The 57,107-nt window shown below is 70.6% G+C and carries 52 protein-coding genes and 1 tRNA gene (2 of these 53 cut by a window edge); 31 read left to right on the top strand and 22 right to left on the bottom strand.

The window, feature by feature from the left end; genetic code table 11:
• Window positions 1-286, bottom strand: partial view of a TetR family transcriptional regulator C-terminal domain-containing protein gene (locus ACFYZZ_RS13725; protein WP_389174970.1) — the 5' portion only. It extends 140 nt beyond the left edge of the window; only the first 286 of its 426 coding nucleotides appear in the window; the start codon lies at window positions 284-286; the stop codon falls past the left edge of the window.
• Window positions 287-479: 193 nt separating this feature from the next.
• Between ACFYZZ_RS13725 and ACFYZZ_RS13720 the strand changes: the two genes are divergently transcribed.
• On the top strand, window positions 480-932 hold the full coding sequence (locus tag ACFYZZ_RS13720; protein ID WP_389174969.1) for a GNAT family N-acetyltransferase: 453 nt from the start codon (window positions 480-482) through the stop codon (window positions 930-932).
• A gap of 63 nt (window positions 933-995) precedes the next feature.
• Window positions 996-1,556, top strand: coding sequence for a GNAT family N-acetyltransferase (locus tag ACFYZZ_RS13715; RefSeq protein WP_389174967.1), 561 nt, complete (start codon window positions 996-998; stop codon window positions 1,554-1,556).
• Here the strand turns inward: ACFYZZ_RS13715 and ACFYZZ_RS13710 are convergent.
• The gene (locus ACFYZZ_RS13710; protein WP_389174964.1) at window positions 1,553-1,678 is read right to left on the bottom strand and encodes a hypothetical protein; all 126 of its coding nucleotides are present in this window, start codon (window positions 1,676-1,678) and stop codon (window positions 1,553-1,555) included. The genes ACFYZZ_RS13715 and ACFYZZ_RS13710 overlap by 4 nt on opposite strands.
• A 440-nt stretch (window positions 1,679-2,118) precedes the next feature.
• On the opposite strand from ACFYZZ_RS13710, the gene ACFYZZ_RS13705 reads away from it, so the two are divergent.
• Window positions 2,119-2,832, top strand: a complete 714-nt coding sequence (locus tag ACFYZZ_RS13705; protein WP_389174962.1) for a DUF6928 family protein — start codon at window positions 2,119-2,121, stop codon at window positions 2,830-2,832.
• Window positions 2,833-3,082: 250 nt separating this feature from the next.
• Here the strand turns inward: ACFYZZ_RS13705 and ACFYZZ_RS13700 are convergent, their stop codons facing one another.
• Entirely contained in the window at window positions 3,083-3,607 is a 525-nt protein-coding gene (locus ACFYZZ_RS13700) for a hypothetical protein (protein ID WP_389174959.1), read from the bottom strand.
• 1,011 nt (window positions 3,608-4,618) lie between these two features.
• Between ACFYZZ_RS13700 and ACFYZZ_RS13695 the strand changes: the two genes are divergently transcribed.
• Both ACFYZZ_RS13695 and ACFYZZ_RS13690 read left to right on the top strand, forming a co-directional pair.
• Complete coding sequence (locus ACFYZZ_RS13695) at window positions 4,619-6,139, top strand: XRE family transcriptional regulator (protein WP_389174955.1); 1,521 nt, start codon at window positions 4,619-4,621, stop codon at window positions 6,137-6,139.
• A 215-nt stretch (window positions 6,140-6,354) separates the two neighbouring features.
• A complete protein-coding gene (locus ACFYZZ_RS13690; RefSeq protein WP_389174952.1) occupies window positions 6,355-6,708 on the top strand; it encodes a hypothetical protein in 354 nt (117 codons plus the stop codon).
• A gap of 448 nt (window positions 6,709-7,156) precedes the next feature.
• Here ACFYZZ_RS13690 and ACFYZZ_RS13685 read toward each other — a convergent pair whose 3' ends face one another.
• Together ACFYZZ_RS13685 and ACFYZZ_RS13680 are read right to left on the bottom strand one after the other, a co-directional pair.
• Window positions 7,157-7,435: a hypothetical protein gene (locus ACFYZZ_RS13685; protein ID WP_389174950.1), complete on the bottom strand. Its 279-nt coding sequence runs from the start codon at window positions 7,433-7,435 to the stop codon at window positions 7,157-7,159.
• A gap of 302 nt (window positions 7,436-7,737) precedes the next feature.
• A complete protein-coding gene (locus ACFYZZ_RS13680) occupies window positions 7,738-8,004 on the bottom strand; it encodes a hypothetical protein (protein ID WP_389174947.1) in 267 nt (88 codons plus the stop codon).
• Between the two features lie 550 nt (window positions 8,005-8,554).
• Between ACFYZZ_RS13680 and ACFYZZ_RS13675 the strand changes: the two genes are divergently transcribed.
• The 3 genes from ACFYZZ_RS13675 (at window position 8,555) to ACFYZZ_RS13665 (ending at window position 10,944) form a co-directional block, all read left to right on the top strand.
• Window positions 8,555-8,773 carry a hypothetical protein gene (locus ACFYZZ_RS13675; protein WP_389174944.1) on the top strand — a complete coding sequence of 73 codons (219 nt, stop codon included), beginning with the start codon at window positions 8,555-8,557 and terminating at the stop codon, window positions 8,771-8,773.
• 399 nt (window positions 8,774-9,172) lie between these two features.
• Complete coding sequence (locus tag ACFYZZ_RS13670) at window positions 9,173-9,853, top strand: tyrosine-type recombinase/integrase (RefSeq protein WP_389174941.1); 681 nt, start codon at window positions 9,173-9,175, stop codon at window positions 9,851-9,853.
• Between the two features lie 506 nt (window positions 9,854-10,359).
• On the top strand, window positions 10,360-10,944 hold the full coding sequence (locus ACFYZZ_RS13665) for a hypothetical protein (protein ID WP_389174938.1): 585 nt from the start codon (window positions 10,360-10,362) through the stop codon (window positions 10,942-10,944).
• Window positions 10,945-10,962: 18 nt separating this feature from the next.
• On the opposite strand, the gene ACFYZZ_RS13660 is transcribed toward ACFYZZ_RS13665, so the two are convergent.
• From ACFYZZ_RS13660 to ACFYZZ_RS13645, 4 genes are all read right to left on the bottom strand, one after another.
• The gene (locus ACFYZZ_RS13660; protein ID WP_389174936.1) at window positions 10,963-12,162 is read right to left on the bottom strand and encodes a hypothetical protein; all 1,200 of its coding nucleotides are present in this window, start codon (window positions 12,160-12,162) and stop codon (window positions 10,963-10,965) included.
• Between the two features lie 480 nt (window positions 12,163-12,642).
• A complete protein-coding gene (locus tag ACFYZZ_RS13655; protein WP_389174933.1) occupies window positions 12,643-13,257 on the bottom strand; it encodes a TIR domain-containing protein in 615 nt (204 codons plus the stop codon).
• Window positions 13,254-14,180 carry a DUF4231 domain-containing protein gene (locus tag ACFYZZ_RS13650; RefSeq protein ID WP_389174930.1) on the bottom strand — a complete coding sequence of 309 codons (927 nt, stop codon included), beginning with the start codon at window positions 14,178-14,180 and terminating at the stop codon, window positions 13,254-13,256. The genes ACFYZZ_RS13655 and ACFYZZ_RS13650 overlap by 4 nt, the downstream gene beginning before the upstream one ends.
• Window positions 14,181-14,584: 404 nt before the next feature.
• Complete coding sequence (locus ACFYZZ_RS13645) at window positions 14,585-15,052, bottom strand: NUDIX hydrolase (protein ID WP_389174927.1); 468 nt, start codon at window positions 15,050-15,052, stop codon at window positions 14,585-14,587.
• A gap of 18 nt (window positions 15,053-15,070) precedes the next feature.
• Here ACFYZZ_RS13645 and ACFYZZ_RS13640 point away from each other — a divergent pair, with 18 nt between their 5' ends.
• The 13 genes from ACFYZZ_RS13640 (at window position 15,071) to ACFYZZ_RS13580 (ending at window position 23,162) form a co-directional block, all read left to right on the top strand.
• Complete coding sequence (locus tag ACFYZZ_RS13640) at window positions 15,071-15,850, top strand: GntR family transcriptional regulator (RefSeq protein ID WP_389174924.1); 780 nt, start codon at window positions 15,071-15,073, stop codon at window positions 15,848-15,850.
• Between the two features lie 139 nt (window positions 15,851-15,989).
• Window positions 15,990-16,346: a hypothetical protein gene (locus tag ACFYZZ_RS13635; RefSeq protein ID WP_389174922.1), complete on the top strand. Its 357-nt coding sequence runs from the start codon at window positions 15,990-15,992 to the stop codon at window positions 16,344-16,346.
• 2 nt (window positions 16,347-16,348) lie between these two features.
• Window positions 16,349-17,701, top strand: coding sequence for an FtsK/SpoIIIE domain-containing protein (locus ACFYZZ_RS13630; protein ID WP_389174919.1), 1,353 nt, complete (start codon window positions 16,349-16,351; stop codon window positions 17,699-17,701).
• Between the two features lie 82 nt (window positions 17,702-17,783).
• Complete coding sequence (locus tag ACFYZZ_RS13625; protein WP_389174916.1) at window positions 17,784-18,056, top strand: hypothetical protein; 273 nt, start codon at window positions 17,784-17,786, stop codon at window positions 18,054-18,056.
• A 2-nt stretch (window positions 18,057-18,058) separates the two neighbouring features.
• The gene (locus tag ACFYZZ_RS13620; RefSeq protein ID WP_389175756.1) at window positions 18,059-18,730 is read left to right on the top strand and encodes a DUF2637 domain-containing protein; all 672 of its coding nucleotides are present in this window, start codon (window positions 18,059-18,061) and stop codon (window positions 18,728-18,730) included.
• 21 nt (window positions 18,731-18,751) lie between these two features.
• On the top strand, window positions 18,752-18,943 hold the full coding sequence (locus ACFYZZ_RS13615) for a mobile element transfer protein (protein WP_384462483.1): 192 nt from the start codon (window positions 18,752-18,754) through the stop codon (window positions 18,941-18,943).
• An 11-nt stretch (window positions 18,944-18,954) separates the two neighbouring features.
• Window positions 18,955-19,113 (top strand): hypothetical protein, encoded by a 159-nt coding sequence (locus ACFYZZ_RS13610; RefSeq protein WP_380880610.1) that lies wholly within the window; start codon window positions 18,955-18,957, stop codon window positions 19,111-19,113.
• A gap of 23 nt (window positions 19,114-19,136) precedes the next feature.
• Window positions 19,137-19,460, top strand: coding sequence for a SpdD-like protein (locus tag ACFYZZ_RS13605; protein ID WP_389174913.1), 324 nt, complete (start codon window positions 19,137-19,139; stop codon window positions 19,458-19,460).
• 93 nt (window positions 19,461-19,553) lie between these two features.
• The gene (locus ACFYZZ_RS13600) at window positions 19,554-20,105 is read left to right on the top strand and encodes a GGDEF domain-containing protein (protein ID WP_384462477.1); all 552 of its coding nucleotides are present in this window, start codon (window positions 19,554-19,556) and stop codon (window positions 20,103-20,105) included.
• An 85-nt stretch (window positions 20,106-20,190) separates the two neighbouring features.
• On the top strand, window positions 20,191-20,376 hold the full coding sequence (locus ACFYZZ_RS13595; RefSeq protein WP_389174910.1) for a hypothetical protein: 186 nt from the start codon (window positions 20,191-20,193) through the stop codon (window positions 20,374-20,376).
• Window positions 20,369-21,748 carry a replication initiator protein RepSA gene (repSA, locus tag ACFYZZ_RS13590; RefSeq protein ID WP_384462471.1) on the top strand — a complete coding sequence of 460 codons (1,380 nt, stop codon included), beginning with the start codon at window positions 20,369-20,371 and terminating at the stop codon, window positions 21,746-21,748. The genes ACFYZZ_RS13595 and repSA overlap by 8 nt, the downstream gene beginning before the upstream one ends.
• Window positions 21,745-21,936 carry a helix-turn-helix domain-containing protein gene (locus tag ACFYZZ_RS13585; protein WP_389174907.1) on the top strand — a complete coding sequence of 64 codons (192 nt, stop codon included), beginning with the start codon at window positions 21,745-21,747 and terminating at the stop codon, window positions 21,934-21,936. The genes repSA and ACFYZZ_RS13585 overlap by 4 nt, the downstream gene beginning before the upstream one ends.
• Window positions 21,936-23,162, top strand: coding sequence for a tyrosine-type recombinase/integrase (locus ACFYZZ_RS13580; protein WP_389174905.1), 1,227 nt, complete (start codon window positions 21,936-21,938; stop codon window positions 23,160-23,162). Before ACFYZZ_RS13585 ends, ACFYZZ_RS13580 begins: the two co-directional genes overlap by 1 nt.
• 87 nt (window positions 23,163-23,249) lie before the next feature.
• On the opposite strand, the gene ACFYZZ_RS13575 is transcribed toward ACFYZZ_RS13580, so the two are convergent.
• Window positions 23,250-23,325, bottom strand: a tRNA-Arg gene (locus ACFYZZ_RS13575).
• Between the two features lie 271 nt (window positions 23,326-23,596).
• Between ACFYZZ_RS13575 and ACFYZZ_RS13570 the strand changes: the two genes are divergently transcribed.
• From ACFYZZ_RS13570 to ACFYZZ_RS13545, 6 genes are all read left to right on the top strand, one after another.
• On the top strand, window positions 23,597-25,204 hold the full coding sequence (locus ACFYZZ_RS13570; RefSeq protein ID WP_389174902.1) for a dynamin family protein: 1,608 nt from the start codon (window positions 23,597-23,599) through the stop codon (window positions 25,202-25,204).
• 3 nt (window positions 25,205-25,207) lie between these two features.
• The gene (locus ACFYZZ_RS13565; RefSeq protein ID WP_389174899.1) at window positions 25,208-27,577 is read left to right on the top strand and encodes a YfjP family GTPase; all 2,370 of its coding nucleotides are present in this window, start codon (window positions 25,208-25,210) and stop codon (window positions 27,575-27,577) included.
• Between the two features lie 354 nt (window positions 27,578-27,931).
• The gene (locus ACFYZZ_RS13560) at window positions 27,932-28,402 is read left to right on the top strand and encodes a single-stranded DNA-binding protein (protein ID WP_389174896.1); all 471 of its coding nucleotides are present in this window, start codon (window positions 27,932-27,934) and stop codon (window positions 28,400-28,402) included.
• 322 nt (window positions 28,403-28,724) lie between these two features.
• Window positions 28,725-30,134 (top strand): Cys-Gln thioester bond-forming surface protein, encoded by a 1,410-nt coding sequence (locus ACFYZZ_RS13555; RefSeq protein ID WP_389174894.1) that lies wholly within the window; start codon window positions 28,725-28,727, stop codon window positions 30,132-30,134.
• A gap of 51 nt (window positions 30,135-30,185) precedes the next feature.
• A complete protein-coding gene (locus tag ACFYZZ_RS13550; protein WP_389174893.1) occupies window positions 30,186-30,731 on the top strand; it encodes a putative immunity protein in 546 nt (181 codons plus the stop codon).
• Window positions 30,732-30,979: 248 nt separating this feature from the next.
• A complete protein-coding gene (locus ACFYZZ_RS13545; RefSeq protein ID WP_389174891.1) occupies window positions 30,980-33,040 on the top strand; it encodes a hypothetical protein in 2,061 nt (686 codons plus the stop codon).
• Window positions 33,041-33,337: 297 nt separating this feature from the next.
• On the opposite strand, the gene ACFYZZ_RS13540 is transcribed toward ACFYZZ_RS13545, so the two are convergent.
• Complete coding sequence (locus ACFYZZ_RS13540) at window positions 33,338-34,816, bottom strand: beta-propeller fold lactonase family protein (protein ID WP_389174888.1); 1,479 nt, start codon at window positions 34,814-34,816, stop codon at window positions 33,338-33,340.
• Window positions 34,817-35,294: 478 nt separating this feature from the next.
• Between ACFYZZ_RS13540 and ettA the strand changes: the two genes are divergently transcribed.
• From ettA to ACFYZZ_RS13525, 3 genes are read left to right on the top strand one after another with little or no spacing between them, the layout of a single operon-like run.
• Window positions 35,295-36,959, top strand: a complete 1,665-nt coding sequence (gene ettA, locus ACFYZZ_RS13535; protein ID WP_386581200.1) for an energy-dependent translational throttle protein EttA — start codon at window positions 35,295-35,297, stop codon at window positions 36,957-36,959.
• A gap of 6 nt (window positions 36,960-36,965) precedes the next feature.
• A complete protein-coding gene (locus ACFYZZ_RS13530; protein ID WP_389174884.1) occupies window positions 36,966-37,379 on the top strand; it encodes an acyl-CoA thioesterase in 414 nt (137 codons plus the stop codon).
• A complete protein-coding gene (locus ACFYZZ_RS13525; protein WP_389174882.1) occupies window positions 37,376-38,053 on the top strand; it encodes a hypothetical protein in 678 nt (225 codons plus the stop codon). Before ACFYZZ_RS13530 ends, ACFYZZ_RS13525 begins: the two co-directional genes overlap by 4 nt.
• Window positions 38,054-38,084: 31 nt before the next feature.
• On the opposite strand, the gene ACFYZZ_RS13520 is transcribed toward ACFYZZ_RS13525, so the two are convergent.
• From ACFYZZ_RS13520 to ACFYZZ_RS13505, 4 genes are all read right to left on the bottom strand, one after another.
• Entirely contained in the window at window positions 38,085-39,041 is a 957-nt protein-coding gene (locus ACFYZZ_RS13520; protein WP_389174879.1) for an ABC transporter ATP-binding protein, read from the bottom strand.
• Between the two features lie 29 nt (window positions 39,042-39,070).
• Complete coding sequence (locus tag ACFYZZ_RS13515) at window positions 39,071-41,776, bottom strand: ABC transporter permease (protein WP_389175754.1); 2,706 nt, start codon at window positions 41,774-41,776, stop codon at window positions 39,071-39,073.
• 10 nt (window positions 41,777-41,786) lie between these two features.
• Window positions 41,787-45,140: an FtsX-like permease family protein gene (locus tag ACFYZZ_RS13510; protein WP_389174876.1), complete on the bottom strand. Its 3,354-nt coding sequence runs from the start codon at window positions 45,138-45,140 to the stop codon at window positions 41,787-41,789.
• A 153-nt stretch (window positions 45,141-45,293) separates the two neighbouring features.
• Complete coding sequence (locus tag ACFYZZ_RS13505; protein WP_386571628.1) at window positions 45,294-45,698, bottom strand: globin; 405 nt, start codon at window positions 45,696-45,698, stop codon at window positions 45,294-45,296.
• A gap of 100 nt (window positions 45,699-45,798) precedes the next feature.
• On the opposite strand from ACFYZZ_RS13505, the gene ACFYZZ_RS13500 reads away from it, so the two are divergent.
• Window positions 45,799-46,776 carry a methyltransferase domain-containing protein gene (locus ACFYZZ_RS13500; protein ID WP_389174873.1) on the top strand — a complete coding sequence of 326 codons (978 nt, stop codon included), beginning with the start codon at window positions 45,799-45,801 and terminating at the stop codon, window positions 46,774-46,776.
• 51 nt (window positions 46,777-46,827) lie between these two features.
• On the opposite strand, the gene ACFYZZ_RS13495 is transcribed toward ACFYZZ_RS13500, so the two are convergent.
• The 7 genes from ACFYZZ_RS13495 to ACFYZZ_RS13465 form a co-directional block, all read right to left on the bottom strand.
• Window positions 46,828-48,390, bottom strand: a complete 1,563-nt coding sequence (locus tag ACFYZZ_RS13495; protein ID WP_389174870.1) for an FHA domain-containing protein — start codon at window positions 48,388-48,390, stop codon at window positions 46,828-46,830.
• A gap of 59 nt (window positions 48,391-48,449) precedes the next feature.
• A complete protein-coding gene (locus tag ACFYZZ_RS13490; protein ID WP_389174867.1) occupies window positions 48,450-49,793 on the bottom strand; it encodes a VWA domain-containing protein in 1,344 nt (447 codons plus the stop codon).
• A gap of 101 nt (window positions 49,794-49,894) precedes the next feature.
• Complete coding sequence (locus ACFYZZ_RS13485) at window positions 49,895-51,199, bottom strand: protein phosphatase 2C domain-containing protein (protein ID WP_389174864.1); 1,305 nt, start codon at window positions 51,197-51,199, stop codon at window positions 49,895-49,897.
• Between the two features lie 3 nt (window positions 51,200-51,202).
• The gene (locus ACFYZZ_RS13480; protein WP_389174861.1) at window positions 51,203-53,671 is read right to left on the bottom strand and encodes a tetratricopeptide repeat protein; all 2,469 of its coding nucleotides are present in this window, start codon (window positions 53,669-53,671) and stop codon (window positions 51,203-51,205) included.
• Complete coding sequence (locus tag ACFYZZ_RS13475; protein WP_389174858.1) at window positions 53,668-54,978, bottom strand: hypothetical protein; 1,311 nt, start codon at window positions 54,976-54,978, stop codon at window positions 53,668-53,670. The genes ACFYZZ_RS13480 and ACFYZZ_RS13475 overlap by 4 nt, the downstream gene beginning before the upstream one ends.
• 59 nt (window positions 54,979-55,037) lie before the next feature.
• Entirely contained in the window at window positions 55,038-56,069 is a 1,032-nt protein-coding gene (locus ACFYZZ_RS13470) for a glutamate ABC transporter substrate-binding protein (protein ID WP_389174855.1), read from the bottom strand.
• Between the two features lie 14 nt (window positions 56,070-56,083).
• A protein-coding gene (locus ACFYZZ_RS13465; protein ID WP_389174853.1) for a hypothetical protein crosses the window boundary here: on the bottom strand, window positions 56,084-57,107 show its 3' portion. It continues 401 nt past the right edge of the window; the window shows 1,024 of its 1,425 coding nt (coding positions 402-1,425); its start codon lies off the right edge, out of view; it ends in the stop codon at window positions 56,084-56,086.

Below are 57,107 nucleotides of genomic sequence, written 5' to 3'. Positions count from 1 at the left end.
CCTCCGGGTCGGGCCGCGGCCCCCGGCGCGGGGCGGGCACCGTGCTCAGCACCTGCCGCAGCTCGGCATGGATCGCGGCCAGCGTCTCCCGCTGTACGACCGCGAGCACGGGCGAGGTGGCGGCGCGGACGGCGAAGGCGACGTACACACGGCACTCCGCGAGCCGCGCCTCGTCGAGCGGCAGCAGTTCACGCAGGGCCGCCGCCAGCGCCGCACGCGGTCCGGTGCGCGCGTCGAGGCCGAGCTGTGGGTCCGCTTCCGCGAGGGCCTGCGCTTCACCTGGCACCGCGGAACCGCCCACGTCCTGCCCGAAGACGACCCCTACGCCCGCCGGCGCCGCCTCGGCCGCCGGCACCCGCTGCGGGCGCTCAACGCGGTGGTGGTGCGGGTGATGGGGACGGAGCTGGTGACGGTGCGGGTGGATCTCGGGCCATGCACCGGCAGGAACGTGCCGTTCACGGCGCGATAGCCTGGCGATCATGGGGGACTGGGAGATGCGGCCGGCGTCGATGGCGGACGTCGAGCCGATGGCCGAGCTGCGGGCCGTGGTGATGCGGGCGGATCTGGAGCGGCTCGGGCGCTACGACGAGCGGCGGGTGCGGCAGCGGCTGCGGGACGGGTTCGCACCGGCGCACACCTGGGTGATCGAGGCGGGCGGCGCGTTCGCCGGCTGCGTCGCGCTGCGCCCGGCCGAGGACGCCCACTGGCTGGAACACTTCTACCTGGCCCCGCACTTGCAGGGCAGCGGCATCGGCGGGGCCGTACTGCGCGAGCTGCTGAAGTGGTGCGACCGTGACGGCACCCCGGTCCGGCTGCAGGTGCTGCAGGGCAGCCCGGCCCGGCGGCTGTACGAGCGGCACGGCTTCACCCTCGAGACCGAGGACCCGATCGACGTGTTCATGCTCCGCAAGCCGGCCTCGGCCGCGCCCTGACCTTCGGTGCTGTCTCCCGATATTCGCGAGAGATCGGCAGGGGCCCGGGGATAACCTCCCGCGGTGACCTCACCCGACCGCCCCCTCGTGGCCCCCGATTTCGCCGTACCGCACCCGCCTGCCACCGACCGCTTCCGCCTGGAGCCCCTCGGCCCTCAGCACAATGCTGCCGATCACGCCGCCTGGACCTCCAGCATCGCCTACATTCGGGCCAACCCCGACTTCACCGGCCGCTCCTGGCCGCCTCCAGGGGGCATGCCCCTGGAGGCCAACCTCGACGACCTGCGCCGGCACGCGCAGGACTTCGACCGGCGCGTCGGATTCACCTACACCGTCCTGTCGGTCCCTGGGGACGACGTCATCGGCTGTGTCTACATCTACGGCTCACGCCAGGACCCCGGTGTCACCGGCGTCCGCTCCTGGGTCCGGGCGGACCATGCTTCCCTCGACGCCGAGCTCTACCGCGTCGTCAGTGACTGGCTGGCCCGCGAGTGGCCCTTCGAGCGTGTGGCGTACGCGCCTCGCGTCTCTCCGAACGGCGGTGAACTCGGTCGAATGAGCCGGAAACTGAATGAGCCGGAACTGAATGAGCCGGAAACCGAGACGGCCGCCCAGGGTTCCTAGAGCTGACCTCGCCACCACGGCACGTCCAGGCTTTCGGCCGGGATGACCTTGGCTCTCGCCAGGATCTTCTCGTCGAGGGCCCGCACGACAGCGCGCAACTCACGCGCGCTCTTCTTGGGCAACGCGTGAAGCGCGGCTTCGAGATGATCCCGGAAGCTGACGCCGTAACACCCGCACTCAGGGATACCGCAGTCAGGACCTGCGAGCGGATCCACAAGGTGCCTGAGAGGCAGCTGGGCAAGGGCCTTCCAGTGCCAGAACGCTTCTTCCGTGGCTTCGGGCCAGAAGCGGGTCCGTTCCAGCCGACTGAGGTCAGCTGCGCAAGATCCCGAAAGGCGATCGATGAGCGGGTAATGACGCCGCCTCAAGAGGCGGACCGGGAGTTCACCCCGAAGGGCTGACGGGCGCCTACGCGGCATTGCCCCTTTGCTTGTCGGTCATGAGGGCAAGGTACAACCCCATGCGCCCGGTGGCCATCACGTTTCTGACGGCCTCAGGACCTGTACTTCCGGGCGAGGCTATGGTGCGTTCGCCATCGAGGATGACGCTCTGGGGAGGGGCTTTGGGAGCCAAGACGGGTTTGCTGGTGTACGCCGACGGTGACGTGCCGGAGTTGCTGCGCCAGGTGGACGCGGCGAACCTTGACCGGACTACCGCCATGATGCGGCGGCTCTACCCAGGCTGGGAGATGAAGGAATGCGGGGGTTCGAACCTCTGGGACGGCGTCTACCCCCCGAAGGGAACGACGTACGCGGCCAGCTGGCCGGGCGTGGACGTCATCGGCGACCAAAGGGTGATGATCGACTCCCCCTCCCAACTCCCGGAACACCTCGTGGCAGCAAGCGCCGGCCGACGACTCGTCCTGCATGCGATGCACAGCGTCGTCGACTGGCTGGCGTTCGCCGTCTGGGAGGACGGGCGCCTCGTCCGCTCCCTGAGTCTGTCCCCGGACAGCGGCACCATCGAGAACATCGGCGAACCGCTCCCCTTTGAATTGCCCTACTGGGCTGGAGACCGCCCGGCCAACATCGTCCCCTGGCCCGACGAGGAGGAAGAGTCCTATCCCCTGCCCTTTCACCCCTTGGACCTGGGCGAGGACGCGTTGCGTGCGCTCTGCGGCTTCATCCAGGAAGGCCGTCCACAGCCCGATGATGTCGACGCGGAGGCCATCGAGTTGTACGGATTCCATGTACAAGACCCGCATGTGCCTGCTCGTGCCGAGCAGGAATCGGCACTACGGAGGGCGGTTGAAGCGATGCAGCCGTCGCGCGTTTAAACGCTGGGGCCTGATGGTTCGTTGGTTGAGCGCGACGGCCTGTAGCTCAGCTCAGCCACAACTGATCACCGGCGGCCGTGACCTGCGGCCGTCTAACCGATCAAGGCCCTGATCTGCTGCTGAGCTGTCGCCAGCTGTCGACGTTGGTCATCGCTGAGCGCCCTTCCACGGCCCGAGGACGGCCCGGGAGGGTGCTCTTGCGTGAGCACCGCATTAGGGGTGTGGCAGACCGGGTGGAGCGGCTCCGCTGTCAGCGGTTGCTCGTGGTGCCGATGTCGACGATGTGGTTGTACCGCTCCACCAGCACGAAAAGCTTGATCTTCTGCGTCGTCTCCCCGCTGCCGAAGGTCAGGGTAACGATGACCTCATGGCCGTTACCCACGGCGCCGTTGTCGGTCACCGTCCACTTCCGCGGGACGTTTTGGGCACGCAGGACACCGTCCGCCGCGTGCTTCTTCTCCCAGGCCGCCAGTCGCTTGGCGAAGTCGGGCGTCAGGTAGTGCTTGCGGAGCACCGTTTCCAGCGTGGCGTCCGGGTCCGTGTAGTCGCCGATCGCGTCGATGTACGCGCCGTAGAAGTCGGCGACCCGGGTCACCACTTGGCCGCTCGTGCCGCTGACGGACTGCGGTGCGGCGTCGGACGACTTTGCGGGGGCATGGACGGATGCCTGTGCCGACACCTGCGTCGACACACCGAGTCCGACAGCCAGGACGAGGCCGGCGGCGACGGCCGCGCGGCGGCCCGGACGGCGGTGTGAGGGGGACTTCCTGTTCATGTGCATCTTCCTTTTCTCTTCCGTATGTGGTTGCTCTCGGCCCGGTGTCTTCGTGCCGGGGCCGTCGTGTGGCTATCGCCTTTTCGGGTCGGCGGGCGCTGCCCCGGAGTCATGAACATCTGCTGCTGCGCGGACCCATTCCCCCCTGCCGCGGCTCGGGGTGCGATCGACGACACCAAGTCCTGCTGAATCGCGCCGAATGGCCCTGTCAGTGGTCGATTGGCCGCCCTCCCCACCCCCGTGGCGGAGGGCGGCCCCGGTCATGCGGTCAGCGGAGCTTGTCCACGGCCCGTGACGGCCGTCTTCTTGGAGGCCTTCACCGGCGCATGCCCGAAGTCGCGAGACGGGTGTCAAAGACGCCCCAGGAGGTCACCGTGTGCAGGCCGTATCCGTGCCTGCCCTCTTCGACAGGCAGCGTGCCGTAGTCCTTCAGCGTGGCCTCGTTCTCCGGGCCGGCCTTCTCGATGCGTGCGCACAGGACTCGACTTCGTTGCTCGGCCGCGAGAAGCGCCCCTTCGCCACAGCCGTCCCGGACAACTGCACGCTGACCTGACGGACGGTCGCTCCTGTCGAGTTCGGTGCGGCGCTCCCGGTACCAGGTCCGGGCTGTCGCCGCCCAGCGCCATGCGTAGACAGCGGTCCTGTTCCACCGCCTCCGGTACGCAGGCGGTGACCTTGCCGACCGTTCAGGACGAGCTTGGACACGACGGGAGTTGGGCCGCCGTGAGGAAGCCGACGCCTTGGCCGCGACGTTTGCCAGTGTGGCGAGCGTCGTGCCGAGGGCGAGCCCGTGACGGCGAGTGCGAGGGGCGGGCCTGCTCGGGTGCGCCGGGGCATGGGTGTCTCCCGTGGATGAGTGCATGAGTGTCGTTGGTCGCCCGCTGCCGACTGGCCGGTCCGGTCCTGGTCGGTGCGACACCAAGAGCATCAGCCGTCACGACGGCTCGGCGCAACGCCGGACACCCGCCCGGCGAGGGTGGAACCATCCCAGCCCATCTGACGTGCAGGTATATGGACCGCCTGAGATACGGGGACACGTGGGAGGTTGGGGGAGCGGTGTCGACCGAGGACGACGTCGAGCAGTTCGCGGCGCTGCTGCGCCGGCTGAAGGACCGCACGGACCGGAGCTACGGCTCCCTGGCCCGCCGTCTCGGCATGAACACCTCCACGCTGCACCGCTACTGCGCGGGCGAGACGGTCCCGCAGGACTACGCCCCGGTGGAGCGGTTGGCCGCCTTCTGCGGAGCAACACCGGAGGAACGCCTCGATCTGCACCGCCTGTGGCTGCTCGCGATGACGGCACGACAGCGGCCGAGGGCGGGTGAGGAGGCAGCGGAGCCGACAAAGACCGAAGGGGCACTGAAGCCGACAGGGGACGAGCGGGCTTCGGGTCCGGACAGCCGGACGGCGGGGCGTGCGGGTGGCAGCACGTGCCGTGTGGGTGGTGGCGCCGACGGCATCGGTGGTGACGGGGGCGGCACGAGCGGTTCACCGCCGCGACTCGATGCGGGCGCCCCCGACGCCGCACTGGCTGCTCCCGACGCTCCGGGACCGGGCAGTCGCGAGTCGACGGCCCAGTGGGATGCGGTCCGCTCAACGGGACGGCCCTGGTACCGCCGTCGCCGTACCGTCGTCGGCGCAGCCACGGCGACCGTACTGCTGGTGACGCTGGGCAGTATGTCGGCGCTGTCGGCCGACCGGTCTCACGACAACTCCGCCAAGGCCCCCGGTCAGTCCCGTACGACAGGAACCGGTACGTCACACCACCCCTCGGCCACTGCGGCCAGCCCCTCCCGCAGCCGCTCTTCGGCCTCGCCCTCCACAGGAGTACGGGCTTCAGAGAGCCCCGAGTCGAAGGGCGGATCGTCGGCGGAGACGAAGAGCGACGCCCCCGTGCCAACCGGTGTGCCACTCACGTGGACCGCCGACTCGCAGATCTGGGACGGCGGTTGCGGGCACGACTACGTCATCGGGAAGGAGCCGGCCCAGGTGCCCCCGCCACCGGCAGAGCAGGACGCCGGAGTGTGGGCAGCGACGCAGCAGGCGGTACCTGGGCGGCAGACGATGGTGCAGATCTCGGTGCAGGGGAAGTCGTCCACGGCCGTGGTCCTCGCGGCCCTCCGGGTCCGTATCGTCAGCCGCGGCACCCCGGTCAACGGCAACGCGTACGCCATGGGCCAGGGCTGCGGCAGTGATCTGCCGCCCCGCAACTTCTCCGTGAACCTGGACGTCGACCGCCCGATCGCCCACGCGCGCCCCGGCAACGACAGCGGAAGGCCCGTCCCCGCGGTGCAGTTCCCCTACCGCGTCTCCGCCGAGGACCCGGAGGTGCTGCAGGTCACCGCGACGACCGAGGCCTACGACTGCAACTGGTACCTGGAACTCGACTGGTCATCCCAGGGCCGCACCGGCACGGTCCGCATCGACGACCACGGCCACCCGTTCCGCACCAGCAGCATCAAGGGCCTGCCCCACTACTGGTACGGCACGAACGACCACGGTGTGCGTCAGTGGGTACCCACCGACTCTTGAGGGAACGTGGGAGCTGTTCGGGCCATTTTCGCGATGTGACCATTCCCCGTCACCCAGGCCCATGCTGCTGGAGGGGCCGGTTGCTGCCGCTTCGGCTAGGAACGCCCGCTGCGTTCCACTCAGGTTCGGTGTCGGCTCCGGCATGACACCTGTCATATGCAATACCGGATGCAGAGCACTGGGGCTCGCGGGTCGACGTCCGTACGGTACTTCTCATGACGAAGAGCAACGGGGAGAACCCACAGAAGACCGACATCAAGGTGAGCCTGATCGGCGGTCATCGCCTGGCAGGAGCCACCCTCCACGAGAGGACCGTCACTGCTTCCCTCATCGGTGGTGCCGACGTCGATCTGACGGACATTGACATCCCGGACGGCACCGAGCTGCGCATCACCAAGTTGAGCCTGATCGGCGGCGTCAGCCTCAAGGTCCGCCACGACGTCCGGGTGGAGGTCCACGGGCTGCGCCTGGGCGGAGTGAAGGACGATGGTCCGAGCGAGCCGGGTGGCCCGACGGTCCGGATCGACGCCTGGGGCCTGGTTGGCGGCGTCAGCGTCAGCCGCGCCTAGCTAAAGTCCAAAAAGGCCCACCAACCTCCCACAGGCAGACGACAGATGATGGATCGACAGCCGAGACGCAGATGTCGCTGGGGTCGTGGCCAGTGGACACGGTGCGTGACCGTCGCCCGCGCCGTATCTTCACTGCATGCTGGACAGGTGCACGCTTTCCAAGTCTGTTGGTGGCCCGCCAGGCCCGATGCCGAGGCGTTCACCTGGGTTCATGTCCGTCCGGCTGTTGATCGGGAGCCGACGGCCGAACCCTCCTGAACGGCGGCGTCCGCCCCTGAATGAGACGGAAACTGAGACGGACAGCCTGGGCCGTCGTGCGCTGGTACACCGAGCACCTCGTCCGCCGGCATCAGTAGCCGACGAAGTTGAGCTGTCGGCGGTTGTCAGCATTGGTCATCGTTCAGCGCTCTTCCACGGCCCATAGACGGCCCAGCTCAGCACCGGAGTCTCACTCCGTCCGGGGCGTCTCCCGGTGTCGCCAGCCCTGGGCCCGCCAGGTCAGCGCGAGACCAGCCAGCATGAGCAGGCTTTGACCATGGAAGGGCACCAGCCACGCCGCCGTGAGGCTCGCCGCGATCAGCAACGCCCCGGCACCCCATACGCGAGGCTGTTTCACTCCCTTGCGCACCCAAGGGAGTGCGACGCGCCCAGTCGCCACGGCCAATGCGCCGGTCACGTACAGTATCAACGCCATCACGAGGATGATTACAAGAACGACGGACGACACACGACCCTCCCCGGCGCCTTCTCCTAGGCACTCGCCGTAAGGATCTCAGCGCTCAACCACGGGGCACAATGCCGGAACCTGGCGGGCTACAACCCCCACTTGCAGACCCGCGGGCACCCCCTTGACTCGGACCACCGCTTTAGGAGCGAGGCGAGGTGGATACCGCCCTGACCTGTGAACTGTCCACATGGGCGGACCGATGCCCGGCCGTCCGTCGGCTACTGCCGTTCCCCGTGACTCCCCGCTGGATCTGGCACGGGAGTGGCACGCCTGGGTCCGTCCTCCCTGGACTCTCTCGATGATCAGTAGTTGAACGTCGGGAGATTGAGGTATCCGAGGGTGATGAGCCCGGCTCCGATGATCGCGACAGTCGAGGAGAAGGACACGCCGACTGCTAGCAACAGAGCACCGGCCCCCCAGATCCTCGGGTGCTCGACGTTGCGCTGTAGCCATCGGCCGGGTACTCGCCCGAGTGAAAGCGCGTACATGCCGACTACGAGGCCTGCGAATTGCAGCGCAGTGATCGCGACCCACCCACCCACCACTATGAGCAAGGCGCCCAGTGCCACGTCCTACCTCCTCGCGAGGCCGCGATCTGACAGCCGGAGGCAGTGTGACACAGGGGCGAGATACTGAAGGCGCGAGGGTGAGCCGTTGGTCGACAGCAGGACTCGAACCTGTGACCTCATCCTTTTCAGGTCGATCACGGGGATGCGGCAGCGTCGGCCAACCGGCGCTGTGCCTCGGCCGACCGTCCACTGAGGTCCGGCGCCGACCGCCACTATTCGCGCTTGTTGGTGTCAGCCGATCCATGCGGTCTTGACAAGCATTACTGCGCGCCCCCTTGCATGCCATCACGGTGACGGCCCGCCTCTCGATGCGAACTATGGGCACAGTGGTCGCTGGGGCCGGCCTGGCACGTCAGCCAGTCATCTCGGGCCGGTGGTGGGTCGTTGCGGTCGCGGTGGTTGCTGTACTTCGTTGCTGTACAGATCCCTTGGAGAGCGGCGTATCTGCGCCGCGGTCGGCACTGATGGTCCCTGTGAGTCCCTGCTGGCTCCACCTAGCTGGCGCGCAGGGGATCTTGCGCACCGCCCGAGTGCTCGATACAACCGCCTTGTGGCAAGCAACTCCGAGCTGAAGGCACGGTGGACCAAGGACAAGGCGGGAGCCGTCCTGGCCTCCACAACCGCCTTTCTCTTCACGTCCAGCCCTGCCCATGAAACGGCGAACCACCTGCACTACGAGTACGCCCATGTGGTCGCCGCTCTCGTCAGCTTGGCGGTTGCATGCATCGCTTACTGGGTGGGGCTGGGCGCAATGACGAAGCTTCCCTGACGGTTCTCGGTCGGTTCAGCGGAGCTGGACGCGTCCTCGCTCAGATGCCGAAGAAGTGAAGGGCCGGGTCCCTGACCTGCGGCCACGTAATCGATCAACGCTGCGACCTGCGACTTAGCTGTCGGTGGTTGTCAGCGTTGGTCGTCGTTGAGCATCCTCGGATGGCCCAGCGACGGCCCCGGATCCGATCGAGTCACGCAGCGTGCGGCTCATGAACCGCACGCTGGCGCCAGCGATCACGCGTGGAACTTGTAGAAGACCACCATGAGCCCCTCCGAGGCGATCCCCGCGCATGCGAACAGCAGGAACTTCGCGAACGTGTATCGCCCCAGCCACGACGTGTTCTGACCTCATGCACTGTGTGCCCGCCCGGAGGAGCGACGCGACGACGGGTGCTTGATGGGTCCGGATCAGGCGGCGGCACTGCTCGACTGGATCCGGCGCCGGCCTCGTGGAGGCGAGCGACTGCACGCCTTCTTCGCCACCTTGTACTACTGCGGTCCGCGTCCCGAGGAAGCCGTAGCCATGCGAGTGAAGGACGTGACACTGCCCGGTCCCGATGCGGACGACCAGTGGTGCGAGCTGCTGATCCACACGGCCACGCCAGAGGTCGGCAAGCAATGGACGGACACGGGCGAGATCCACGAAGAACGGGACCTGAAGGGCCGCGCCGAGGGCGAGACGCGCACTGTGCCGGGGCATCCCGCCCTGACGCGCATCCTTCGGCAGCACATCGAGGACGAACAGCTCCAGCCTGGGGATCTGCTGTTCCAGGGTGAAACGGGAGGCATTCTCGCTGGCTCCGTCATCCGTCGGGCGTGGCGCAATGCCCGCAAGGCTGTGCTGCCGCCCCACGTCTTCGAGTCGCCCACGGGGAAGCGCGTGTACGACAACCGGCACACGCGCCTGACGAAGTGGCTGAACGATGGGATCCCGCCCGCGCACGTGGTGGACTGGGCCGGAAACAGTGTCCCCGTGCTACTGGCCACCTACGCCCGGTGTGTCGAGGGGCAGCTTCCTGATCTCAAGAGGCGGCTCGAAGCTGCGGGGGATCTTCCCGAGCTGCCGGACACCGGCTGAGTGTCCCAGCCAAAAACTTCGACACGGCCACCCGCGAAAACCCGGTGACAGCCGGACAGCCCCGGAGCCTTCCCTTGATCGTCAGGGGAGTGCCTGGGGCTTTGTCGTGTCTCGCGAAACATGCCCTGACCAGCAAAAAGCCCTCCCGGGCGGGAGGGCGAGGGATGGCGCCCCCGGCAGGACTCGAACCTGCGGCCAAGCGCTTAGAAGATGCGGGCAGGCCTTGGTGATTCGACCCGATCGGCGTACGCCAGCACCGGGCCGGACCGCTGGAGGTCGCTGCCGTCTGCCGTCGTTGCCGTCAGGATTGCCGTCACCGCGAGCGATGGGGCCGGGAGGACGTCCGCTGCTGTTGGCGCGCGAGCGGTACGTGCGGTGAACCCTCTTCAGGTGGTGTGCGCTCCCTTTGTGCGCTGTTGCCACCTTGTGTGACTCGCCTGGGCGCAGCACGGTTTAGGTGGACGCTGCTCGGTGCCTGCAGGACCACTAGGGAAGGGCGGTACGTTGTGGGTTCAGCCAGTCAGTGGGCACGTGAGACCTTCGGGGACATAGCCAGCGAACTGGCCGATATCATCCCGGCTTGCCTCGTCCGGGCTCATGATCGGGCACGCACCGGGCAGGAGGGCGTCCATACCCAGACGCTCGAAGCCTACGGACATGGCCTCTACGCTGTGCAATACGAGGAACTGGCCGCCGGCATCTCCGGACTCGGGGAACAAGTACGCCTGCAAGGACGAACGATGATGCTCGTCCGCGGCCACCTGCTGTATCCCCTCCGCTACGCGAAGAAGGACGTGCCTGTCACGGCTGCACGTCTCCGTCGGGCCACGGGTTTCCGAGCAGAACTGATCCGGCGACACGGCCCGCCTCCTCTGCAGCAGGCATTCGACCTGGATTGGGGAGAACTTGAGGACTCCGAGGTGCACCCAGACCTGGAGCTGCTCCCCGAAGACGTGGGGCTCGTCCTCGTCGCCTACGCCTGCTCCATGGGGGAGGGTGTCATGCGTATTGAGTGGGGTTCCGCGGAACTGCGCCGCGAGGACCGGTACCTGATCTGGCATCGTCACGAGCCGCTGCCCATCGCAGGTTGACCCCGAGCGGTGAGCGAGCTAGCCGCCGACGAGACGCCTAACGCCCTTGCGAACCCTGCTGGCTCTCCGGGCGTGATTATGGAGATCCAGGTAGTCAATCTCGTCAGCGCGTCCGTTTCTTTTGAGGCGAACGAGTGCTCCGCGGGGATCATACTCGGGCAGCTCAATACCGATGCCGTGATACCGGGCAGCCGCTTCTACCCATTCTGCAGCAGGATTGTATGAGTAAACCCTTTGGCGGCGAACCCTTACGATGGGGAGCTTGGGCCCCTCATAGATGTCGATTCTTCCCGACGCGGGAGGCATAGCCGGCATGAACATTAGACACTTCTCCAGCATGCCATTCTGGCGGATCCATCGAGCCTCGCGGAATGTTCCCTCCTTCACCGAAGGGAGCATCACGATTAGATCCGCTTTCTCCGCGAGCCTTACGAACGTATTCCACCAGTTCTTGTCAGAGGTAAGAAGGCGCGCTGCACCCTCGGCTTCTCCAGGCTTTCCCAGCGCCACGAAAAGCCGGTCACGCTTGAAAGCCCTTCGAAATACCAGCTCCATGTCAATATGCTGAGCGGGCTTACCATCGCTAGTTTGCGCGCCCGACGGGAGCTGAGCGGTACTGAAAAAGGGCCGCAGATAGAGCACGTAACTTTGGTGCGTTTCTGATTTCCCCTGAATTATAGATGAGAGTAACTTCTCGGAGTCCTCATCAATTCGATGCTGATGTCGAAGGTTGTCAAACTTCCACAAGTAGACGAAGGCATGCATGATGAAAAAGTGAGAGGCTAAGGCGGCTACTAAGTACCGGCCATCAAAGGGCGCGCCTCGGTGAGACCACCCGATAACACCCCACGGAAGCCCCGCCTTAATAAAAAGGTACGCCGGCACCAGTACGAACGGTGCGAATAGGCGACTGAGCCAGGTGGGCTGATGGTTGATCATTCGATTGATAAGTTCGCAGGCGACCGCCACACCAACGTACCCCAGAAGGAGGAGTATGCCGTGCCGCCAGACCAGCCAGCCAAATACAGAGAACGCGGTGGCAGCCAAAATCAGTGTAAATACCGCCAAGATGCAAGAGCAGCTACGCCCGGCCTCCTTGGACCATCCCCCTGCATACAGGTCATCGATACCCGGGTTCACCAGTGCGGCTATCACAAACACGCCTATAAACCCGAGAAATACAAGGACCCCTTCCTTCCAAAGCAGCACCAGGAGCATGCAAACGGCCGCAAGCCATACGAGGCAGCACCCAAGTACCCCAACGGCCACCCCAGAAAAGCATCCGATGGAACCTAAATTACGCCACCTCAAGACAATGCCTCCTAGCTTTGCTCCGTCAATGACGGGGCCCTAAGCTTGATTGCCATGTGACGGTGCACTCTAGCGCACCCGTGAGCGCGAGAGTGCTTTCCTTGCATAATCGATCACTACCGTTCGGTTCAATGTGGCTGAAGTTGTCAGTTGTAACGGTTGCACACGGCAATGCGACTTCGTGAGCTCGCGGTTCGCTGCGCCCATCCAGGTCCGGGCGGTCGCTACAGGCAGCGAGCTCCGAAGTAGCGACACGGCCCCTGCCGATCCGGGGCTAGGGAAGCCCAAAGATCCGCAGGGGCCGTGTCGCGACGCAGGCTTTTCCGTCAGCGGCCTGGGAAGCCTGGATGACAGGGCGATGTGAAGTGGACAAACATACAGATCGCCTCAAGAACAATAGGAGTTGTTCTTCTTTCGCGCACGGCCATTCTCAATGAGCTTGACTCTTGTTCGCCGCGCATCAAAAGCATCTTGGATCCAGCTCTTTAGCGATGAGCCACTGTCTGGATACGCATAATACCGCGCATACCCAATATCCGCCCCATCCTCTCTTACGACATTGTCGTCGACCCTGGCCGGCAGAGCTCCACCTGTCCTTTTGCCAGAAGGTAGCTGAATTGCCATTAGTCCATTCAGGCGGTTCACTCTATCTTTACGCAATGAGCTATAAACCTCCCAGTCCACGAACTTTCTGGCCCATGTGCACTTCCCCGTCATGACAATGGTGACGGTAGAGTCAGCCAGATACTTACTCCTAATGCGATCCAATATATAGTCGTTGTCTTCGCTTTCAATCACCGGATCATCTTCGGAGACGCCAATGGCTCGCGGAATGAAGTAGTCGCCGAACGACTCGACGAAGGAAAGCACTTCTTCCGCATCTACCGCGTGGTAGCTAAGGAAGCACTTATGGCGGACAGGTGAATCGGCCTTGTATTCAAGCTGCCGAGAGATTGAAATCAGCCGAGCCTGGGCCACTCTGTTCTGGTAGGTGAGGGTCACGCATTTCTCCTTGCAGCTCTTAGTCCTACTCTCCGTGCCAGCCACATGGTGTGTTCTCGGCTGATGGCTTGCTCGGCAGAAACAACGTAGTCTGACCACTTATCCTCGTCCGTGATATTTCCTCCAGTTGCTTGCACAAAGCTGAGCTCGGCAGCAGTCAGCGAATAGGCTGAAGCCAGGTTGTCGAATTGCTTAACCTCCAGCCAAGCGCCCCCAGCAGCAATGGCTGCTGCAACTGCGCCTCCTGCGTCAACGTTGGACACATCTAGCAGGGTGGCGACAGTCACAATGACCCCGACTATCTCGCACGAGACTAGAGCCAATCGCCAGCGCTGTGACTTTTGCTCGTTCTCTTTGGCCTTCTTCTCGTACCATGCCTGCTGATCCAGCACTCGGGATTCAAGATAGAACCTTCTGCGAGATGCCAGGTCGGCACCCCTCACCCGGCGCATCTTAGGTGTGACTTGACTGGCCCCCACAGTCAAGCCGGCCAAGCTGGCAGATGATTCTCTGAATAGATCCTGGATACGAGCCAACAGCACCTCTTCGGCCCTGTCGGGTGGGAGGCTTGAGGGGAACGGATCGGCAACCGCCATGTACCGCCAAGCCAACGTTTTGGCGGATTCCGCCAGCGCCCTTCCGTGATACCAGCGCTCTTCCGGCCTATCTCGCAAGAGATGCACCTCTAGCAACAGAGCGGCAGTGAAGGAAACCAGAGCAAAGGTCGCGGAGACCTTCTCGACCCAAGTCCCATCCTTACTGCTGGCTGTGAAGATTCCGGCGATAGCTGCCAGAACAGCCAACTGAAGTCGCCCCCGAGTCCAGCGCAGGTACTCTCTTTGTGATTTCTTTGAAATTCCATCAGCCGACTTGAAAATACCGGGAAGGTCGTCTTCGGTAATAGGCGGTTGTAGCAGCGACACGTGGTCCCCGTTCTGGCGGCCCGACTGGGAGCACAGGTTAGCGCTTCCTGCACGGGCGATGGGCCCCCTCGGGAAGAGTGAGGGCGGCGGAGCGGCTTTGGGCTGGAGCTGCTTTGGGGCGAGTGATCATGGCCCCGTAAGCTTCCGGCGAGTCGGGCAGTCTGTGGACCTGCCCGTTAAAGCACGACGTTGGGGCCATGATCTTAGAGGCTCGCCCCAAAGTGGCTGCCTAAAGCCGTGGAGCCGACCGCCCCAGCCACAGAGGGTGTCTCCCGCTTCATGCCCGCAGCCGCCGAGCGCGCCGCCGGGCGCGGCCAGCCGGGGCGCAGACAGGAGGCAGGCCGCGCCGCAGAGGCGGTGCGCGCCCGCGCCGTGCGCGGGCTCTTGATGAAGTAGGGAAACTCTTATCCCGCTGGGATGAGCCGCCGTCCGTCATGGCTCCTCACGTGCGGGCCGTTGCCGTCCAGGGCATCCAAGAGCCGGACTGCGAAGACCTCGGACATGCGCTCTGCGACCTCTTCGGGCGTGAGCCAGTCGACGGCTGTCGACTCATTGGACGTGCGCTCGGTGCCGCCAGAGGGCTTGCACCTGAAGACCAGGGCGACGATGCCTCGGGCTGTGTTCTTGTACACGCCGGTGAGTTCGTCCACCTCGACGTGGATGCCGGTCTCCTCCAGGACCTCGCGGGCGACGCCGGCCTCCGGGGTCTCCTCGAGTTCGAGTACACCGCCGGGCAGTTCCCAAGTGCCGTTGTCGGCGCGGCGGATCGCCAGGAGTCGGCCGTCGTCGCGTACCACTACCCCCGCGACGGACACGGAGTGCAGTGGCGTTGACTGGCCTTCCTGGGCGCTGTTACTCATGTACAGGAGCATAGGAGGAAGAGAAGGACTATGGGAACCGCGGTAGGAGGTGAGAGGTCCGTACCTCGGTACGTACAGATCGCCGAGGAGATCGTGCAGCAGATCCGGGCGGGTGTCCTCAAGCCTGGTGAGATGGTGCCGAGTGAGTCCGAGCTGGTCGAGCGCTACGGCGTCTCGGGCGGCACGATCCGCAAGGCCATGGTTGAAGTGCGCGCGAGCGGGCTCGTGGAGACCCGGCACGGCAAGGGCTCGATCGTGAAGGATCGTCCGCCAGTGCGGCATCGGTCCTCCGACCGCTTCCGGCGCTCGCATCGCAGGGGCGGCAAGGCCGCCTACCTCGCTGAGTCCGAGCAGTCCGGCGCCACGGCCAAGGTGAGCGTCCTGTACATCGGCCCCATGGAGGCACCCGAGGATGCAGCCCGGCGACTGGCCGTCCCCGCCGGCACCCAGGTGCTTGCCCGCCGTCGCCTCTACTTCCGCAACGGCACCCCCGTCGAGACGGCGACGTCGTACCTCCCATGGGACGTCGTGAAGGACATCCCTGAGCTGTTCGCCGAGAACCCCGGCGGTGGTGGCATCTACGCGCGACTCGAAGACCACGGCCACGAGTTCGCCGAGTTCGTTGAGACCCTCCAGGCGCGTCCGGCCTCGAAGGCGGAGGCCTCCGAGCTTGCGCTGAGCGCTGGCGCGCCACTGGTTCATCTGATCCGTGAGGCTCGTACGACCGAGGGGCGCGTGGTCGAGGTCTGCGACACCCTCATGGCCGCTGACCAGTTCGTTTTCGAGTACCGGATCCCCGCCGAAGACTGACGCACGGTCAACTCCACTCAGCCCGCCGCGAGTTCTTCTTCGTGGCGGGTTGACTCATGTATAGGAGTGGTGCACTCTTCTTCATATCACTCATATACATGAGTGACGGAGTTCGGCCCCTATAGAGGAGTGATCCGCTGTGCGTCAGATCCCCGTCGACACCTCCACCGCGACCGTGATGGTCGCCAAGACCCCCCAGATCAAGCTCAAGGACCGCCGCACCGGCGAGATCGCCACGGACGCCGAAACCGGCGCCAAGCTGATGACCGTCGACGTGATGTTCGCGGCGAACGACGAGGTCGAGATCCTGGCCATCACCGTCCCCGAGCCCGGTATCTCCGGTGAGCTGACCATGGGCACGCCGGTCGCGCTCACCGGGCTTATCGCACGCCCGTGGGAGAACGACTTCAACGGGCAGAAGCGGCACGGTATCGCCTTCCGCGCCGTCGCGGTCACCTCGCTCGCCGCCGCTGCCGCGAAGCCCAAGGCGGCCTGACCGTGACCGGCTTCACGGTCGCTCTGGTGCTGGTTGTCGCCACTGCGGGTCTCCTGCGGTGGCGGCGTCCCGCCTGGTACTGGCTGACCTTCGGGGTCACCCTCGCCGCGCTGCGGGTCCTGGTCCGCTACGGCTCCGTCATGGACGCCTGCGGGCTGACCGTTCCGCCGTCGCGTTGGCGGCTGGCGTTAGCCCGGATGACCAACCGGCCCGTGCCGGAGTCCCGGCCGCCGCGCATCCTCCGGTTGCGGCCGACCCGGACCGGCCTGGTCCTGCGGCTCAAGCTCCGGCCCGGCCAGGATGCCTTCGACATCGCAGCCGCCTCGGACCGGATGCGGCACTCGTTCTCGATGTACGGGGTCACCTGCCGGGAACTGCGCTCCGGCGTCGTAGAGGTGCGGACGACCGGCTACGACGTCCTCAAGCGGGTGCAGATGCCCGCCAAGGTCGACGTCCGTCCGATGCGGGTCCCGGTCGCCCTGCGCGAGGACGGCTCGGTCCACTACCGCGACTACCGGGCGATACCCCACGCCCTCACCCTCGGCGCCACTGAGTCCGGCAAGTCCGTCTACCAGCGCAACCTCGTCGCAGGCCTCGCCGCGATGGATGTCGCTCTGGTCGGGATCGACTGCAAGCAGGGGGTGGAGCTGTTCCCGCTGGCACGCCGGTTCTCCGCGCTCGCCGACAACCCCGACACCGCCGCCGAACTCCTCGATGCCCTCGTGGCCCGCATGGAGGACGTCTACCAGCTCATCCGCGCCGAGCAGCGCATCACCTCAGCCATCCCTGACGAAGAGATCGCCGCCGACATCTGGGACCTGCCCGACCACCTGCGCCCGACCCCGGTCGTGGTCCTGGTCGATGAAGTAGCCGAACTCGCCCTGAGTACGAAGAAGAACGACCCCCGCCGCGATCGGATCATCAAGGCCCTGGTCCGTCTCGCCCAGCTCGGCCGGGCCGCCGGCATCTACCTGGAGATCTGCGGGCAGCGCTTCGGCTCCGAACTCGGCGACGGCATCACCATGCTCCGCGCCCAGCTCACCGGCCGCACCGCACACCGGGTCAACGACGAAGCCTCCGCCAAGATGGCCTTCGGCGACATCTCCCCGGACGCCGTCCTGGCGGCAATCCAGATCCCTGCCGAGATGCGCGGGATCGCCATCGCTGGGGACTCGACCGGCGGCTGGCACCGCATTCGTGCCCCGCACACCTCCCTGCGCCAGGCGGTCAACATCTGCAACCGGCACGCACGGCGCACCCCGGACCTGCCCGAACTGGCCCCCTTCCGGCCCGAGCTGACCGGGACCTCTGGAACTCCGGCGGCGCTGTCCAAGACGGCTCCCGCCGCCGTCTGACCTCCTCGCTCCACGGTTGGCGCGACCAGCTTTCGCGCCAGGTCCCTACCCCTGCCATGCCTGAAGAAGGAGAGGCCCTCTCATGCCTCAGTCACTGACAGCGCTGGATGACCTCCTCCCCGACGACTTCCTCGGTCAGCTCGCTGCCCTGCGGGAGGCACGTGATCAGTTGGACCAGCAGATCCGCGCCTACCTGGCCTACGGGCGGGAGTTCACCGGCCCCCGGCCCTATATGCTGGCCTCACTGGCTGAAGCGGCCGGGCTGTCGATCTCCGGAGTCCGCACCGCCTACACAACCGCTGACCGCGACGCCGTGGCTCGCGCCCTGGGCCGGGGTCCCCGGAGCCGGTCATGAGGATGTCCGCCCGCCCGCTCCGCCTGGACGCCGTCCTCGTGCAAGCCGTGATCGCTGGGGCGTTGTCCTTCGCCCACCTGCACGACCTGGCCGCCGCTGCCGGGCAGGACGGCTGGAAGGCCTGGGCCTACCCGGTCAGTGTCGACCTGCTCCTGGTCGCCGCCTGGCGCCGCCTCCGTACGGGCGGACCGTCCCGGCTGGCCTGGTGCTGGTTCCTGATCGCGCTGTTCGCCTCGCTCGGCGCCAACGTCGCCACCGCCGGGTTCCTCGACCTGGCGGACCCGCCCGCTCTGCTCCGCCTCGGCATCGCCGGATGGCCCGCCCTTGCCTTCCTCGGCGGCACCCTTCTCGCCCACTCAGCAGACCACCAGATCCCGGATCCGCCGGCACCCACCCCGGCCCCGGAACGCGCACCCGTCACCAACGTGGAACTGGAACCCGAGCCGGTGCCTGATCCGGAGCCCGCCCCGGCTCTGACGGAAGAAGTTCCAGCCCTTCTGGCCGCTGCACCGGCCGCCGCGCCCGCGGTGCCTGCCGTCCTCGTCGACCACGCCCGCAAGGTCGCCGACGAGTACCGCGATCGCACCGGGTCCCCGATCGACACCGACACCCTGCGCGCCCGCCTCGGCGTCCCGCCCCACCTCGCCGACGCCATCGCCGCCCAGCTCGCCTGACCCGGAAGGAGAACCACCGCGATGCCCGCCCGAGACCACTTCCACTCCGTGATGCGGATCGGCCCGGTGCAGATCGGCACCCACCGCGACCGCAACGGCCAGACCAAGCACGCCGCTGTCTGCAGCTCCGACGGCTGCGGCTGGTCCGCCGACTACTCAAGCCAGGCCGCCGCCCAGCTCGCCGCCCGCACCCACCGCTGCAAGGTCCGCTAGGAGACACCGCCATGCAGGTCCCGCTCTGGTTCGCCCTCGCCGTCGTCGGCTACCTCGGCGTCAAGTTCCTCCGCCCGCCCTGGTGGCTCGTCGCCGTCCTGCTCCTGGGCGGCTACCTCCTCGCCGACAGCATCCTCGCCCCCGCCATCGACACCGCCATCAAGAAGTAACCGCACCCGAAGGGAGAGCCGCCATGTTCCGCCCGAAGATCCCGACCATGCCGACCCCGACCGGCCTCACCTCCCCGCCCGCCGTTGTTGAGGCGACCGAGGTCCAGCACGCCCCCACCGCACCCGCCTCGGCCCCTGCTCCGGCCGCTCAGGGCACGTCCCGGCCCACCATTCAGCTCAGCCCGGGCGCCGTGATCGCCCTGCTCGGCGGCGGCACCGCCGTGGTCCTGGTCGTCGGCGCCGTCCTCGTCTCCATGCTTCTCGCCGTTGCCATCACTGGCGCGTCCGTCGCCGTCTGCGCCCTGGTGATCCGCTCCCTGATCAACGCCGAAGCCAAGCGCCGCTGACCGGTCCCCGAGGCGACGCACAAGCCGCCAAGCACGCCGCCGCCTCCGGGACCGGACTGCTCAAGCCAACCGCCATCGCCAAGGAGAACGCCCATGGACCCGCAGATAGCCGCCAGCGTCGTGCCGTTACTCGGCTGGGCCGTGCACGGCGGCATCCTCAGCCGCCGCCTCGCCACCGCCCGCCGCGACCCGCTCACTGGCCTGCACACCCGCGCCGGATGGACCGCCCGCGCCGAACACGTCATCCGCCGGCACCCGACCGCCGCCGTCCTCCTGGTCGACCTCGACCACTTCAAGACCCTCAACGACACCCACGGCCACGCCGCCGGAGACGCCGCCCTCACCGCCATCGCCGACCGGCTCCGCACCTGGTGCGGACGCAACGGCATCGCCGGACGCCTGGCCGGAGACGAATTCGTCGCAGTCATCCGCGATCAGGCTGCCATTGATCTCGACGCGCTGACCGCCGTACTCCACGAGCCGCTGCACTACGCCGGGGCGTCTGTGCCGCTGGCTGCCTCGCTCGGGGTCTGCCCCGTCGCCGACCTGCCGGTACCCGCCCTTACGGACGCGCTCGCCGCCGCCGACGTGGCCATGTACGCGGCCAAGGGCCGTGGCCGCCGGGGCTCCCGCACCTCTCGCTGACCAGCCGCCGGGTGGCGCACAAGCCGCCAAGCACGCCGCCACCCGGGGCCGTTCCCTCCAACCGCAATCGAAAGGAACCACCATCATGTCCCGCCACACCCCGCCCCCGCCGAGGATCTGCCCGGCCTGCGACGGCTTCGCCTCCGCCGCCATCACCCTCGGCGGCCGCGACGCCCACGGCCACCTGCGCACCATCACCGCCCACTGCCCGGCCTGCCACGGCACCGGCATCGCCCGCACCCGCTGTACCCGGGAGGGCGCCCGTGCCTGACACGCTGCTCGATCCGACCACCCTCGGCGACCTGCTGAGGGTGGCTTCGGCCCCCGACTACACCCGCTGGGAAGACCAGATCCGCCGCACCGGAGGCTGCGCCGACCCCATCCACCTGACCGGCTGGACCCTCCATAAGGACAAGACCACCGGCGAGACTCTGCACCACTACTCCACCGAGAAGGAGCCCGGCGGACGGCTGCGCGTGGCCTGCGGCAACCGCCGAGCCTCCCGCTGCCCGGCCTGCGCGTGGACGTACGCGGGCGACACTTACCACCTCATCCGCGCTGGGCTCGCCGGAGACGACCGCCGAGACATCCCCGTCACCGTCCGCGACCACCCCCGCGTGTTCGCCACCCTCACCGCCCCGTCCTTCGGCCCGGTCCACAACCGCCCCGACCGAGGCGTCTGCCGCTGCGGCACCCGCCACAACGCCGACGATCCCGCCCTCGGCACCGCCATCGACCCGGGGACCTACGACTACGCGGGCGCCGTCCTCTTCAACAACCACGCCGGACAGCTCTGGCAGCGCTTCACCACCCGTCTGCGCCGCGAGATCGCCGCCCGCGCCGGACTCACTCGCCGCGAACTCCCCGACCACCTCCGCGTCTCCTACGGCAAGGTCGCTGAGTTTCAGAAGCGCGGGGCCCTGCACTTCCATGCTGTGATCCGCCTCGACGGACCCGACGGACCGGGCAACCCACCGCCCACCTGGGCCACGGTCGACCTGCTCACCGACGCGATCCGGGCCGCTGCCGCGCATTCCTACACCTCGGTGTCGGTGCCGGCCGCCGAGGACCAGCCCGCCCGCAGCTTCCGCTGGGGCACCCAGCTCGACGTCCGCCCGGTCAAGGCGTTCGGTGACGGCTCCGACATCACTGAACAGGCCGTCGCCGCCTACGTCGCCAAGTACGCAACCAAGGCCGCCGAGACCACCGGCACCCTCGATCGCCGCATCGGTGAACTCGCCGAACTCGACCGCCACCAGGTCCCCGACCACGCCCGCCGCCTCATCAAGGCGTGCAAGGAACTCGACCCGCTCTACCCCGACCGCCGTCTGTGGGCCTGGGCCCACATGCTCGGCTTCCGGGGCCACTTCAGCTCGAAGTCCCGCAGCTACTCCACCACCCTCGGCGCCCTCCGCCAGGAACGCGCCGACTACCGCGCCGCTCAAGAGCGCGAAGCCCTCGGCCTGGAGGACGCCGAGCCGGACACCGTCCTGGTCCTGGCCGATTGGCAGTACGCCGGACACGGCCACACCCCCGGCGAATCAGCCCTCGCCGCCACCATCGCCCACGATCTCCAGCTCAACCGCGAAACCGCCCGCGAAGCCCTACTCGATGCGCTCGTCCAGGAAGGAGCTGCAGCGTGAGCACCACTGCCCTTGCCGAACTGCTGACGGTGCCTGAGGTCATGGCGCGGCTCAGGCTGGGCCGCTCCACGGTCTACGACCTGATCCGTTCCCGTCTGCTGGTCTCCATCACCGTCGGCCGTTCCCGCCGCGTGCCCGCTGACGCACTGCGCGACTTCATCAACCACGAGATCGAGGAGGCAGCCTGATGGCCAAACGCAACCCCAATGGAGAAGGCACCATCTACCGCCGCAAGGACGGCCGGTACGAGGGTGCGGGGTATGTCCTGATGCCGGACGGCACGTACAAGCGCCGACGGGTCTACGGCAGGACTTGGGAGGAGGCCCGGCGGAAGCTCACCGAGATGCTCGCGAAGAGCGATCAGGGCATCCCTGCGGCAGACACGACGGAAAGCCTTGGCACCTACCTGACCTACTGGCTTGAGCACATCGTGAGCCACAAGGTGCGGCCGTCGACGGTTTACAGCTACAGCAAGTGCGTCAACGCGTACATCATCCCTCGGCTCGGCAAGAAGAAGCTGGCCCGGCTCACCGCCAAGGACGTGCGCCTCTTCCTCGACTGGGCTCGGCAGGCATGCCAGTGCTGTGCTCAGAAGCGCGACGCCGCCCGTCAGGCCGCTACGCGCCGCTGCTGCGCCGCCACCCCCAAGCGGTGCTGTGAGCGTCGGCTGTCTCCCCGCATGGTCCAGTACCTTCACGCGGTGCTGCGGAACGCCCTCCAGCACGCGGTGCGTGAAGAGCTGGTGCAGCGCAACGTCGCCAAGCTCGTCCAGGTACAGACTCCCCGGTACCGAGTCGGCCGCGGCCTGTCCGTCGCCGAGGCCAAGATGCTCCTGGGCGACGTGCGTGATGACCGCCTGAGTGCGGCCTACGTGCTGGCCCTGTACCTGGGTCTGCGGCGCGGTGAGTTGCTGGGGCTTCACTGGTCGGATGTCGACCTGGATGGGGGATCGCTGGAGATCCGTACGGCTCTGCAGCGGGTCAATGGTGAGCTGACGCTGACCGCGCCCAAGACGCGTCGCTCGGAGAGGCCCGTACCGCTTCCCGTCGTGTGCGTCGACGCGCTCCGCCGGCACCATGCGCGCCAGGCCGAGGAGCGCCAGGAAGCGGGGGAGCAGTGGCGGGAAGCCGGTCTGGTCTTCACCACCAGGCGGGGGACCCCGATCGAGCCCCGGAACCTGAACCGACACTTCTACCCGATCCGTGAGCGGCTGGGCCTGGGGGTGCGTTTCCACGACCTTCGGCATACCTGCGTGACGCTGCTTCTCGGCCTCGGTATCCCGCCGCACATCGTTCGCGACATCGTCGGGCACAGCGCCCTGGAGGTGACCATGAACATCTATGCGCACGCCGACATGACCGAGAAGCGGGCCGCTCTGGATCAGCTGGGAAGTCTGCTCGCCGACGACGAGTGACGGGCCCGTTGCCGTCAGCGTTGCCGTCAGAGACACGAAACGCCCTGGAGGGGAGATCCCCTCTGGGGCGTTTTTGCTGGTGAAGGCTGGCGCCCCCGGCAGGACTCGAACCTGCGGCCAAGCGCTTAGAAGGCGCCTGCTCTATCCACTGAGCTACGGGGGCCTGGTGCGGGACAAGGATAAAGCTCCCCGTTCCTTGACCCGGATGCTTCGCCTCCGTGGCTCGATGTGGAGGTTCGGTGAAGCGGTCCTGATAATCGCAGGCAGGTACGAATCGTGCACCGCTTTTGGCCCCTGGCGCACAGGGTGTTGTGCACTCGTTATGCCTCGACTGTGCCCGTGTCCCAGTCATCCCTTACATCCGATGTGTTCCATCGGCGCGCTGAGATGTCCATATGCTTCAGAATTCCCCTAAATTTGGGCATTCTTCGCATGTGGTGACCTTGGAAGTAGGGCCTCAGCTGCTCGACACACTCTCCGCGCTGCGCGACCGTGTCGACGCCGCACGCTTTCCGCTGCCCCTGGCCGGGGCGCCACGCGCGCGTGCGAACCGCGAAGAACTCCTGGCGCAGCTAGACGACTACCTGCTGCCCCGGCTGCGGGAGCCGGAGGCGCCCCTGCTGGCCGTCGTCGGCGGCTCCACCGGGGCCGGCAAGTCGACCCTCGTGAACTCCCTTGTGGGGCGCCGGGTCAGCGAGGCGGGCGTGTTGCGGCCGACGACCCGCACACCAGTGCTGGTCTGTCATCCGGAAGATCATCACTGGTTCAGCAGCATGCGTGTCCTCCCCCACCTCACCCGCGTGTGGGTGCCGGACCAGGAGGCGGGTGACGACCTCCTGATCTCCGGTCCGAACCGCGCGCGCGTGCTGCGCCTCGAGACCGCCGACACCCTCCCGCGCGGGCTCGCCCTCCTCGACGCGCCCGACATCGACTCCCTGATCGCCGACAACCGTGTCCTGGCTGCCCAGCTGATCTGCGCCGCAGACATCTGGGTCATGGTCACCACCGCCGCCCGCTATGCCGACGCCGTTCCCTGGCATCTGCTGCGCACCGCCAAGGAGTACGACGCCGCCCTGGTGACCGTCCTCGACCGCGTGCCTCACCAGGTCGTCTCCGAGGTCTCCCGCCAGTACGGCGCCCTGCTCACCAAGGCCGGCCTCGGTGACGTACCCCGCTTCACCGTGCCGGAGCTGCCCGAGTCGGCCTGGGGCGGCGGCCTACTCCCCGCCACCGCCGTGGCAGCTCTGCGGACCTGGCTCGTCCACCACGCCCAGGACTCCACGGCTCGCCAGCGCGTCATGGCCCGTACGGCGTACGGCCTCCTCGACTCGCTGAAGTCGCGCCTGCCCGAGCTGGCCAGTGCCGCCGCCGCCCAGTACGCGGCCGCCCTCCGGCTCACCTCCACCGTCGAGAGCGCGTACGACAGCGAGCAGGCGCGCGTGCGCGGCCGGCTGCAGTCCGGGGCCGTGCTCGCCGGGGACGCCCTCAAGCGCTGGCGCGCCTTCCCTCTCGACTGCACTCCCGGTGAGCTGCTGGACTCCCTCGTGGAGAGCCTGGCCGCGCTCCTCCTGTGCTCCGTCACCGCCGCCGACGAGCGCGTCGACGAGGCCTGGCGGCGCGAGCCCGCCGCGGGCGCCGCCGGGCTCGCCGGCCGGGATCCCTCCCTGCAGAACGCCGAGCACCGCATTGGGCTCGCCGTACGGCGCTGGCGGCGCGAGTTGGAGGAGTACGCCGAGGACGAGGTACGGGAGCTCGAGCGCAGCGTCGCGCCCGACGCCGAGGTCGTCGCCGCCCTGGTCGCCACCGCGCTGCTGGGCGGGCGCCGGGCGCGCAACGCGGGCGAGAGGCTCGCCGAGCGGATCAGCGCCCACGGCGCGCTGCGGCTGCGCGACCGGGCCGGACGCCTGCTGACCGAACACGTCGACCGCGTCATGCACGCCGAACGCGAGCGGCGCCTCGCCCCGCTCGACGCCCTGGACGTCCAGGCCGAGCCCCAGGCCGAACTCATCGCCGCGCTGTCCGTACTGCAGAAGGAGAGGTGACCGGTGACCGCCGTCACTGACCACGACCACACGGACCACATGAACCACATGGATCGCATGGAACGCATGGAGCACGCGGACGGGGCCGGGGCAGGGGAGCCCGGTCTCGTAGGCAAGGGCGAGCTTGGTGACAGCCTCCCGCCGGCGGGCGGCGGTTCCGGGGACGGCCTTCCGGGACAGGGCGGCCCGGCCCCGGAGGGGCACATCGCCGAGGCAGGTGCCGGCACAGGCGCCGAAGCCGAGACCACGGCCGAGTCCGATGTCGCAGTCGGGGCTGGGGCTGGGGCCGGGGCCGGGGGCGATGTCGGGGCCGCGGAACGGGACGCCGAGACGGACCTCGGGCTGCACGCGCGCGCACCCGAAAAGCGTGCGGAGAGCGAGCCGCACGTGCGCGTACCGGAGAAGCGCAAGGAGAGTGAGCCCCCCGCGCGCGTACCCGAGCCGAACGGGGACGGGGAGCCGCACGCGCGCGTGAAGACCCCCGAAGCCGACGCCGGCAGTGGGCCGCATGCCCGCCCCAAGGACGGCGGCACGCCCGCCCCGGCCCCCGCCCCCACCCCGGCCCCCGGCCCGGCCTCCGACGCGGATCGCGACCCCGACTCCGACTCCGACTCGGACCCCGACCTCGAGTCCGAGGGCGCCTGGGACGACGGGCTCATCGCCCGGCGTGTGACGGAGAGCACCGCCGCCGCCCTCGCCGCCGAGCGTGCCTCCGTCCTGGACACCCCCTTGCGCAGCTCGGGCAGCTCGGGCAGCTTGGGCAGTCACATCCCCGCCCCCCTGGCCTACGACGGCCCCCTGCGCTCCCGTCTCGACGCCCTGCGCGAACTCGTCGGCCTCTCCCGCACCCGCCTGGACACCCGCACCCTCGCCGAGGCGGGCCGGGTGCTGGACGAGGCGACCGCCCGCCGCAAGCTCTCCGGGCGGCACACCGTCGTCGCCATCGCGGGCGCCACCGGCAGCGGAAAGTCGCAGCTGTTCAACGCGCTCGCCGGAGTGGCCATTTCGGAGACCGGCGTACGGCGCCCGACCACCGCGGCCCCGATCGCCTGCAGTTGGAGCGACGGCGCGGCGAGTCTCATCGACCGGCTCGGCATCCCGGGCCGGCTGCGCAGGCGCCCCGTGCAGAGCGCGGAGGCCGAGGGGCAGCTGCGCGGGCTGGTCCTGATCGACCTGCCCGACCACGACTCCGCGGCCGTCGAGCACCGTACGCAGGTCGACCGGATCCTGAAGTTGGTCGACGCGGTCATCTGGGTGGTCGACCCCGAGAAGTACGCGGACGCCGTGCTGCACGAGCGCTATCTGCGGCCCATGGCCGGCCACGCGGAGGTCATGTTCGTCGTCCTCAACCAGGTCGACCGGCTGCCGGGGGAGGCCGCCGATCAGGTCCTGGACGATCTGCGCCGGCTGCTCGACGAGGACGGTGTCGCGCTCGGCGAGTACGGCGAACCGGGCGCCACCGTGCTCGCGCTGTCCGCGCTCACCGGCGACGGCATCGGTGAACTGCGCGAGGCGCTCGGCGAGTTCGTGACCGAGCGCGGCGCTGCGGCCCGGCGGGTCGCGGCCGACGTGGACGCCGCGGCGGAGGAGCTGCGCCCCCTCTACACCACCGGCCGGCGCGTCGGCCTCAGCGAGGAGGCACGGGAGGAGTTCGCCGCCCGGCTCGCGGCCGCCGTGGGCGCCACCGCGGCCGGCGAGGCCGCTGAACGCGCCTGGCTGCGCAACGCCAACCGCGCCTGCGGCACGCCCTGGCTGCGGCTGTGGCGCTGGTACCAGGACCGTGGCGGACCCATGACGGGCCGGCTCCGGGTGCGCGCCCAGACGGACGAGGAGGCCACGGCCCGCCAGCGGGTCGAACACGCGGTCCGTACGGTCGCCGACCGGGCCTCGGCGGGTCTGCCGACGCCGTGGGCGGCGGCGGTGCGCGAGGCGGCCGCACGCGGCTCCCAGGGGCTGTCCGAGGCGTTGGACGAGCTGGCGGCGCGGGCCGGTATGCCGCCGGGACGGCCACCGCGCCCGGGGTGGTGGCCGGCGGCCGTGCTGGTCCAGGCGGCCATGACCCTGCTGCAGGTCGTGGGCGGCCTGTGGCTGGCGGGCCAGATCGCCGGGCTCACGGCACCCAACCTGGGCGTGCCGGTGCTGCTGATGGTGTGCGGGATCGTCGGCGGGCCGCTCGTGGAGTGGGGCTGCCGGATGGCGGCCAGAGGGCCGGCACGCCGGTACGGCATGGAGGCGGAACGGCGGCTGCGGGAGGCGGCCTCCAGCTGCGGCCGGGCCCGGGTGCTCGATCCGGTGGCGGCGGAACTGCTGCGGTACCAGGAGGTGCGGGAGCAGTACGGGCGGGTGGTCCGGAGCGGGGCCGGGGCGGTGTGAGGCCGGCCGGGGCGGGAGTGGGTGCGGCCGGCGGGGGCGGGTGAGTGTGCGGCCGGCGGGGGTGGGTGAGGGGCTGGGGAACACGTGGGCCGCTCGTTCGGGTGACGGGAGTTTCCACAGGCGGGTGGCTGTCCACAGCGCTCAGCGGGCTCGGCCCGGCGGAGGCAGTCTGGACCCACGGCGATCGCGCCGCACCGCACGTCCGACGAGTGGAGGGCGGGCGGCGCAGGCGATCGGCGTGGCGTGTGACGGCGTACGCGGATCTGGTGCGCCGGCACGGCAGACGCAGCCGTACGGGAGGGGCCCGTACGCGTGTCCGCCCGGTCGAAGGGCCGGGCGAGGGAGGGGTTCACGATGAACGAGACCTTGGTGTGCGTGGTGGGCAACGTGGCGACGCAGCCGGTGTACCGGGAGCCGGCGTCGGGCCCGTCGGCGCGGTTCCGGCTGGCGGTGACCTCGCGGTACTGGGACCGGGAGAAGAACGCCTGGACGGACGGGCACACCAACTTCTTCACTGTGTGGGCCAACCGCCAGCTCGCCGTGAACGTGGCGGCGTCGGTGGAGGTGGGCCAGCCCGTCGTCGTCCAGGGGCGGCTGAAGGTCCGCTCGGAGGTGCGCGAGGGGCAGCAGAGCTGGGTGTCGGCCGACATCGACGCGGTGGCCATCGGCCACGACCTGGCGCGGGGCACCGCGCTCTTCCGCCGCCCGGCCAGGCCGGAGGCGCCGGCGGCGGTACGTCCGGAGCCGAGCTGGGAGACACCGCCCGCCGAAGCCCAGGGCGACGATCTGGCCCAACCGCGCCCGGAACCAGCGGCGGTGACATGACGTGAGCCGAGTGGGTGGCTCCGTCGCCGCTCCTCGGCACTGCCTGCGCCCTGGCCTGTGCCCCGACCTGTGCCCGGACCGAGCTGCGGCCTGTCGGCGCGTCACGTTGAACACCCCACCGAATGGGTGGATTTGTCGATAGGCCCGGCTCGCATCCCGTCCCGGCGATAACGATTCCGGATCGGATCGGCTATCAGACGATCTGACCGGCCGGGCGAGGTCCGCGTGATCCATAGGATGCCGGGCATGCCCCTCGGGGCCGCCGATTCTGCAGGTGGGACCGTCCCCCACGTCCAACGGGTCCTGCTCGAAGGGGAATTCTGTGCTTGCTGCGTTCTCTGGGCTTCCTCGATCCGCCCAAGTGGCCCGCCTCGGCGCCGTGACGCTGGTGTCCGGCCTGGTGACGGCGAGTGTGCTGGCCGGCTCCGGCGTGGCCGCGGCCGACGGGACACCGCAGACCCAGGGCGGCGCGGCAGCCACGCTCAACGGTCTGAAGACCTACGGCGAGGCCGTGATCCACGAGGACGGCGGTGACCAGCAGGTGGCCGCGGGCCTGTTCGAGATGTCCGTGGACGGCGGCGGCACCCTGCAGACGTACTGCGTCGACATCCACAACCCCACCCAGCGCGACGCCCGCTACCAGGAGACGCCCTGGAGCGGCACCTCGCTGGGCGCCAACAAGGACGCCGGCCGGATCCGCTGGATCCTGCAGAACTCCTACCCCCAGGTGAACGACCTGGCCGCCCTCGCCCGGAAGGCGGGCGCGAGCGGACTGACCGAGCAGGACGCGGCGGCCGGCACCCAGGTGGCCATCTGGCGCTACTCGGACGGGGCGGAGGTCGACGCCGTCGATCCGCAGGCCGAGAAGCTCGCCGACTACCTGGAGAAGAGCGCCCGCGGCAGCGCCGAGCCGCAGGCCTCGCTGACCCTGGACCCGCCCGCGGTCTCCGGCCGCCCCGGTGATCTGCTCGGCCCGGTGACCGTGCACACCAACGCGGACAGCGTGACGGTGAGCCCGCCCGAGGACGTGGCCGGCAGCGGGGTCCGGATCATCGACAGGACCGGCAAGGTGATCACCTCGGCGAAGAACGGCAGCCGGCTGTACTTCGACATCCCCGAGGACGCGGACGACGGGTCGGCCCAGCTGACCGTGCAGGCGTCGACCACCGTGCCGGTGGGCCGTGCCTTCGCCTCCGAGAGCCGCAGCCAGACCCAGATACTGGCCGGCTCCAGCGAGTCCACGGTCTCCGCGACCGCGAGTGCCACCTGGGCGGACGAGGGCGCCATACCGGCGGTGTCGGCCCGGAAGAACTGCGCCAAGGGCGGCGTGGACATCACCACCGTCAACAAGGGCGACCAGCCCTTCACCTTCGAGCTGATGGGAGCCGAGCACACCATCCCGGCGGGGGCCACCCGCACGGTGACGGTCCCGCTCCAGGAGGACCAGCCCTACGACTTCACGATCACCGGCCCGAACGGCTTCAGCGACCGCTTCACCGGCGTCCTCGACTGCAGGACCCAGGGCGCGCTGACCACCAAGAGCACCCAGACCCTCAGCGAGCCCAGCCCCGCCACGGTCGGCGGCAACACCAACCCGCCGGACACCGACCTCGCGGCCACGGGCGGCTCCGCGATCACCCCGATGATCGCCGGAGTGGCCATCGGCCTGGTGGTGATCGGTGGCGCGGTCCTGGTGATCCTGCGCCGCAAGGAGACGCCCACCGGGGAGTGACGGACCCTGCGGCCTGCCGCGCCCGCCCGCAACCTGCGGCAGGATTGAGCCGTGTCAACCAAGTCGGACAAGATCGAGCTGAGCGAACACGAACTTCGTGAGATCACGGGCTACGCGGCCGAGTGCGCGCGCAGGGTGCTGTCGATCTTCGAAGTGAGTCTTCCTGCCGACACCCGCCCTCGCGATGCCATCGACGCGGCGGACGCCTTCGCCGGGGGCGGCCGGCGCACGGGGGCGCTGCGGCAGAGCGGCTGGGCGGCGTTCAGGGCGGCTCAGGAGGCTGATTCGCCCGCCGCGGTGGACGCGGCCCGAGCGGCCTGCCATGCGGCCGGTGCGGCGTTCCTCCATCCACTGGCGGACGCTCATCAGGTGAAGCACATCCTCGGTGCGGCGGCGCATGCGGCGCGAGCCGAGGAGCTGGCATCCGAGGGGCTGGCATCCGAGGGTCGGCCCGTCGCCGCGGGGACCCTTGAATGGGCGCGTCGGCACGCACCGGCGGCGGTCAGCGAGGTGCTCGGCCGGCTGCCCGCAGCGCCTCCCGGGGGCGGGCGAGTGGGCGAGTTCATCCGCGACCTCGACTCCGCCCTCCGCTCCTGAGAAATACCAGGTCAGAGCGCTCCGCTTGATCGGCTTTTCCACGCAGGACCGGCCGTCCGCGCAAAGCGGGAGGGTGTTCCAGGCCACCCGCGCGACAAAAGTAGCTGACACACAGGTAAAGTCCGACCACCTATTAGGAGAACATCCATGCGCATCGGCTTCCAGTCCGCGATCATCTGATCGCGCCGGTCGGCAAGTCCGTGCTCAGGGATGTTGAGTTGCCTGGAGCCCGCGAAGTGTCATCGCCCTTGCCCGCTCGGTTGCGTACCGCAGCGGCACGCCTCCTCCTGCCCACGGTGCTCGCTCTGTCGTACGCCGGCCAGGCGGTCGGCGCCTTCCTCCCGAGTGTTCCCCTGCTCGTGGCCTCCGTCGTTGCCGGACTGCTGGCTGACATGGCCATGCACCGTTGGCAGCGGAGCATGGCCTCGGCCCTCGGGAAGCTGCATGCGACGGTGTTCGTGCGCCAGGTCGTGCGGGATCTTCTGCTGGTGGCCGGTCTGATCCGTATCGAGGACCAGGACTACGAGACGAAGTACCTGGTTCTCGTCTGCGGTCTGCTGGTCTTCTACTCGCTGCACTTCGCCTGCCAGGCGCTCGCGATCCTCGTCCGCCGGTCCCGCACCCTGCCCGTGGTGACCCGGAACATCGACGCCTCGCCGCTGCGGCTGAGCCCCGCTCCTCCGGCGCTGCTGATGAACCGCGCCGGGCAGCGGCTCCTGATGTTCGGCGTGCCCTCGACGGCCGGCCTGCTGGCCACCGCGGCGGGCGTCTCGGGCCGGTCCGCCGCCGCGGGCATCGCCGTGTCCGCCGCCTGCGCGGCGGTGGCCGTCGGCATGCTGCTGGTGCGGCTGCTGCCGGCCCGCAGGCCGGTGACGAGCGAGCAGGCGCTGGAGTGGTTCGAGGCCTGGCTCGCGGAGTACCAGCCGACGGTGGGCATGTACTTCTCCGGCGGCACCAGCTCCGCCTACCAGGCGAACATGTGGCTGGAGCCGCTGGCCCGGCTGGAGGGCCGTCCGCTGATCGTGCTTCGTGAGCGCTTCATGGTGCGGAAGATCGCGTCGACCGACATCCCGATCGTGTGCCTGCCCAAGGTCGCCGACCTGATGCGGCTGGAGCAGTCCACGCTGAAGATGCTGATCCACCCGTCGAACTCGGGCAAGACCTCGCAGGTGCTGCGGATCCCCACCATCAAGCACGCCTTCGTCAACCACGGCGAGAGCGACAAGCTGTCCAGCTGCAACCCGTACGCGAAGGCGTACGACGAGGTGTGGGTGGCCGGTCCCGCGGCGCGCGAGCGGTACGCCCTGGCGAACGTCGGTGTCGACGACCGGGACGTCGTGGAGATCGGACGCCCGCAGCTGGACGCGATCGCGCCCTACGCCGGTGCGCCCACCGGCCCGTACACCACGGTTCTCTACGCCCCCACGTGGGAGGGCTGGGACGGCAACCCGGGCAACACCTCGATCATCGAGGCCGGCGAGAACATCGTCCGCGCGCTCCTGGCCGATCCGGGGGTCCGGCTCCTGTACAAGCCGCACCCGCTGACGGGTTCGGTCGTTCCCCAGGCGGGAGCCGCGAACGCCCGGATCCAGGAGATGATCCGCACCGCGAACGCCGCCCGTGCCGCGGAGCACGCCAACGAGCGACCGGCGCCCTCCGCGGCGGCTGAGCTGGCCGACCGGAGTGCCGAACTCGACCGGCTGACCACGTCCTCGTTCCGGGCGAGCGCGGACGACGCGGAGCGGATGCTGCTCCAGTCGGTCCCGGAGCCCGGCCGGGCCGCGGCCGTGACCGCCGCGACCGCCGCCTGGGAGACCGCGTTCTGGGCCTCGTTCCCCGCGTGGGAGCACCAGATCGTCACCGGGGCACGGCCGAACGTCTACGCCTGCTTCAACGTGGCCGACGTGCTGGTCAGCGATGTCTCCAGCGTCATCTCCGACTACCTGGAGAGCGAGAAGCCCTACGCCGTCGCCAACACCAGCGGCCTTCCCGAGCAGGACTTCCGCACGGCCTTCCCGACGGTCCGGGCAGGCGCCGTCCTCACTCCGGACGCGGCCGGCATACCGGCCCTGCTGGAGTCCGTGCGCCACCCCGAGAAGGACGCCTACGCCGAGGCCCGCACCGAGCTGAAGCTGCACCTGCTGGGCCCCTCCGACCCGCCGTCCGTCGTCCGCTTCAACGAGGCGGCCCGGGCGCTGTGCGCGGAGGCCGACGAGCACCGGGCGAGCATGGCGGTGCGCGCGCTCCCGGTGATCCCGACGCAGCGAGACGCCGGTGTGACGCTGGACAGCGAGCACGCCAAGGGCTGAGTCCCCAGCACGGCCACGCCGGACCAACCGGTCCGAGGGGCCGTCACACCCGGATCCGCGGGTGTGACGGCCCCTCGGCCGTTCAGCGAGGTGTGTGTGCGCCGATGCCGCTCGTGAAGACGAGGCCGCGCTCTGGCCGGGCGAAGACGAGCGTGCCGCGAAACTTCTTCACCTGTCGGCGGACGTACAGCCGGCCAAGGTCCTTCGCAACACAGTAGAGACCGCGCCCCCGCACCGGCCTACGGGGCGGGAGGGGGGCCTTCGGCGTCAAGCGCGTCCTGGACCGGTCCGGTTGTCTCAGCCGGGCAGGCCTGCCGAGGTCATGGCGTCTTGCACGAGGTCGTGGACGTCGTCATGGACGTCGCTCGGGTCGGGCAGTTCCGACGAGGGGTCGTCCTTGCCGTCCTTGCTCTTGCAGACGGTGGCGGTGGAGGGCTCGTAGGTGTCGTCACCGGCGAAGGTGGCGGTGTAGCAGGTCTCTTTGGGCTGCTTGCCGGGCACCTTGCAGGTGGCCGTGCCTCTGCTGTCGGTCGTGTCGGTGCACAGCGCGGTGGAGTCGGTGGTGAACTCGATCTCCTTGCCTGCCAGTGGCCGGCCTTCTGCGGTCAGCTTGGCTTTGAGGGTGACGCCGTCCTTGCCGCCGGCACCCAGGGAGTCCTTCCACGTCCACTCCTTCTTCACCTTGAGGGTCAGGGTGGTCGGGGTGCGCTCCGCGGTGAGGGTCCCGATCGCCACGCCCACGGGGACGTCACCGACGGGGACGGGGCTCCCGATGACGGTGTTGGTGACGGTGTCGATCACGAACACGCTGTCCGAAGCGGCGCTGGCGACGTAGGCACGGGCGCCGTCCGGGGTGATCGCCACCTCGTTCGGGCTGGGTCCTACGGGGATGGGGTTCCCGATGACGGTGTTGGTGGCGGTATCGATCACCCGCACATTGGCCTGAAGGTTGTCGGTGACGTAGGCACGGGCGCCGTCCGGGGTGATCGCCACGCCGATGGGGGCAAGGCCGACGAGGATGTTGGTGGTGACGGTGTTGCTGGTGGTGTCGATGACGGACACGCTGCCCGAGCCGGTGTTGGCGACGTAGGCGCGGGTGCCGTCGGGGGTGATCGCCACGCCGACGGGGTTGACGCCGACGGGGACTGTGGTGGTGACGGTGTTGTTGGTGGTGTCGATCACGGACACGTCGCCCGAGATGGTGTTGGCGACGTAGGCGCGGGTGCCGTCGGGGGTGATCGCCACGCTGCGGGGACCGTTGCCGACGGGGATGGGACTCCCGATGACGGTGTTGGTGCCGGTGTCGATCACCGACACGTCGTCGGAGCCGAGGTCGGCGACGTAGGCGCGGGTGCCGTCGGGGGTGATCGCCACACCGCGCGGGCTGTCGCCGACGGGGACGGTGGCGATGACGGTGTTGGTGGTGGTGTCGATGACGGACACGTTGTCCGAGAAGTTGTTGGCGACGTAGGCGCGGGTGCCGTCCGGGGTGACCGCCACGTCGAAGGGGCCGTCGCCGACGGGGACCGTGGCGGTGACGGTGTTGGTGCCGGTGTCGATCACCGACACGCTGTCCGAGCCGAAGTTGGTGACGTAGGTGAAGGTGCCCGTCTGCGCGGCGGCGGGCGTGGCCACGGCGAGCGGGACGGCCAGGCCGGCCAGGACCGCAAGTCCCGCCACCCAGGTCCGCACCAGCGCCCACCACGCACCCGTGCCCCCGCGACTTCGCTCCGTACTCCCCTGCTCCGATGCCCCCCGTACCGTGATTCCCGACATGCAGACCTCCTGCAGTGCACCACACCGAAGTGCGTTGGCGTGCTCCGGATGAAGGCAGCGATCGATGCCCTGGCATGGACATACGGGACCGCCGCGGCTCTGATGATCGCCGCGGCGGTAAGTGCCGTGATCGCCTCGTGCCCGTACGACTCCCGTACATGGGGCCGTACGGACGAGTTGAGCAACCCGTGCGGTCTTCGCCGTTGCCCACCGGGGGGCGTCAACGCACAGAAGCAGAGGAGCGCACGGCGGCATTGCCCGCAGCCCCCGGGCGGTGACAGCTGGGCCGTCCCTGGGCCGTGCGACGGTGCCCGAGGCCACCCGACGGCAACCGACAGTGACAGACGGGCCACCGTCGCCACCACCGAAACCCCAGGTCAGCGCCGCCCGCCCGTACTGGTTTCCATCCAGGGCTAGCGGTCAGGCAAGATGGGGTGTATCTGCCCACTGCCAGATTCAAGCTGCCGGACGGTTTCTCTTGGCTGAGTTCATTTACACCATGCGCAAGGCGCGCAAAGCGCACGGCGACAAGGTGATCCTCGACGACGTCACCCTGAGCTTCCTGCCGGGAGCGAAGATCGGTGTCGTCGGCCCGAACGGTGCCGGTAAGTCGACCGTGCTGAAGATCATGGCTGGTCTCGAGCAGCCGTCGAACGGTGACGCGTTCCTGTCGCCGGGCTACACCGTGGGCATCCTGCTGCAGGAGCCGCCGCTCGACGAGGCGAAGACCGTGCTGGAGAACGTCCAGGACGGCGTCGCCGAGATCAAGGGCAAGCTCGACCGGTTCAACGAGATCGCCGAGCTGATGGCGACCGACTACTCCGACGCGCTGCTCGACGAGATGGGCAAGCTGCAGGAGGAGCTCGACCATGCGAATGCATGGGACCTCGACGCTCAGCTGGAGCAGGCCATGGACGCGCTGGGCTGCCCGCCCGGCGACTGGCCCGTCACCAACCTCTCCGGTGGTGAGAAGCGCCGCGTCGCGCTCTGCAAGCTGCTGCTGGAGCAGCCCGACCTGCTGCTCCTCGACGAGCCCACCAACCACCTCGACGCCGAGTCCGTGAACTGGCTGGAGCAGCACCTCGCCAAGTACCCGGGCACCGTCGTGGCCGTCACCCACGACCGGTACTTCCTCGACAACGTCGCCGGCTGGATCTGCGAGGTCGACCGCGGCCGCCTGCACGGCTATGAGGGCAACTACTCCAAGTACCTGGAGACCAAGGCCACCCGTCTGAAGGTCGAGGGCCAGAAGGACGCCAAGCGGCAGAAGCGGCTCAAGGAAGAGCTGGAGTGGGTGCGGTCGAACGCCAAGGGGCGTCAGGCCAAGTCCAAGGCCCGTCTCGCCCGGTACGAGGAGATGGCCGCCGAGGCCGACAAGATGCGGAAGCTGGACTTCGAGGAGATCCAGATCCCGCCGGGCCCGCGCCTGGGCAACGTCGTCGTCGAGGTCGACAAGCTGAACAAGGCCTTCGGTGAGAAGGTCCTCGTCGACGGGCTGAGCTTCACCCTCCCGCGCAACGGCATCGTCGGCGTCATCGGCCCGAACGGCGCCGGCAAGACCACGCTGTTCAAGATGATCCAGGGCCTGGAGACCCCGGACTCCGGCGACATCAAGGTCGGCGAGACCGTCAAGATCTCCTACGTCGACCAGAGCCGCGAGAACCTCGACCCCAAGAAGACGCTGTGGGAGGTCGTGTCCGACGGGCTCGACTACATCAACGTCGGACAGGTCGAGATGCCGTCCCGCGCGTACGTGTCCGCCTTCGGGTTCAAGGGGCCGGACCAGCAGAAGCCGTCCGGTGTCCTCTCCGGTGGTGAGCGCAACCGCCTCAACCTGGCGCTGACCCTGAAGCAGGGCGGCAACCTGCTGCTCCTCGACGAGCCCACCAACGACCTCGACGTCGAGACCCTCAGCAGCCTGGAGAACGCGCTGCTGGAGTTCCCCGGCTGCGCCGTGGTCGTCTCCCACGACCGGTGGTTCCTCGACCGCGTTGCCACGCACATCCTCGCCTACGAGGGTGAGTCGAAGTGGTTCTGGTTCGAGGGCAACTTCGAGTCGTACGAGAAGAACAAGGTCGAGCGGCTCGGGCCGGACGCCGCGCGCCCGCACCGCGCCACCTACAAGAAGCTGACCCGGGGCTGATCGATCTTGCGTCACATCTACCGCTGCCCCCTGCGCTGGTCCGACATGGACGCGTACGGCCATGTCAACAACGCGGTCTTCATCCGCTACCTGGAGGAAGCCCGGATCAACTTCCTGTTCCGCCCGGACAAGGAGTTCAAGCAGGGGTCCGTGGTGGCGCGCCACGAGATCGACTACAAGCGGCAGCTCGTCCACCGGCACCACCCGGTGGACATCGAGCTGTGGGTCACCGAGATCAAGGCCGCGTCCTTCACCATCACCTACGAGGTGAAGGACGGGGACGTGGTCTACGTACGGGCCTCGACGGTGGTCGTGCCGTTCGACTTCGAGGCCCAGCGGCCGCGCCGGATCACCCAGGAGGAGCGCGAGTTCCTCGAGGAGTACACGGACGCGGCCGACGAGGAGGCCGTCGCGGCATGACGGTGCTGCACCTGGCCGACGAGTCGGAGGCGGCGGACCTCGCCGCCTTCCTCTCCCGGCTGCTCCACTACGACCGTGGAGCCGCGGTGCGCCTGCAGGCGTCCGGGACCGCACTCGCCGTGTTCGGACGGCCGCCGTCCTTCGAGGTGCTGGCGGTCCGCGCGGTGCGCCTGGCGAAGCCGTACGAGAACGGGCTCGATGTCACGCTCGACGTGACCGTCTCCGCCGGTGAACTCCTGGAGTCCGTGGACGAGCGGGCCGCCACGGCCGCCGTCCCGGCCGCGGTCACCGGGCCGCCGTGGGCCGGTGTGCTGCCGCCGCGCGGCGGCTGGCAGCCCGAGCCGGGGCTGCCCGCACCGGACGCGCTGCGTAAGGCCGTGTCCGCGGCCGTCGCCGAGTTCCGGTCCCGTACCGAGGAGTTGGCGCCGGAGCGGCGTACGCGTACGGAGCTGGACCGGATCGGACGGGACATCTGGTCCCGGGAGATAGGGGAGACCCGGCTGCCGGTGCGGGCCGTGCACGCGGCGCAGTCGCTCGGCTTTCTGCGGCCGGGGACCGGCGCGGCCGAGACCGGGCTGTTCTCCTCGGGGGCGTGGCTGAGGCTGCGCACGCCGTACGGATCCGTCGCGGTGCGGCGCGCCGGGCTCGGCACCCTCGGCGTCAGCGTGCGCTGACCCGGCCTCCTGCTTCTCCTCTGCTTCTGCGCTACTTCTCCTCGCTGTCGTCCGGCCACACGCCGATGTGGTCCGGCTCCAGTTCCAGGGCGACCCGGTCGCGCATGTTCAGGGCCTTCGTGTACTCGGCGGGCAGCTGGAGGCGGCCGGCGCGGTCGAGCATGGCGTACTCGCGGGCGATGATGGTCTCGTGGCCGGTCGTGGCGTCCACCTCGCTGCGGCGCAGCACCTCGGTGGAGGTGCGGCCGTCGCGGATGGCGACCGTGCGGCGGACCTCGCCGGCCACCGCCTGGTCGTGGGTGACGATCACGATGGTGGTGCCGAGCGTCTTGTTCGCGGTGCGGAACGCGTCGAAGATCTGCGCGCCGGTCCGGGAGTCGAGTTCGCCGGTGGGTTCGTCGGCGAGGAGGACCGCGGGGGCGTTCGCGAGGGCCACCGCTATCGCGACGCGCTGCTGCTGGCCGCCGGACATCTCGTGCGGGTGGCGGTCGCGGCAGTCGGCCACCTGGAGCAACTCCAGGAGTTCCAGGGCACGTTCGGTGCGGGCGCGGCGGCGGGTGCGGGTGCCGGACAGCTGGAGCGGGAGGGCGACGTTCTGGGCCGCGGTGAGGTAGGGGAGCAGGTTGCGGGAGGTCTGCTGCCAGACGAAGCCGACGACCTCGCGACGGTAGACGAGGCGGTCCTTCGCGGTCATCGTGAGCAGGTCGCGGCCGGCGACGCGGGCGGCGCCCGCGGTGGGGGTGTCGAGGCCGGCCAGGATGTTCATGAGGGTGGACTTGCCGCTGCCCGAGGCGCCGACCAGGGCCATCAGCTCGCCCTCGCGGACGAGGAGGTCGAGGCCCTGGAGGGCCTGCACCTCCACGCCGTCCGCGGAGAAGATGCGGACGAGGCGGTCGCAGGTGATGAGGGCGTCGTGGCCGTAGGCGGGCTTGTTGCGGGTCTCCGTGACCTGGTTGGTGAGGTCGGTGAGGGTGGGATCGGCTGTCATGGGGTCTCCTGGATGGTTGCCCTGAACGCTCATCGGCTCTCCCCCGCCCGCAGCTCCCGCACCGACCCCCGTCTCCCCGTCCACCACGCCTGGGCCCCCGCAACCCCCACCGTCAGCACCACCACCGTGATCGCCGGTGCCGTCAGTGACCAGGTGTCCGGGTGCAGGGCGGCCGAGTTCACGCCGGGCTGGGCGGAGGTCAGGGCGATGGTGGTGAGGTCGATGCCGGGGGAGAGGAGGCGGATGGCGGTCCAGCCGGTCAGGGTGCCGCCGGCCGCGGCGAGGAGGGCCTGGGGGAGGGACTCCAGGACGAGGAGGCGGCGGCCCTGGGCGCGGGTGAGGCCCATCGTGCGCAGCCGGGCGAGGAGCGCGGCGCGTTCGGGCGCCGCCCGCAGCAGCGCGAGCAGCAGGGCGAGGACGGCGAAGCCGGCGCCCGCGGCCACCGCCGCCGTGTAGACGTGCCCGGCGCCGGTCTGCAGGGGCGAGTCGGCGTACCGGGACCGCACCTCGGCCAGGGTCTGCACCGTGACCGAGGCGGGGGCCGCGCGGCGCAGCGCGTCCGCGTCCACGTGGGCGCCGGTCAGCAGCAGTGTCGTGGGGCGGACGGCCGCGTCCGGGAGCCCGGCGCGGTTCACGATCAGGAAGTCGGCGCCGGGCACGGCCGGGGTGCGGTCGAGGACGGTGGTGATCCGGACGGTGACCGCGCTGCCGTCCCCCAGCCGTACCAGGAAGGGCCGCCGGGTGCCGTAGGCGTGGGCGATGGAGGGGGAGGCGAGGGCGGGGAGCGTCTTCGCGTTCTTCAACTCGCCCGCCGGGAAGGTCCCGAGGCCGGTGCCGGCCGTCAACCGGCCGTACGCGGCCGGGTCCACCCCTACCAGCGGTACCGTGTCCTCCCCGTCCAGCGGCTTCGCCTCGTACGTGATGCTCGCCGCCGCCACCCGGTGCACTCCGGGCAGCGCGCGTACCCGTGCGGCCAGGTCCGCCGGTAGCGCGGCGGTCGCGTCCATGCGGGCGTCGGCCCCGACGGTGAGCAGGGCCGCGCGGTCCCGGGCCTCGGCCACACCGGCCAGGACCGAGCCGCCGAAGGCCGCCGTGGTCAGCGCGGTCAGCAGCGCCAGCAGGGGCAGTACCGCAAAGGCCTGGGCGCGGCCCGCGCGGGCCAGGGACAGATGGCCCACCGCCCCGCGCAGCCGGCCGGCCGGGCGGGCGAGGCGGCGCAGCAGCAGAGGGTGGAGGCGGAGCAGCAGCAGGGCCGCGATGACGCCGGTCAGCACCGGGGCCAGGGACACCAGTTGACCGGCCGACGTGCCGCTGCGGCGCAGGGTCGCCACCGCCCCGGCCGCCAGGGCCAGCAGGGTCAGCTCGACCACCGTGCGGCGCCGGGAGGGTCGTACGGCCGTCACGTCCTCCCGCGCGGCCGTCACCCGTACCGCGCGGTGGGCGAGCGCGGCGCGCAGCGGGAGGGCGGCGCAGGCGGTGAGCGTGACGGCCAGGGCGGCGGCCACGGCGGGACCGGTACGGGCGCCGGGGAACAGGAGGAGCGCGGCGGCCAGGCCGGCCGCTCCCGCGGGCACGGCGACCACGGCGGTCTCGGCCAGCAGCCGGCCGGTGAGGCCGGGCAGGGAGGCGCCCCGGGCGCGGAGCAGGGCGAGTTCGGTGCGACGGCGGTCGGCGGCCAGGCCGCCCGCCATGAGCAGCACGACGACGGCGACCGTGGCGGTGCCTGCGGCGGCCACCGCGACCAGCGGGGCGATGCGCGAGCGCAGCCGGGAGAACGCGGCGAGGTCGTCGTCCAGGGCGGTGCTGACGCCGGTGTCCTGGCCCGTGACGGTGCGGGCGTGCCGCAGGCCGGGGCCGGACTCCAGGGAGGCGACGGCGGACCTCAGGCGGTCCAGGTCATGGGCGCGCAGACCGCCGAGGTCCGGGGCGAAGTACCAGTAGCGGGAGGGCTCTCCGCGTATGCCCGGCAGGGCGGGGGCCGCCTCCAGGGGCAGCAGGAGTGCGCCGAGCCAGTAGGTCTGCGGCGGGCCGGGCGGGGGCGTCGGGACCAGGCTGGGCGTGCGCAGCAGCGGGACGGTCGACCAGTAGGCGCCGGCGGGGTCGCGCGGGATGAGGATGCCGGTGACCCGGACGGCGAGCGGGCCGCGGCCGACGCCGGGCACGTGGACGACCGAACCCACCTTGATGTGCAGGCTCTTGGCGGTCGCGGCGGTGACGGCGGCCTCCACCTCGGGCGAAGCCGCGTCCACCGGGCCCGAGGCGCGCGGCAGCCGGCCCTGGCGGACGTCAGCGTGCCCGGCCAGGCCGCTCTGCGCGACCAGCTGGACATGGGCGAGCAGGCCGCTCGGACGCGGGATGAACGGATCGGGCACGGCCGTGCCGGTCTGGGTCGCGATGCCGTACGCGGACTGGCCGCGGTCGACGGACAGCGAACCGCCGACCGCGCCCAGCAGCTTCTCGTACTGCCGTTTCAGCACGCCGGGACGGAGCAGCGCGCCCGGATCGTCGCCGGACATGTCGTACAGGGGCATCGGCGGGCTCACCCGCAGGGTGGTGCGCTCGGGGCGGGCCTGGTGGAGGGCGTGCACCAGACCCGCGTCCTCGTACCGGTCGACCGCACGCGGAAAGGCCCCCGCCAGACATGCGGTCACCACGACCAGCAGCGCCAGCGCGAGCGCGGCACCGGGCGCGGCCCGAAGCCGGGTACGCACCCAGGGAGCGACCACGGCGGGCACGGAACTCACCTCACTCACCCCTCTGTTCGCGCAACGCCCGCGCCGGATCCGCCCGGCGCAGAGCCGCCACCACCGAGACCGCGAGCGGAGCGACCGCGACGGCCGCCAGCAGCAACGCCACTCGACCGGACGGGAGTTGGACCAGCAGTTCGGGCACCGGACGGGTGGCGTCACCGGTCAGGACGATCAACGGGAGCACTCCACGGGCCAGTACGGTGCCGAGAGCGACGCCCACCACCAGGGCCAGGCCCACCAGGACGGCCTGCTCGGCGGCGACCGTGCGGGCCAGCCGGCGGCGTGGGGCGCCGAGGGCGCGCAGCACGGCGAAGTCCGCCTCGCGCACCCGCAGCGAGCCGGCGGCGCCCACCGCGAAGCCGACCGCGGCGAGGGCGGCCGCCACCACGGCCGCCGCGGCGAACGCGGCCGTGGGCCCGGCGCCGAACGGGTCGTCGCGCAGCTCGGCGGCGATCTCGTCCCGGACCACCACCTGCCCCGGGTCGACGACGTCCGGCAACGCCCGCACCGCGGCGGCGACCTGGGCCGCGTGGCCCGGGGCGGTGCGCAGCCACCACTCGGTGGGCGTGAGGCTCTCCCCGTACCGCGCCTGCAACACCCGGTTCGCGGCCCGCAGATCGACCAGTACGGCACCGCCGTCATGGCTGCCCGAGGTGCCGGTCGTGGGCAGCGCGCGCACCGCCCGGACGATCCGCACCGGGATGCTCTGGTCGCCGATCTGCACGTCCACGCGCTGCCCGGTGCGGGCGCCCGCCGAGTCCAGGAACCGGTCGGTGGCGACGGCCGTCACCTCGGGCGGCTTGGGACGCGCCACCTGGAGCTGGACGGACAGGGCCGCGACGGTCAGGCTGTCCGCGTCCGGGAGGTATCCGGTGCGATAGGAGACGGTCAGCGGCCGGGTGGAGACGACACGGGGCCGGGTGGGGCTGGTGGCGGGGCTCGTCACGGCCGCGCCGCCGGTGTGCACGGCCGTGGTCCAGGACGCGGGCAGCACCAGCGGGCGCCGGGTGCCGTCGGCCCCTTCGGCGGTCGGATCGCCGAACGTGAGCCGGTGTTGTTCGGCCCGCACGGCCGGCTGGGGCATGTCCAGCTGGAGCCCGGTGAGGAGCACAGGGCCGGGGGCGGAGCCGAGGTCGAGGGTGAGGGTGTGCGGGCGGCCGTCGGCGGGGAGCCGGCCGAACGGCAGCTGGTACGGCACCCCGGACCGGTCCTCGAGACCGACCGTGACGTCGGCGGTCGTCCCGGAACCTGCGGAGCTGTGCAGGCTCGCCGTCAGCCGCAGCCGCGCGGTGTGCGCGGGCACCCGCGTCCCGGCCGGGGTGTCCTTCGGCGCCAGCGCGGCCAGCAGCGGCCGCACCGGTACGGCAGCCAGGTCCGGGCGCATCAGCATCGCGTTGCCCGCGTGCGCGGTGTCCATGGCCAGCACGGTCGCCGTACGGTCACCGGACAGGGGCTCCTCGGCGCGTGCGGCCGGGACCGCCCCGCGTACGTGCGGCAGCGCCGCGTACACGTCCGTACGGCCCAGCTCCCCGTCCCCTGCGGACAGCACCCGCACCGGCACTCCGGCGCGGAAGTCGGCCTGGTCGCCCTGCGAGCGGTCCCAGGAGGACGCCTGCCCGATGGCCAGCATGCCGAGCGCGACGGCCAGCACGAGCAGCAGCACCGGGCCCGCGGCGCGTGCGGTACGGCGGCTGAACTGCCAGCCGGCCAGCGCCGTCGGCAGCCCCCGCCCGGCCGCCGCCCACCGCTCGGCGAGCCGCGCCACGGGCGGCAGCAGCCGCAGCGTCAGCACCGTCCCGGCGAGCAGTGCCAGCGCCGGCGCGGCCACCAGCAGGGGATCCACCCCGAGCGCCCCCGACCGGTCCGCGGCGACACTCCCCGAGTCCTGCTGCGCCAGCTGCCAGTAGGCCACCGCGGCCACGGCGAGCAGGCCCAGGTCGCCCCCGGCGCGCAGCGGGGTGGGGAGCAGACCGGCGCCGGTGCGGCGGGCGCGGGGGCGGGAGCCGCCGGGGGAGACTCCCGAACGGCCCTTCCCGAAGCGGGAGATGAGCGGTCGTCGCGTCCGGCCCGGCTCCGCCCGCCGGCCGCGCCGCTCCGTCTCCGCCCCCGTCAGCGCCGGTGGTGCCACCGTCAGCGCGCAGCCGAGGGCCACGGCGGCCGCGACCAGCCAGACGCCGGGGCTGCCGCCGGGCGGGAGGTCCAGCCGCAGGTCGAGGCGGGTCAGCGGGCCATGGGTGGTCAGCAGGGTGGTGAGCGGTCCGGCGAGCAGGGGCGCGCAGACGGCCGCCGGGAGCGCGAGCAGCAGCGACTCGGCCGCTGCGAGGGCCGCGATCCGGGCACGGGAGGCGCCCCGAGCCCGCAGCAGCCTTGTCTCGGCCGCCCGTTCGGCGCCGAGCAGCCGGGCCACCAGCAGCAGCGCGTACCCGGCGAGCAGCACCAGCTGGAGCGCGACGATCAGCAGGGTCGAGCGGGAGACCAGCAACGAGCGGTCGGCCCGGTCCAGGACGTCCGGCAGCGAGGTCGCCGACGCGGTCACCCCGCTCAGCGCGTGGGACGTGCGCAGCGCCGGGCCCCCGGTCCGCGCCGCCTCCCGCAGCGCCCCGATCCGCCCGGTCGTCACCGAGCCGAAGTCGGCCGACGCCAGCCAGGCCGTCGGCCCGGTGCTGACCCGTGTGCCGGCGAGCACCGAGGAGTCGGCGAGCAGCGGCCCGTACGTCGTGAAGCCGGACTCCTTCACACCGCGCCCGAGCAGGTCGTCCAGCTGCCAGTACGGCGCGTTCGCCGACGCGGGCCGGTACAGCCCGCTGACCCGCACCCGGACCGTCCCGTCGCCCAGCCGGTCGGCCAGGGTGAGGTGGTCGCCGGGCTTCAGGCCGAGCGGCCGGGCAGCAGCCTGGGGGAGTGCCACCTCGATCTCGCCGCCCGTCCGGCCGGGAAGCCGGCCGGCCACCGGCCGCACCTGCGTGCGGTCCAGCGCGGCGAAGAAGGTCAGATCCGGGTCGCCCGACCGCTCGGCGGGCGGCTGCAGCGAGCGGGGCAGCGCGTACGGGCCCGAGCGGCGCAGCGTCCGCACGGTCACCGGTAACCCGTCGAAGGCCCGGCGTGCCCCCTGTCGTACGGCGCTGTCGGCGGCGGCACGCCCGTCGGCCGGTACCTCGGCCTTGACGATCAGCGAGGTGGCGGTCGCGTTGCGCGGGTCGGCCAGCACATGGCGCAGCGCCGCGTCCCCGATCGCGCCCGAGTACGCCGTGAGCGTCGCCAGCACCGCGGTGGTGAGCAGCACCGTGAGCAGGGTGGAGCCGAGCAGCAGGCGATGCGCCCGCGCGCGTGCAAAGACGAACCCCGTCACCCTGCCCCCGTGTCGTCCGGACTTCCAGAACTTCCAGACCTTCGGGTGATGCTGGCAGAGGTGACGGCTCGCCGGTAAGCGCTTCTCGATCGGTCTATACCGGATCGTGACCGGATTCCGGTGCCGGACGACCGGATTCCGGCGTTCAGCGGGTCATTCGGGGGTGTTCACCATCGACTGGGCCGCGTACGTCAGGTAGTTCCACAGCGTCGTCTCGTGCTCCTCGGAGAGCCCCAGTTCGTCGACGGCGACCCGCATGTGCCTCAGCCAGGCGTCGTGCGCGGCCCGGTCCACGGTGAACGGGGCGTGCCGCATCCGCAGCCGGGGGTGGCCGCGGTTCTCGCTGTAGGTGGTGGGGCCGCCCCAGTACTGCATCAGGAACAGGGCCAGCCGCTCCTCGGCCGGACCCAGGTCCTCCTCCGGGTACATCGCCCTGAGGAACGGGTCCTCGGCGACTCCCTCGTAGAAACGGTGGACGAGCCGGCGGAAGGTCTCCTCCCCGCCGACCTGCTCGTAGAAGGTCTGCTCCTGAAGCGTGCCGCGCCGAATCTCTTTCACCCGTCCATGGTCTCAGACGGGGTGACCCAGGACTCAAGGCTTAGGACCACTCCTGTGCCGGCAGCCCTGCCGTGGGCGGCGGCAGCCCTACTGTGGACACATGGGCGCCTACGACACCGAGATCGACGTGCTCGCCGCCGTGGCGCGGGCCGCGCTGGTGCGGGAGATCGACGCCGAGGGGGTCTGGGACGAGGACCAGGTGTGGCGGGAGGCGTTCTCGGAGGTGCCCCGGCACCTGTTCGTGCCGTACTACTACGTCGGCGTCCGGGACGGTTACGAGCGCCGCTGGGGGGAGAGCCCGGACCCCGAGGAGCGCAGACGCTGGGTGTTCGGCGCCTACGCCGACACCCCGCTGGCCACCCGGCTGCGCGACGGCGAGCTGCTCTCCTCCAGCAGCCAGCCCTCGCTGATGGCGAAGATGCTGGTCGCCCTGCGGGTCGAGGACGGCAACCGGGTCCTGGAGGTGGGCGCCGGGACGGGGTACAACGCGGCGCTGCTCGCCCACCGGCTCGGCGACCACGACCTCGTCACCACCGTCGACCTGGAGCCGGAGATCACCGAGTCGGCCCGGCAGCACCTGGCCGCGGCCGGGTACCACCCGGCGGTCGTCACCGGCGACGGCGCGCGCGGGGTGCCCGAACGCGCCCCGTTCGACCGGGTCATCGCCACCTGCACGCTGTCCACGGTGCCGCGCGCCTGGCTCGACCAGTGCAACGCCGGCGCCCGCATCATGACCCCGTTCGCGACCGGGCTGCTCGCCCTCGACGTCTTCGACGCCGGGCACGCCGAGGGCCGCTTCCTGTCCACGCCCGCCTACTTCGTGCCCCTGCGGGGCACGGGCCGGGCGGGACCCGGGGCGGTGTCCCTGCACGGGCTGCCGCGCCCGGCCCGCGAGCACGAGCTGTTCCGCTTCCTGCTCGCCCTGACCCACGGCGCCTTCGACCCGCAGGAGGCCTACGCCCTGTGGGAGCGCGAGGGCAGACCGGAGCGCGCACGGTACGGCGTCACGGTCAGCGGTGAGTACGTGTGGGCATGGCTGGACGACCCGGAGGGGCCGTACACCTGGCCCCTCCCCTAGGGCCTGTCTGACAATTCCCGTCGTCCGGCTCAGTCCCGCCTCAGTTCCGGCTCAGCCCCGGCGGACGGTGATCGTCGTCCAGGCGCCCACGTGCACCCGGTCGCCGTCCTGCAGCGGCACCGGCACGAACGGCTGGATCGGTTCGTCCGAGCCGTTGACCGTGGTGCCGTTCGTCGAGTTCTGGTCGACGACCGCCCAGGTGCCGTCCGGCTGTTGGACCAGGACCGCGTGCTGGTGCGAGACGCCCGGGTCCTCCGGCGGCACCGACAGGTCGATGTCGGGGGTGTCGCCGGTGGAGTGCCGGCGGCGGCCGATGGTGACCTGGTTGCCGCTGAGGGTGCGCTGCTGCTCGGGCGAGTACGCGGGCAGGTTCAGGCCCGCGGCCTCGGGGCCGGAGCGGTGCATCATCGCCATGAAGTACTCGCGGTCCGGGCCGATGGTCGCGATCCACGTCATCGGACCCTGCGGTGCCGACGGGAAGCCGGGGCCGGGCGGGGCCTGGGTGGCACCGGGCGGCGGGTAGCCGTAGCCGCCGCCCTGTCCGCCGCCGGGGCCTCCGGGACCGCCGGGGCCACCGGGGCTTCCGGCCGACGGCGGGGAGATCACCCAGTCGTCCTCACCGCCGCCGAAGGCGGGACCGCCGGCCGGGGGCCGGCCGGTCTCCCGCGGGAACGCGGGCGGCGCGGGCGGGCCGGACTGCTGGAAGGCCTGCGGCGCACCGCCGGCCGTGCCGCCGGGACCTGCGGGCGGGGTCGGCCCGGGCGGCGGCGGAACCGGACGGGACGGGTCGCCACCGAAGCCGGAGGGGCCACCGGGACCACCGGGGCCGCCGGGACCAGAGGGCTCACGGCCGAAGGGCGGCGGGCCGGAGGGGCCACCCTGGCCCTGACCGGGACCGCCGAAGCCGGACGGACCGCCAGGGCCGCCGGGGCCCTGTCCCGGGCCACCACCGAAGGGCGGCGGGCCGGAGGGGCCGCCGGGGCCACCCTGGCCCTGACCGGGACCGCCGCCGAAGCCCGAAGGACCGCCGGGGCCGCCAGGACCGCCCTGCCCCTGACCGGGACCGCCGCCGAAGGCCGACGGGGGACCGGAGGGACGCTGGTTGCCGCCGAAGCCGCCCGGGCCGCCCGCGGTGGGCGGCGGACCGGACGGGCCGCGCTCGCCGGCGAACGGCGTCGGGCCCGAGGGCTCGCTGCCGAACGACGGGATCGGCTCGGCGGGACGGTTCACCTGCGAGGGCCGCGAGCCCTGGTACTCGTACGAGTCACCGCCGCCGTACGTCGAGCTCGGCGGCTGGAAGCGCGGCTGGGCCGTGCGCGGCGCGGCCGGGGTGTACGAGGTGGCCGTGTTGGTCAGGAAGTTCCACCGGCACTCCTCGCAGAAGGGCGCCCCGCCCTCGCGGGGCGTACGGCACTGCGGGCACAGCTCGGGCTCGGGCGCACCGGCCCCCTGCGGGCGGCCGCCGGCCTGGGTGCCCTGCGGGGGCGGGAAGCCGTAGCCACCCGCGGCCGGTGGCGGTGGCGGGGGTGGAGGTACGGCACCGGCCATGCGGTGACCGCAGACCTCGCACCAGTCGTCGGAACCCGACTGGTGTCCGTTCGGGCAGGTCGGCATGTCGGCGCTTCCCCCTCTCCTTCAGGGTCCTACTCGGTACTGCTACGTCACTTGGAGCACTACTTCTTTACACGAACAGTCTTTGTGGACCGTGTCTCGAGAGTCATCTCGTCGGCCTCCTCGACCTTCGCCTTCAGTCGCACAGTACCTGTCGCGGCATCGACCACGTCCACCACCTTCGAAAGCAGTTTCGCAGTATCGGCGTTCCCGGAGGCACTCGCGAGCTGAACAGCGCGGCCCAGTTTGGCCGTTGCTCCATCGAAATCGCCCGCTTTGCGAAGATCGAGCCCCTGCTGGATGGCTTGCGCCAGTTCGGCCTGCCCCGTGTAGTGGGCGACTTGGGGGTTGATCGAGGTCGAGGCCGTCATGTCGTCGGTCCACACGGCCCGTACGAGCCCCTGGGCGCCGAGGTTCTGTGCCGTTCCGTCCGGTTGTGGGACGACCAGCGAGACCCGGGCGGCGAGCATCTCCTGGCCGAGACCGGCCGCCGGGACCTCGACGCACAGGTGGTAGTCGCGGGACTCGTCGCCCCAGGACCCGGTGGGGTAGTCCCCGGCCCGGGGCCCGGCCTCCGTGCGCCGGCCGGTCAACTCCTCGACTGTGGGTGCGACTTGCTTGACGAACCTGATGGTCGTGCCGACCGGGGTCCACACCCGCAGGGCGACGTCGGCGACCTCCTTGCCCATCGCCGCCTCCATCATCTGCGTGAAGTCGGCGGCCAGGCCTGCCGGGTCGGCGACGATGTCGGCGGTGCCGAGCAGCGCGGAGGCGATGCCTGTGACTTCTTTCACTTCCCAGTCGGTGCCCACGCCCCGCGCGTCACAGGTGAAGCGTCCGGCGCAGGAGTCGAGCGCGGCCCGCAGGTCCTCCGGCGACTCGTGCTCGTTGCGTCCGTCGGTGAGCAGGATGCCGTGCCGGATGGCCACGTCCGCCGAGGACAGCAGCCGGTCGGCCAGTCGCAGCCAGGTGCCGATGGCCGTACCGCCGCCCGCGCTGAGCCGGCGCAGCGCCTGCTTGGCCTCCTCGCGGGTCCGGGCGTCGGCGACCGCGAGCCGTCCGCTGCCCGGGTAGACCTCCTTGGCGACGTGCGTGCCGCCGATCACCGCGAAGTGGGTGCCGTCGCGCAGGGTGTCGATCGCGGCGGCCGTGGCGTCCCGGGCGTTGCGCATCTTGGTCGGCGGGTAGTCCATGGAGCCCGAGCAGTCGACCATGATCGCCACGGCGGCGGAGGGCCCGTGGCCCGGTGCGTACACGGGTGCGGCGACCGCGCTCCCGATCGTGCCGCCGCCCGTCGCCGTCACCGTGACGATGGCGTTGACCTCACGGCCGCCCTCGGGCAGGTACTCGTTCTGGTAGACGTCGACCGAGAACTGTGGCACGTGGGACTTCGCGAAATTGGCCATGTTGGTTCAGATCCCCCTCGGACACCCCGCCGAAGCGGAGCAATGCGTGTGGACGGACCGGTCCCCTCCGGTCCGTCGAGGCTTCCCCGTCGTGTACGGCCTCAGGCCGATCCTGCCCCCTGCGGCGGCGCCGGGAACGGCAGGACGGCCACTGTTACGTTGTCGTGGCCCCCGCCGTCCAGGGCGTGGCCGACCAGAACGCGGGCGCTGTGCAGCGGCCGCTCGGCCGCGTCGGCCGGTACGGCCTCGGACATCTCCTCGGCCGTCTCCGCGTAGTTCCACAGGCCGTCGGTGCACACCACCACGACACCGGGCCGGTCCGGCTTGAAGGAGGCGGTGTGCGGCTCCAGTTCGTAGGCGTCCGCGCCGAGCCAGCCGGTGATCGCGTGGGCGCGCTCGTCGGCGTACGCCTCCGCCTCGTTCATCAGGCCGGCCGCGACCATCTGCGCCGCCCAGGAGTCGTCCTCGGTCAGCCGGGCCGCGGGCGCGCCGCGGTCCGCCGGCACCCAGTAGGCGCGGCTGTCGCCGACCCAGCCGACCACCAGCAGCCCGGAGGTGACGATCGCGCCGACGATGGTGCACGCCGGGGCGTTCTGGTGCGGGGCGTGCTCGCGGTCCGCTGCGGGCTCCTCGACGAGCGCGTTGACGGCCTGGGCGGCGGCCACGATCGCCTCGTGCATCGCCTGCTGCGGGTGCGTGCCGCGCGGCAGGGCGGCCAGCAGGGTGTCACCGGCCGCCTGCGCTGCGGCCGCCGAGGCCTCGTCCGGGCGGGTCGCCGAGGACACGCCGTCGCAGACGATCGCCAGGGCGGCTGGTGAGCCGTCGGGCAGCGCGGTGTGGCCGACCGTGAAGGAGTCCTCGTTGCGGTGGTGACGCAGGCCGCGGTCGCTGACCGCGGCGACCGGGCCCGACTCCCGCTCCATGTGGTCGCGTTCGCGGGGCTGGGCGTGCCCGCAGTTCTCGCAGTAGCCGTCGCTGTCCACCCGGCCCGCCCGGCAGGCCACACAGACCGGCTGGGGCTCCTCCGGCACGGCGGCCGCCGCGCGCGGGTCCGGTGCCTGCAGCGGGTACTCGTCGGGCTCCGGGGGCCGGTCGAAGCGGACGCCGGGCGCGGCCGGCTCCTGGGCGTGCAGGGGCTTGCCGCCCGAGTCGGTGCCGGGCAGATCGGCCGGCAGATGCACCTCGCCCGGGGTGCTGCCGGAGCCGGCCGGCTCGGGGGCGGGCCAGTCCACGCCGTCCCCGGGCACGGGGGAGCCGGTCATGGTGAGCGTCGGATGGTCCTGCGGCGGGACGGGCACGACGGAGAGGTCGTGTCCGCACGCGCCGCAGAACAGGTCACCCGACTCGAGCGGCTCGGCGCAGCTCGGGCACTTCGACAGTGCGGCCTGCTGGGGCATCTGCGACATCAACTACACCCACGTCCGGGGGCGGTAACGGTTGGCCCGTTCCACCAGTTCGATCCTCTCCTCGCCGCCGGGCGCCAGCCGGGCCAGCGTGCGGTACGCGCGCTCCAGTCCGAAGCGGAGGCCCCGCTCGTCCAGACCGCTGCCGAGCAACACCCGTCCGCCGGCGGCGGGTCGGTCGGTGCCCTGGCCTGTGGAGAGTATCCAGTCCAGTGCGCTGCCGAGCACTTCGGCCGACAACTGCTCGCGCCGGGCCGGGTCCAGGCCGTACGCGTCCAGCGCCTCGACCTGGCCGGCGGCGGCCGTCAGGTCGTCCAGGAACGGTACGTCAGCGGCGCTCGCGGTGCGCTGTCTGAGCCGCGCCCGGACCGCGGCGACCCGGGCGGCCGTGTAGTGGATGGAGGACTCCGGCACCGACTCCAGGGTCCGTACGGCACCGCGCCGGTCCCCGGCCGCGAGCTGCACCCGGGCCAGCCCGAAGGCCGCGCTGACGAAGCTCGGGTCGGTCGCCCACACCAGGCGGTAGTACTCGGCCGCGTTGTCCAGCTGGCCGAGCACCTCCGCGCACAGGCCGAGCGCCAGCTTGGGCGCGGCCTCGCCCGGGAAGGCGTCGTAGATCGCGTCGAAGGACAGCGCCGCGCCCTCGAAGTCGCCGGTGACCAGGGCGGCCACGCCCCGGTACCACACCACCCGCCAGTCGTCGGGCCGTTCCTCGTCGAGCTTGGCCAGCGACATCAGCGCGGCCTGGTGGTCGCCGCTCTCCAGCCGGGCCCGGATCTGCCGCAGCCGGGTCTCGACGGTCTGCGCGGGCGCCGCGTCCAGCGCGCTGATCAGCTCGGCCGGCGCGGACGCCATCAGTCCGGCCAGGAAACCGGCGTTGGGGTCGCCCGGGTCGACCAGCGGGACGGGCAGGGCGAGGGCGGCGGCTGGGGTCGCGACCGGCTTGACGATCGACGCCGGGGGCAGCTCGGGAGCCGACTGGACGCCCCGCACCTGCCGGGCCCCGAGCCGGGACACGTCCCCGTCCTGCTTGGGGAACAACTCGGTGTCCGTGACCTTCACTTCGGGCCCGAGCAGCGTCGACAGCGCGGGCCGGGCCTGCCCGGTCTGCAGCGAGACGACCTCGCGCAGGACCCCGGTCAGCTGCTCGGCCATCTCCTGCGCGGAGCCGAACCGGCGGGCCGGGTCGGGGTCGGTGGCGCGGACCAGGAGCCGGTAGAAGGACTCGTACCGGTGGAAGACCTCGATGTTGTCCGGGTCGGGCAGGGAGTCCACGAAGACGTTCGTGTAGCCCTGGAAGTCGAAGGTGAGCACCGCGAGCGTACGGCCCACCGTGTACAGGTCGCTCGCCACCGACGGGCCGACCTCGGCGACCTCGGGCGCCTGGTAGCCCACCGTGCCGTAGATCGCCGACTCGTCGTCGTCCATGCGGCGCACCGCGCCCATGTCGATCAGCTTGAGCTGGTCCTCGGTCTGGATGGCGTTGTCGACCTTGAAGTCGCAGTACAGCAGGTTGCGGCTGTGCAGATGCCCGAGCGCCTCAAGCGCTTCGATGCCGTACGCGCACGCCTGTTCCACCGGCAGCGGATCGCGCCGGCCGTCCGGTGTGCGGCGGGCGTTGGCGATCTCCTTCAGCGACTTGCCGCCGACGTACTCCATGACGATGTAGCCGTCGAGGGAGCCGGTGCGCTGGTCGAGGTGCTCCACGAAGTTGTAGATCCGCACGATGTTGGCGTGCTCGATCTCCGCGAGGAACCGCCGCTCGGAGATCGCGGCCGCCATCGCGTCCTGGTCGCCGGTGTCCAGCAGGCCCTTGAGCACCACCCACCGGTCGGACACCGCCCGGTCCACGGCGAGGTAGATCCAGCCCAGGCCGCCGTGCGCGAGGCAGCCCGCGACCTCGTACTGGCCGTGCACGATGTCCCCGGCCTTCAGCTTCGGCACGAACGAGTACGGGTGCCCGCACTTGGTGCAGAACCCCTCCGTGCGCCCCGGCCGGTCACCGCGCGCCCGGCCCACGGGGGCCCCGCAGTCGGACCGCGAGCAGAACCGCTTCCGCTCGGGCACCTCCGGGTTCTCCAGCACCATCGCGCGCGGGTCGGGCCGCGGCACCTGCGGCACCGAGACCAGACCGGCGCCCAGCCGCCCCCGGGCGGAGGCGCCGGAGGAGGAGCCGGAGCTGCGCACCGACACCGAGCGGCCGGTGGACCTGCCCGACAGGGAGCGCGAGAGCCGCCCGGACACCGAACGCCGCGACCTGGACGACTGCGACGACGTACGCGAGCTGCGCGAACTGCCGCCGCTCGCCGAGCCCTTGCCGCCACCGGTGATCCCGGTGGGCGGCGACCCGACCATGCCGGTCGCCGAGACGACGGGTGCGAGGCCGCAGGTGTCGCAGTACAGCTCACCGCCGCCGACGTCCTCGTACGTCCCCTCGCAGCCCGGCCGCTGGCACGCTCGCTGTGCCTGACTCATGACGACTCACTCCTACGGTCCTGAGCTTCGCCCTGCTGGGGAATCCTCGATGCGCCGAACTGCTCGGCCGCCGCCTGCTGGTAGCGCAGTACGGCCTGCTCGGCCACTCTCAGGTCGCAGGGCGCGCTCCACAGCATGCGCCGGGCGCTGTCGTACCGCTCCATCAGCAGGGGGTCCTCGGCCAGCCCGTGCCGGGCGACCTTCGCCTTGTACGCGTCCAGGCGGCCGCGCAGCTCGGCGCGGACCGCGAGCGGCGCGGTGACGGCCGTCAACGACTCGCGGGCGCGCAGCAGTTCGTCCTCGGCCTTCTGCTCCAGGGACTCCAGGAGCGGGGAGAGCCGGTGCCACTGCGCCTGCCGTCGGTACTCGGCCGCGGTCGCCAGCTGTTCCTGCAGCACGGTCGGCGGCCCGCTGACGACGGGCACCTCGGTCGCGGCGATCTTGGCGAGCACCTCGCCGCGGGCGGTGCGCGCCTCGGCGAGGGTGCGGTCCGCGCGGGAGAGCACGTCCCGCAGCCGGATCAGCCGGGCCTCCGCGTCCTGGCGGACGGTCAGCACGGCGTCGATCTCCCGGCGTACGTCCTCCAGGGCGCGCGCCTCACGGTCGTACACCGTGGTGTCCGGGCGGCCGCCGCCGGGCGCCGAACTGCCCTCCGCCGGCACCCAGAAGGCGAGCGGGTCCGTGACCACGTCCTCGCGCAGCCTGGTCAGCGTGCGGGTGATGCGCTCCAGGTCGTCGCCGGCCGGGTGCTCGCCGGGGCGTACGCCCACGGAGTGCGCGAGCTTGCGGGTGCGCTGGAGTTCCGCGGCGAGTAAATCGATCCGGGCGGGCAGCGCCGACCAGACCGCGTCGGCGGTGACGACCAGGTCCAGCGAGGAGGCGTACAGCTCGTTCATCCGGTCGACCAGGGTGCCGAGCGAGAAGCTCTCGCTGAGCTTGCTCGCGGCCCCGAGCGTGGCGGCACCGCCGGGCACGGTGACGGAGTCGCCGCGCAGCAGTTCGGTCAGCTCCACCAGGTCCTCGCGGCTGGACCAGCGGCGCCGGGCGCGGATCTCCCGGGCGGAGCGCAGCGCGGCCGTGTAGGCGTCGAAGTACGCCCACAGCAGGGTGATCGACGCCTCCGTGGCGGCCCAGCGTTCCCTGGTGACGCCGGTCAGTTCGGCGCCTTCGAGGAGTCTGCGGCCCGCGTGGTCCTGGAGGGCGAGCAGCGAGGTCTCGATCGCCTCGTGCTCGGCGCCGAGCCGCGCCAGCGCACGGTCCACCTCGTCCCGGTCCATCACCGGCCCGGCGGGGTCCGTGACGCCCATCGATCACCTCTCGCTGCTGTGTGGTTGGACTTGGGCGGGTTCTGGTCGGGGGCGGGGGGTCAGCTCTTGCGCAGGTACTCCGGGGCCGGCGGCTTGGACGCTCCCGAGTCCTTGCCCAGTGTGGCCGACAGCCATCGGTCGTACGACGCCTGCCAGCCGCTCGTGCGGTAGCCGACCAGGATGCGATTGACCCGGCGTACCAGATCGTCGGCGTCCTTCTTCATCGCCACGCCGTAGTACTCGGTGGTGAACGCCTCGCCCTTCAGCTCGACCGTCGGGTCCTGGGCGGCCTGGCTCGCGGCGAGCGCGCCGTCGGTGACGACCGCGTCGACCTCGCCGAGCTGTAGCCGGACCAGGCAGTCGAGCTGGTTGGGGACCGTGGTGGAGATGTCCGTGGAGGCGGGCAGGGTGCCCTTGTCCCGGTCGGCCTTCAGCTTGAGGTAGGCCGTGGAACCGGACGCCGTGCAGATCTTCTTGTGCGCGAGCGTGCCGTCGTACCCCTTGATCGGCGAGGACTTGGGCGCCAGCACCTGCTGCCCGGTCTTGAAGTATGGGGCGGAGAAGGCGACTTCGCCGAGCCGCTGGCAGTTGATGGTCATCGTGCGCACGACCATGTCGACCCGGCCGTCCTGGATGGCGGTGATGCGCTGGCTGGTCGGTATCGCCTTGAACTGTACCGCTTCCGGGTCGCCGAGGATGTCCGCGGCGATCCGGTGCACCAGGTCGATGTCGAAGCCCTCCAGCTCCGCGCCCTCGGTGTTCGGGTTGCGGTAGCCCCAGTGGTAGCTGTTCTGGTCGACGCCCACGACCAGCTTGCGCTTGGCGCCCGTACGGGACTTGATGGCGTCGATCGTCGGCCCGTCGGCGCCGGACGGCGACAGCGTCTGCTTCTGCGCGTCCGAGTCCTTGCAGTCCGAGGCCCGGGCCTGGGTGGCCTCGGCCATGCCCGGGCCGGCCGTGCGCCCGTCCTGGCGGGCCTCCTGGGCTCGCGGCAGCAGCAGGACGAACGCCAGCGCCAGGGCGCACAGCACCGCCATCGCGCCGACTCCGCCCCAGCCCCGCAGGGAGGCCCGTGCACGTGCTGCGTACATCGTCCTGCCCCCTGTCACCGGTACTCCGAAAGCCTGCGTCCGATGCCGGCGACCGCGCCCGCGGCACCGAGGACCGCCAGCACGGCGGCGCCGATGGGCAGCCCGGTCATCGCGTCCCGTCCGTCCCCGGCGGCCTGCTTGAACTCGGCCTGCTCGTGGTCGATGGCCAGGGCGAGATTGCGGTCGACGCTGTCGAAGCACTCACCGGTCGCGCCCTTGCCGCCGATCACCATGTCCAGCGCCTGCTGGTAGTTGCCGTTCTCGTCCTCGGTACGGGCCGAGGTGTGGCGCTTCTTCCACACCGCCATGTTGCCCTCGGCCGCCTTGACCGGCTCGGTGCCCGCCCGGTCGTCGGCGAGCCCGTCGGCCTCGGTGAGGCCCTTGCCGAGCACGGTCATGTCCTTGTCGAAGTCGTAGTAGTACGCGTCGTACGTCTGTCCGCCGACCGTGACCGTCTCGGCGCCGCGCGCCACCAGGCTCAGGTTCTCGTTGCCACGTGCCTTCAGGGACGCGATCCGCGCGTCGTGCAGGACCTTCAGCGAGCGGATGCCGTGGTCGTACGAGCCGTCCAGGCCCGAGCGGGCGACGGCGTGCCCGACGACCAGCCACAGCAGCACCACGGTCGTGGCGGCGGTGGCGGCGACCAGGCCGTGGTTGAGGACGCGGTTGGTGCGCCGGTACGTGCGGTGCTGGGCCCAGCCGAGCGCGGCCAGCGCGAGCACGCCGAGCGCGATGGCCACCCACGGGTACGGCGTCGCGTCCCCGTAGTCGGCGTCGAGCCGCTGGTTCTCCTTCGTGTAGAGATCCTCCGCCGCCGGGAGCATCTCCTTCTGCATCTTCTCGTTGGCGTACCGCAGATAGGCGCCGCCGACCGGATAACCCTGCCGGTTGTAGGTCCGGGCGCGCTCGATGAGCCCCTTGTACTCGGGCAGCAGCCGGTTCAGCTTGGCGATGGTCGCCTCGGAGGGGGAGCCCGGCTCCGCGTTGGCGGCGGCCGTGACGAGCCCGGCGGCAGCCGTACGGATGTCCTTCTCGTAC

The organism is Streptomyces sp. NPDC001816 (assembly GCF_042892235.1).
In the GTDB taxonomy this organism is placed as follows: Bacteria; Actinomycetota; Actinomycetes; order Streptomycetales; family Streptomycetaceae; genus Streptomyces.
The sequence above is the reverse complement of the archived record's forward strand: the minus strand, read 5'-3'. Positions and strand labels throughout refer to the sequence as shown.

What these genes read in the sequence shown, in the direction of transcription:
- ACFYZZ_RS13720 (WP_389174969.1), top strand. Translation starts at nt 480, where the DNA reads ATGGGGGACTGGGAGATGCGGCCGGCGTCGATGGCGGACGTCGAGCCG.
- ACFYZZ_RS13700 (WP_389174959.1), bottom strand. Translation starts at nt 3,607, where the DNA reads ATGAACAGGAAGTCCCCCTCACACCGCCGTCCGGGCCGCCGCGCGGCC.
- ACFYZZ_RS13695 (WP_389174955.1), top strand. Translation starts at nt 4,619, where the DNA reads ATGGACCGCCTGAGATACGGGGACACGTGGGAGGTTGGGGGAGCGGTG.
- ACFYZZ_RS13690 (WP_389174952.1), top strand. Translation starts at nt 6,355, where the DNA reads ATGACGAAGAGCAACGGGGAGAACCCACAGAAGACCGACATCAAGGTG.
- ACFYZZ_RS13670 (WP_389174941.1), top strand. Translation starts at nt 9,173, where the DNA reads ATGGGTCCGGATCAGGCGGCGGCACTGCTCGACTGGATCCGGCGCCGG.
- ACFYZZ_RS13660 (WP_389174936.1), bottom strand. Translation starts at nt 12,162, where the DNA reads ATGCTCCTGGTGCTGCTTTGGAAGGAAGGGGTCCTTGTATTTCTCGGG.
- ACFYZZ_RS13645 (WP_389174927.1), bottom strand. Translation starts at nt 15,052, where the DNA reads ATGCTCCTGTACATGAGTAACAGCGCCCAGGAAGGCCAGTCAACGCCA.
- ACFYZZ_RS13640 (WP_389174924.1), top strand. Translation starts at nt 15,071, where the DNA reads ATGGGAACCGCGGTAGGAGGTGAGAGGTCCGTACCTCGGTACGTACAG.
- ACFYZZ_RS13625 (WP_389174916.1), top strand. Translation starts at nt 17,784, where the DNA reads ATGCCTCAGTCACTGACAGCGCTGGATGACCTCCTCCCCGACGACTTC.
- ACFYZZ_RS13620 (WP_389175756.1), top strand. Translation starts at nt 18,059, where the DNA reads ATGTCCGCCCGCCCGCTCCGCCTGGACGCCGTCCTCGTGCAAGCCGTG.
- ACFYZZ_RS13615 (WP_384462483.1), top strand. Translation starts at nt 18,752, where the DNA reads ATGCCCGCCCGAGACCACTTCCACTCCGTGATGCGGATCGGCCCGGTG.
- ACFYZZ_RS13610 (WP_380880610.1), top strand. Translation starts at nt 18,955, where the DNA reads ATGCAGGTCCCGCTCTGGTTCGCCCTCGCCGTCGTCGGCTACCTCGGC.
- ACFYZZ_RS13605 (WP_389174913.1), top strand. Translation starts at nt 19,137, where the DNA reads ATGTTCCGCCCGAAGATCCCGACCATGCCGACCCCGACCGGCCTCACC.
- ACFYZZ_RS13600 (WP_384462477.1), top strand. Translation starts at nt 19,554, where the DNA reads ATGGACCCGCAGATAGCCGCCAGCGTCGTGCCGTTACTCGGCTGGGCC.
- ACFYZZ_RS13595 (WP_389174910.1), top strand. Translation starts at nt 20,191, where the DNA reads ATGTCCCGCCACACCCCGCCCCCGCCGAGGATCTGCCCGGCCTGCGAC.
- ACFYZZ_RS13580 (WP_389174905.1), top strand. Translation starts at nt 21,936, where the DNA reads ATGGCCAAACGCAACCCCAATGGAGAAGGCACCATCTACCGCCGCAAG.
- ACFYZZ_RS13560 (WP_389174896.1), top strand. Translation starts at nt 27,932, where the DNA reads ATGAACGAGACCTTGGTGTGCGTGGTGGGCAACGTGGCGACGCAGCCG.
- ACFYZZ_RS13540 (WP_389174888.1), bottom strand. Translation starts at nt 34,816, where the DNA reads ATGTCGGGAATCACGGTACGGGGGGCATCGGAGCAGGGGAGTACGGAG.
- ACFYZZ_RS13525 (WP_389174882.1), top strand. Translation starts at nt 37,376, where the DNA reads ATGACGGTGCTGCACCTGGCCGACGAGTCGGAGGCGGCGGACCTCGCC.
- ACFYZZ_RS13520 (WP_389174879.1), bottom strand. Translation starts at nt 39,041, where the DNA reads ATGACAGCCGATCCCACCCTCACCGACCTCACCAACCAGGTCACGGAG.
- ACFYZZ_RS13500 (WP_389174873.1), top strand. Translation starts at nt 45,799, where the DNA reads ATGGGCGCCTACGACACCGAGATCGACGTGCTCGCCGCCGTGGCGCGG.
- ACFYZZ_RS13495 (WP_389174870.1), bottom strand. Translation starts at nt 48,390, where the DNA reads ATGCCGACCTGCCCGAACGGACACCAGTCGGGTTCCGACGACTGGTGC.
- ACFYZZ_RS13490 (WP_389174867.1), bottom strand. Translation starts at nt 49,793, where the DNA reads ATGGCCAATTTCGCGAAGTCCCACGTGCCACAGTTCTCGGTCGACGTC.
- ACFYZZ_RS13485 (WP_389174864.1), bottom strand. Translation starts at nt 51,199, where the DNA reads ATGTCGCAGATGCCCCAGCAGGCCGCACTGTCGAAGTGCCCGAGCTGC.
- ACFYZZ_RS13480 (WP_389174861.1), bottom strand. Translation starts at nt 53,671, where the DNA reads ATGAGTCAGGCACAGCGAGCGTGCCAGCGGCCGGGCTGCGAGGGGACG.
- ACFYZZ_RS13475 (WP_389174858.1), bottom strand. Translation starts at nt 54,978, where the DNA reads ATGGGCGTCACGGACCCCGCCGGGCCGGTGATGGACCGGGACGAGGTG.
- ACFYZZ_RS13470 (WP_389174855.1), bottom strand. Translation starts at nt 56,069, where the DNA reads ATGTACGCAGCACGTGCACGGGCCTCCCTGCGGGGCTGGGGCGGAGTC.